Raw genomic sequence first — 57,671 nt, 5'->3', positions numbered from 1 at the left:
ACTTTTAAAGTATAAAATAATAAAAATATTTTAGACAAATAAATAAAATTTTAGTAAAATAAAATCTATTAAAAATGTATATTTGATCTCACAAATATACATAATATAAAAAACTTATACAATTACCATGAGAGGTAATAAGCATGATAAAACGAAATATTATCACAATAATTTTAACTATTTCATTAATGATGAGTAATATAGTTAATGCAATAGAAATTTATAATAAAAATGGTAATAAAATTAATATTTACGGTAGTATCAATATACTAAGAAAATTCAGTAATGGTCAATACAATAAGGGCGATAAATCATATACAAAATTAGGTTTAAAAAATGAACATTTTATATCAAAAAATATAATTGGATATTCTACATGGTTATATGAATTTCATAATGATTTAACAGAAAGTCAATATAGATTATATAATGGAGAAACATGTTTAGCATATGCAGGTTTAAATTTTAAAAAATGGGGATCAATAGACTATGGTCGTAATTACGGCATACTATATGATAGTCTCTCATACACAGATAAATTACCTGTAGAAAATAATCTATCAATAAAAGATAATGATAATTTCCTTTCAAGACGTGCAACAAGTTTATTAACATATAGAAACAAAGATTTATTTGGTTATTTCAAAGGAATAAATATTGCTATACAATACGCAGGTAAAAATTTATACGATCGTATAGAAGAAGAAAAAAATTGTAATGGATGGGGAGGTTCTTTAGAATATAAATCTGATATAGGATTAAGCACTATAGGTAGCTGGTTCAACGTAAATAGAACAGATATTCAAAAAGAAGATAACAATGGAAACAAATCAATTGCTTATGCACTAGGATTAAAATATGACAAAAATAATATTTACGTAGGTGCTATATATGGTAATTCAAAAAATTTACACAGATCTTATAATGATTCTTTAGCAAAACAAACCAAAAATATAGAATTTATAGCACAATATAAATTCAATAACATTTACCCTTCAATATCCTTCTTACAAAGAAGTATAAATAATTCCAATCCAGCAGCATTTGATAGTATGGTTATAGATAAATATATAAACCTAGGTGCAATTTACGATATAAATAAAAATATATCAGCATATGCAGATTACAGAATTAATCTAATTAAAGACAAATCTAATACTTCATATAGAAACTCAATGGATAATATATTTGCAATAGGTATGAGTTACAAATTTTAATTATAAATTCATACACAGAAAAACTAAAATTTTCTGTGTATGAACCTAAAATAAATTAATAATAAATGAAATTAATATAAAATAAAAAATTATGAATAATGCATATCAAAATTATAAGATTTCATATGAAATATAACAAAAGGAACACTAATATTATTCTTCTTAAATTCCTCTAAAATAAGATAATTCAACATACTTCTCAAAGGCATTCTATGACCCATTTCAGCAACATGTACACGTAATTCAAATAACTGAACACCATACTGTAAATCTACTAAATATGCTTCTGGTTTAGGAATATTGATAACATAACTACACTTAAGAGCGGATTTTTTCAAAATATCTATAACTAATTTAGTATTAGAAATAACATCAACAGTTATATATAAAACTATTCTTGTAACGGAATCAGAAAGAGACCAATTAATAAATTGTTCTGTAACAAATGCTTTATTAGGCATAATTATCTCTTTACGATCCCAATCAGTAATTGTAGTCGCACGAGTATTAATACAAGTTACATTTCCTGTAAGATTACGAATGGTTACAGTATCACCTATCCTAATTGGTTTTTCAAATAAAATTATTAATCCAGATATAAGATTAGCAAATATTTCTTGCAAACCAAAACCTAAACCTACACCTAAAGCTGCAATTAACCATTGAAACTTAGACCATTCAATACCAATTATAAAAAAACCTACAATACCTCCAATAAATAAAATAAAATATTTAGTTAATGTTGTAATTGCATAACTAGTTCCAGGAGTTAAATTTAGATGTTGAAGAATAACTAACTCTAATAATGAAGGTAAATTATAAACCAATTGCATTGTAATAATGAATATTAATGTAGCAATCAATAAAGATTCTAATGTAACAGATTTTAAATTCTCTATACCTTGAATAGATGTACTTATATTCCACAATTTTATTCTTTCTAAAAAACTAAAAGCTGAATGAATTTTAGACCAAATAACAATAATAGAAAGCAAGGCAATTAAGGTCAATAATGATCTAAGCAAACGAAGAGATTGAGCACTAATTGTATCTAAATCTATTAAAGATTCATCTATCTCAAGATTATCACTACTAATTTCACCAATATCTTCATCATTTTTTATTCTATGCAATAAAATTTCAGTACGTCGTTGTTTATCTCTATCAAAAGCAATTCGTCTTCTTTGTATTAACATCCAACGACGAATAACATAATAAATTATTAATAACAAAAACCAGACAAAAACAGAAATTTCTACTCTAATTAATAAATCTTGTGCTGTTGTAAAATATCCAATACATGAAGCTAAAGAAGCTAATAGGGGTATACAAATCATAATATTCCAAATTATTTTATTAAATAAACTTTTACCTGTACCTTTTTTATTCAAATATAAAAAAATACCAGCACGTTGCAAAGTATAAGTAATAAAACTTAAAATAATACAAAATAAAACGAAACAAAGTCTTCCCAAAGTAACATAATAAAAATGTTCGTTAAGATTATTAAAAGTAAATAATAAAATCATCAAGGGAATCATTATTCCTACCGTTAAAAAATAATATTTCATAGCACCATTAACTCTAGATATAGGCCATCTAAAATGAGCTATAAACAAACCATTAGACCTGGCAAATTTAGCACTAATCATAAAAACAGATAATAACGGTATCATAGTAATTATACCATTACCTAAAGCAACAGCAATAGGATAAGACCACGCATATTGAAAACCTAATCCCAAAGAAGTAAAAAAACATAAAGTAGGCAAGGCTGATAACATAGATAACAAAGTAACATATAATGTTAAACTAAAACGATCTTTTGTTATTTTACCAATACACATAGAAGAATAATTTAAAAACTTATCATAATTTTTATTATTAATAATATTTATAAAAATAAATAATAGAGAAATTAAAATTGGCAATAAAGTTTTAATATTACTAAACATTAACAAAAAAGCACTAACTAATTGAATAAATGTATCAACAGATATAAATTTAATAAAATTATGATAAATATCTACAAAATAATTAATTCCAACAGGGTTAGCATCTGCTGTCCAATAAAAATATTTATGTACAGATTCCTTAATTTCTTCCAATATATCTTGTAATTTAACTGTAAGTATCTTTAATTTAATTATTTCAATAATATAATTATCACACCCAGTAATTAAATAATTAAGTATTCTTTTTCTAATTTTAAACTGAATTTCAAAAATATCATGGCAGCTATTTGAAAAAAAATAATTATTTCTATAATCTTGCTTTGATTTATTTAATAAATTTTCATATAAAAGACGTTGAACACGAATTTCACCCAATTCATTATCTAATTGAGACAATTTAAAAAATTTAGATAAATTAACAACTTGTCTTCTTAAATTTTCATTAAATAAATTGGAAAAATTAGATAATTTAGATTGCTCTTTTATAGAAAATAATATATGACGTGATCTAAAAATTTTATCATGAATAATATTTTGATTAATAAAAATTATATTAAATTTATTAAACTGATTATTTAAAGATACAAATAACCTTTTATTCAAAATAAAATAGTCTTTAATAAAACTAGATAATTTATCATTATAATGATAAACTAATTTTATTATTTTATGAAATATTTTTTTTATTTCAAATACTCTTAACTTATTAAGTTTACTATACAATATCATTAAATGATTATTTAATTTATCAAATTTTTTTTTATGTAATTCAAATTTAATACGTATTAATTCCTGACGATTATTAGCGGATAATTGTGCCATATACAACTCATTGACACGAGCTTTTTGTGCTGAATACTTAGCGCAATTAGCAAAATTTTTAGCCTCACTTAAAAAATCAACCTTTTGATCATATAAATTATAATAAAAATTAAACTTATTAATAAATAATTTTGCCTCAGATAACTGTTTAGAAAATTTTGACAAAAATTCATTAATTTTTTGTATTTTCTGCTGTGCACGTTCCATAATACTATTTTCTTTTAATAATTGTTGGTTTATTTGAATAATCTCACGATTTAAATCGTTTAAATTAGTAAAATTATTAAAGAATTTAACATCAAAAATATTAATAATTTTATGATATAATATTTTTTTTAAATTAGGAAAATCCGTAATTATTTGGTGATATCTATTTATACGTTCAATAGAATATTGACGTTCATTTAGAAAATTCAAAGTCATCTGTAATGTTAAAATTAATTCATTTTTATAAGGTAAATTATTAGATATTTTTACAAATTCTAATTCTTGCTTAATATGAGAAATATTCGGAGTACAATCAGCAAAAACTGAAAAATTAATAAAAATAACAAAAAACAATAAAAAATTTAAAAACACTTTATTATATGACTCTATTTTAAACAATTATTCAAAATACTATTATTTATAATATTTCCTTTTCCCATTATACTTCCAAAAAAAATATTTTTATTTACAAAAATATTTTTTTCTACTATAACTTTTTCAAATGGAAATAAATTAATTATTGTGGAACCTAGTCTAAAACAACCAATTTCTTGACCTTTTAATAAATAAAATTTTATATCATTATCAAAAGAATTATTAACCCACCGTTTTATAACACTATCTTTTTTACTAAAATTTATGATTTCAGACCAAATAGTGTCAATACTACCAACAAGAGAAGCCCCAATTAAAACTTGTGCTAATAAACCGAATTTAGTATCAAAATAAAAAATAATTCTTTCATTTTTAATAAATAAATTTGATAAACTTCTCATAGAAAAAAAATTCACAGAATATAATTTACCAGGAATATATACTATTTCTTTTAACAATCCATCACATGGCATATGAACACGATGACAAGTATACGGTGGAAGATATATAGTTAAAAAACTACCATTTATAAATTTATTAACCATAGAAATACTATCGGCCAACAAAGATGTTAAAGAAAAATAAAACCCTTTTGCTTGAATCAAACTATCATTTTTAATTATTCCAAATTGACTAACAATACCATCTACTGGAAAAACTAAAGAATTAAAATTTAACTCTATAGGTCTAAACTTTCTTAATAACCTTCTTGTGAAAAAATCATTAAAAGTATGATAATTAGATATATTTTTAATTTCACATTCTGAAATATTAATTTTATAAAACCAAATAAAGATTTTTATAAATATATTTGTAAATATACCTAATCTCTTATTAGATAACCATCCAACAAATTTAGTAAAATATCTAATAGAAAAAAATATATTTAAAAAATATTTAACATAAAAAAACAAATTAATTCTCCAAAACAAACTTAATATAAAATAATACAATTTATTATATAAAAATCTCTAACTTAAATATTTAACAAACTAAAATTATAATATCTTTATAAAATATATGCTATATATATATGTAAAATATTTTATAAGAAAAAAAAATGTTAAATAAAAAAAATTTAATTTGGATTGATTTAGAAATGACAGGGCTAAATCCTAAAATTGATCGTATTTTAGAAATAGCAACAATAATAACAGACTCTAATTTAAAAATTTTAGCAGAAGGACCTAATATAATTATTAAACAAAAAAAAAAAATAATAGATTCTATGAACAATTGGAATAAAAAAACACACAAAAAAAATCAACTAATAAAAATGGTGCAAAATAGTAATTATAATGAAAAATACGCGGAAAAAAAAACCATCAAATTTTTATCAAAATGGATCCAAAAAAATATATCACCAATATGTGGTAATAGTATAGGTAATGATAGACGCTTTTTATATAAATATATGCCGAAATTAGAATCATATTTTCATTATAGATATTTAGATGTCAGTTCTATTAGAGAATTGGCAAAAAGATGGAAACCCGAAATAACAAAATATATAAAATATAAAAATAAACATAGAGCAAAAAAAGATCTAAAAAATTCAATAAAAGAACTAAAATTCTATAAAAATACGTTTTTTACATTATAAAAAAAAATAACAAAATAAAATTATTAATAAAAAAAAAATAAATATATAGATTAAAAAATAAATAATAGTAATGATCAAATATAAAAACAAAATTTTAATTTAATATAAAAAAAACTAAATATATGTGCACATATAAAATTAAACTAATAAATGAATTACAAACATCATCATTAGGTGAAAAATTATCAAATACATGTTTTAAAAAAAAAGTTTTAATTTATTTAAATGGTGAAATAGGAACAGGTAAAACAACATTAATCAGAGCATTTATAAAACAAATGGGGTATAATAAATTTATAAAAAGTCCAACATATACAATAATTGAAAAATACAATATAAAAAATATAATTTTATTACACATAGATTTATATCGTATAAATAATATACATGAATTAGAAATACTTGGGTTAAAAGAATATATTGAAGAATCTTCTATTTGTTTAATAGAATGGCCAAAAAATAATATTAAACATATAAAAAAACCAGATATAAATATTAATTTATCATATATTGATAATCATAGAGAAGCAAAAATAAAATATGAATCTATAAGGGGCAAAAAGATAATAAATAAATTAATTAATAATAATAATTTTATTAATATAAAATATATATACTAATTATTTAATAATATTAATACCATATAAATTAAAAAATTTAATATTAATCATTAAAAATTAATTTTAAAATGTCAATAAAATTTTTATCACTAGAATTATCAAAATATATAGCTGCTGGTGAAGTAATACATAGACCATTTTCAGTGGTAAAAGAATTAATAGAAAATAGTTTAGATGCGAATGCCACATTTATCAAAATAGAAATAAAACATGGTGGAAAAAAAACAATACGTGTACAAGACAACGGGGAAGGAATAAATAAAAATGAGTTATTAATAGCATTAGAAAGATATACTTCAAGTAAAATTCATATTTTAGAAGATCTAAAAAAAATAAAAACATTTGGTTTTAGAGGAGAAGCACTAGCTAGTATAAATGCAGTATCAAAAATATCACTAATTTCAAGAACATCAAAAGATAATGTAGGATGGCAAATTTATGCAGAAGGAGGTAAAATATCAAATATTTTAAAACCAATTGCTCATCCAATCGGAACAACAATTGAAATATCAGATTTATTCTATAATATTCCCATTAAAAAAAATCTTTTAAAATCAGAGAGAACAGAATTCTTATATATAAATGATGTTATTAAACAAATAGCATTATCAAAATTTAGTACTGATATTTTATTAATAAATAATAACAAAATCATACAAAAACACAAAATTGCATTAAATATAAAAGAAAAAGAAAATAGAATTAACAATATATTAGGTGAAAAATTTTCAAACAAAAAAACAAAAATAAAATACAAACACAAAAATGTAAAAATTACTGGTTGGATATGTTTAGAACATATAAATAAAAAAATAGAATATTCTTATGTAAATAACAGATTAATAAAAAACAAAATCATAAAAAATATAATTACACAAATCCAAAAAAAAATATTAAATTCAAATAAAAAAATATCATATATAATATTTATTAAAATAAATACAAAAGATATAGATATAAACATACATCCATCAAAATGTAAAATAAATTTCAAAAACCCTCTAATTATTTATTATACAATATATAATGCTATAAAAAATAAAATAAAACTAAAAATAAATAAAAAATATATCTATAAAAACAAAAATAAAATACAAAAAATAAATTTAAATAATAAAATAAAAATAGAAAAAATACTAATTAATAAATCATTAATAAAAAAAACTTCAAAAAACAAAAATAAAATACAAAAAATAAAATTATTAACTAAAATAAACAAAAACCATGTAATTATTAAATATAAAACTAAAATTTTTTTAATTAATTTAATTAATTTGATAAAAGTACTACAAATAAAACAATTAAATTTAATAAATCAAAAAAAAATTAGAAGATTAATAATACCTATTAGACTAAAAATTAAAAAATACAAAAAATACAAAAAATATGAAAAATTGTTAAAAAAAATTGGAATTAACTTATATAAAAATAACAAAAATATAGTAATATATACAACACCTTTAATAATAACAGGTAAATATGAAAATTTTTGTATAAAATTATTACAGTTTATCAATACACAAAAAAACATAAATTTAAAAAAAATATTATCTTGGTTAAAATATTCAATTATAAAGATACAAAAATATTTTGATCATAAAAAAATAGTAAAAACTTTAATAATCTTAGAAAGATTTAACAAATTAATAAAAAATAATAAAACAAAAATAAAATTTATACAAATCATAAACATTAAAAAATATATAAACAAAATTAAAAATAAAATATGAAAAAAAAAAAAATAATATTTATTATGGGACATACAAATTCTGGTAAAACAAAATTATCATTAAAAATAAATAATTTTACACCCATTGAAATAATAAATGTAGATTCTACAGCCGTATACAAATATATGAATATCGGAACAAACAAACCAACAAAAAAACAACTAAAAGAAACAAAACACCATTTAATAGATATAAAAGAACCTACAACAGATATTTATTCAGCGGGAGAATTCTTTTATGATGCAAATAAAGCAATAAACAATATTTTTAATTTAAATAAAACTCCTATATTAGTTGGTGGAACAATGCTGTATTTTAATGTATTAATAAATGGGTTTTCTCCCACTCTACCAAAAGCAAACTACAAAATAAGAAAAAAAATTGAAGAATTATCAAACATCATTGGATGGAATAATTTATATAATAAATTAAAAAGAATAGACTATAAATTGTGGAAAAAAATTCATCCAAATGATCATATAAGAATAATAAGAGCTTTAGAAGTATTTTTAATTACAAATAAAAAAATGACAAAGATAAATAATGGATTTAAAAATAAATTACCATATGAAATAATTAAATTTTCATTTAAACCATTAGATAAAAATATATTAGACTTAAAAATTAATAATAGATTAGAAAAAATGTTAAAATTAGGATTAGAAAAAGAAACAAAAACATTATTCTTTAAAAAAAATATAAATAAAAAATTACCTTCAATAAATAGTATTGGATATAAACAAATGTTATCTTATATATCGAATGAAATAAACTATGATCAAATGAAAAAAAAAATAGTCCATGCAACAAAACACTTAGTTAAACATCAAATAACATGGTTAAAAAAATGGAAAAATATAAATTGGTTAGATAATAAAAAAAAAACATATAACAATCAAATTAAAAAAATAATTGATATTATAAAAGAAAATATTAAAAAATAAAAAACAAAATAATATTATAAGGAAATAAATATGACATGGAAATATTTAAGTATTAAAAATCCATGGGGAAATAATGAAAATAAAAAAAATCTTTTGAGTAAAGAAAAAAACAATATATTTTTATTATTAAAATATATAAAAAATAAAATTAAAATAACAAAAAAAAAATACAAAAATAACAAAAAAAAAATAATAAAAACTTTAATAATATTAATATTAAGTATATGGATAATTAATGGATTTTATATAATTAAAAAAAATGAAAAAGGGATATTAATTAGATTAGGTAAATTTAATAAATTAATAAATTCTGGAATACATTGGAAAATAATACCAATAGATAAAATATTAAAATTCAATAGATCAAAAATATACAAAATAAGTATTTCACAAACAGAAATAACTTCTGATAAAAATATAATAAATGTAAAAATGATTACACAATACAACGTAATAAATCCAAAAAAATATCTATATACAATAAAAAACATAAAAAATTATATAAAAAACTCTATAGAATCAATCTTATTAAAAACAATAATAAATTATAATACTAAAAAAATAATATCTATAAATGATAATAAAATTATCAATTCAATTTCAAAAAAAATAAATATCTTTTTTATAAAAGAAGATGTTGGCATTAAAATAAAAAAAATTACTTTTAAATATATTAACCTTCCTGAAAAAATAAAAAAATTATTTAATGCTACTAAAAATGCAAAAAAAAATAAAGAAATATGCATAAATAAAGCAATATATTACGCAAAAGAATTAGAAAAAAAAACAAATTATAAAATTGTAGATATCATAAATAAATCCAAAATATATAAAAATAATATTATCAATAGAGCAAAAAAAGATATGCTACACTTCAATAAAATTCTATCAATATATAGAATATCACCTAAGATAGAAAAAAAAAAAATATATATCGAAACTATGGAAAAAATATTAAAACAAACATCTAATGTTATAAGTAATAACAAAAACATATTTATGTTACCTATTAACAAAAAAAAAATTAATATTAACAAAAAAAAAATTAATATTAACAAAAAAAAAATTAATATTAACAAAAAAAAAATTAATAAACTAAATAATATAATAGATCAAAGAGCTTATAATACATGTCGTGTCAACAATCGTAAAATTAAGGATAAATAATATGCGAAAAAAAATAATTTTTTCACTAATATTTTTTATTATATTAATAACTATTTATTTATCTATTTTTGTAATAAAAGAAGAAGAACAAGGAATAAAATTAAATTATAATAAAATAATAAATAAAAAACAAAAAAACATAATATATAATCCAGGTATACACTTTAAAATTCCATTTGTAGAATATGTCAAAAAAAATAATACTCTTATTCAAATAACAAATGGTAATATAAATAATATTAATAATGACAAACAAAAATATGATATATCTATAAATTTTTACATAAAATGGAAAATTATCAATCCATACAACTATTATAAAAACATAAAAAACAATGAAAAACAAATTTTAGATTTAATAAAATTTAAATTAAAAAAAAATATTTTAAATAAAATAAACAAAATAAATTTAAAAAACAAGAAAAAAAATAAAAACAAACTATATTATATTAAAATAATTGAACAAATAAAAATAATAAGTAAAATAGATTTAAAAACACCAAAATCAGAAATTAATATTTTTAGTAAAAAAAACTTAAAATATTATAAATATTTAGGAATAAAAATAATAAATATAAAAATAAATAAAATAAAATTAACAAAAAAAATATACAATCTAATATATAAAAATATGGAAATTAATCAAAAAGAAATAATTAAAAATGAAAATACATATGGAAGAATAAAAGCAATAAAAATAAAATCATATGCAAATAACCAAACAATAAAAAAATTATATGAAGCAAAAAATAAAGCTTTTATCATAAAAAATGAAGGAGAATTACAAGCAAATAAAATAATTATTAAAAATATAAAAAAAGACCCAGAATTTTATTACTTTATAAGAAGTTTAAAAGCATATAAAAACATATTCAATGAAAATAAAACAAATATAATGATTCTAGATACAAACACAGATTTTTTAAAATATATGAAAAAAAAATATTAATTTAATATCTTTAACTTAATAACTTTATCTAAAGCTTTTTTCAAAAGAAAAATATCATGATTATATGGAATATTAACATCCTCTAAAAAATCCTTAATAATTAACCGATTTTCTACACCTTTAATATTAACATTAGGAGTGACAATCAAAACATCTATTATTTTTTCACCAATATATTTTTCCATTATTAATACCTTTTCAAAAATAGTCAAACTAGAAGCTGCAAGACTAATTTCATTAGATAAATTATCAATAAAAACTACAACAGCTGTTGTATTTTTTAAAGATAAAGCTATTTCTTTTATTAATAAAATTGGAATTAAACTAGTATAAAAACTACCAGGTCCAATTAAAATCAAATCAGCTTCATTAATAGACTTCAACCCTTCAATTGTAGGAGATACATCAGGATATAATTTTAAATATTTAGGCGGTGATTGCAAAACATCAATAGCAGTTTCTCCATAAACTAATACATCATTTTTATCAATTGCCACTAAATCTACAGCTTTTTCAGTCATTGGTATCAAAAAAGATTTTATTTTAAATAAAGCTCTAATTATATTTACAGCTTCTAGGGGTCTAATACTAAAATTATCTAATGCTTTTAATAACAAGTTTCCTAAATTATGTCCAGAAAGATCACCTGTACCCTTAAATCTGTAATTAAATATATTTGAAATAGCATTATGTTTAGTTATTAATTGATTAAGACAATTTCTTAAATCTCCCCAAGCAATACCACCTTCAGATTGTCTAATTCTACCAGAAGATCCACCATTATCACTTGTAACTACTATGCCTGTCAATTTAGAACCCAAATAAGACAAAGATGACATAACTCTTCCCAACCCATGTCCACCTCCTAGAGCAACTACCCTATTTAAATTTTTTAAATATATATTCATAAATATTGTTACCATATATATTTTCAGTATAATTAAAAAAAAAACAAATTTATTTATTATTTTATTTGTAATCATTAATTATATTTATTGATAATAAATATAATTATATCTAAAAATATAAATTTATTATCTTTTTAATTTAAAAAATATTAAATAATATTTAATTTTTAATTGATATTAAATTTCAAAAAAACATAAAATAATAAATTTATTTAATTTAAGAAAAAAATAATTAATAAAATTATTAAAATAAATTTATTTACAAAAAAATTTTATAGAAAATATATTAATATTAAAATCATACTTAATTATATCTGTAAATACAGTTACAATATTTTTTTTAATTTCTAATAAACTTTTTGAAATAAAAAATTGTTTTTTATTATCATATAAAACAATACCTGATTTTACATATACTAATAAAGGAGAATGATTTGGATATATACATAATTCACCATAAAAAGACATTACATATATTTTCAATATATTATTAAAAGAAAAATTATTTTCAAAACCAAATATATTTAAATTTAGCATAATAAAAACTCAATTAACAATTCATATTTTTAAATTTATTTTTAACTTCTTTTATAGAACCTACCATATAAAAACAAGACTCTGGTATATTATCTAAATTACCATCTAATATATCTTTGAATCCTTTCATTGTTTCTTTTAAAGTAACATATTTACCAGAAATACCAGTAAATATTTCAGAAACATGAAATGGTTGAGAAAAAAATCTCTGTATTTTTCTAGCTCTAGAAACTACTAATTTATCATGTTCAGCTAATTCATCCATTCCTAAAATAGCTATAATATCTTTTAAATCATGATATCTTTGTAATATAGATTTAACACCGATTGCAATATTATAATGTTTATAACCAACTATTAACGGATCTAATTGTCTGCTACTAGAATGCAAGGGATCTATAGCAGGATATATACCTAAAGAAGCAATTTCTCTATCCAATGTAATAATAGTATCAAGATGAGTAAAAGTAGTGGCAGGAGATGGATCAGTTAAATCATCTGCCGGAACATAAATAGCTTGAATAGAAGTTATAGAACCATTTTTTGTAGAACATATACGTTCTTGTAAAATACCCATTTCTTCAGATAAAGTTGATTGATAACCAACTGCTGAAGGCATACGACCTAATAAAGCAGAGATTTCAGTTCCCGCTAATGTATATCTATACATGTTATCTATAAAAAATAAAACATCATTACCATCATCACGAAATTTTTCAGCTATAGTTAAACCAGATAAAGCAACTCTAAAACGATTACCTGGAGGTTCATTCATTTGCCCATAAACTAAAGATACTTTATCTAAAACATTACAATCTTTCATTTCATAATAAAAATCATGACCTTCTCTAATACGTTCACCTACACCAGTAAAAACCGAATAACCAGAATATTCAACTGCAATGTTTCTAATTAATTCCATCATATTAACAGTTTTACCAACACCAGCACCACCAAATAAACCAACTTTGCTCCCTTTTGATATTGGACATATTAAATCAATTATTTTTATACCAGTTTCTAAAACATCTATTGAACTAACTAAATCTTTATAATTAGAAGAAAAATTATGAATAGAATGATATTCTATATTTTTATTTGTATTATCAATATTTTTATTTTTAGAATGTATAAATTCACCTAATACATTCATTATTTTACCCAAAGTAATTTTTCCTACAGGTACCTGTATAGATCTATCGAGATCTATAACCTTCAAACCCCTACGAATACCATAAGAAGAACCCATTGCAAATGTTCTTACTATTCCATTACCTAAATGCTGTTGTACTTCCAAAAACAAATTTAATTTTTCAAGTTTTAAAGCATTATAAATGGTTGGAACAAATTCTCGAGAAAATTCAACATCAACAACTGCACCAATAATTTGAACAATTTTGCCAATTGCCATTCAAACTCCTAAAAACAAAAAAAAAAAAAAAATAAAAATAAACTAAGAACCAGAAACTATTTCTATTAATTCTTGTGTAATTTTATTTTGTCTAATATTATTATAAATTAATTTTAATTTTTTTATAAAATCAATACTATTATCTGTAGCATTTTTCATAACTAAAGCACGAGATGACTGTTCACTTAACATATTTTCTAAAATCAAATGAAAAATATTTGATTTAATATATTTAAATATCAAATCATTCAAAATATTTTTTACATCAAACTCATATATATAATTCCATTTATTATATAAATCATTATATAACTTAATATCAACAGACAAGGGTAAAATAGTACATAATAAAGGTATATAACACATGTTGTTTTTAAATTTGTTATATGCTACATATAATCTATCTATTTTTTCATTAATATACAAATCAACTAAAACATTAATAATATTAGTTAAATTAGATAATGATAAATTATGATTAATATTAATCATGAAATCAATAATATTAAATCCTAATTTAGTAAAATAAAGATAACCTTTGTTACCAATAATTATTAAATCAATTTTAATATTTTTTTTTAATAAATATTCTATTTTAAATAATATTTTATTGAAAAGATTTAAATTTAGATTGCCACATAAACCTCTATCAGAAGAAATAATAAAAAAAACAACACGTCTAATTTTTCTTTTACTTGAATATAAATAATGATACTCAAAATTTTTCATAATAATAATATTAATTATATTATATATATTATTAATAAATGGATTTATATTTTTAATTCTTTTTTTTATTTTTATAATTTTAGTAATTGCAACCATTTCCATTGCTTTAGTAATTTGTTTTATTTTTTTAATAGCAGATATTTTATTATTTATTATTTTTGAATTATTCATAAAAAATAATGAACCTTAGTTTTAAAAACATTGTTTTTATAAAATATAATTGTTTTATTCATATTCTGTATTTTTAAATAGTGTTATAACATTAATAATTTCATTTTTTATTTTTAAATCAAATTTCACACAAACATTAATCTTTTTTAATAATTTGTAATGATATTTTTCAAAATGTTTTAATAATTTTTGTGAAAATAAATCTATTTTATTTAATGGAATATCATTAATAAAATTATAATTAATTAAAGACAATATTATAGATTGATGTGCTACTGACATTAAATTATATTGTTTTTGTTTCATTAATTCTATAATTTTTTCACCATTAGATAATATTTCACGAGTTGATGAATCTAAATCACTTGAAAATTGAGAAAAACTATATAATTCTCTATATTGTGCTAACGAAGCACGTATACCAAAAGATAATTTTTTTATAATATCCGTTTGTGCTGATGAACCAACACGTGATACTGATAAACCTGGATTAATTGCTGGTCTAATACCTGAATTAAATAAATCCGTTTCTAAATAAATTTGCCCATCAGTTATTGAAATAACATTAGTTGGAATAAAAGATGATATATCACCAGATTGAGTTTCAATTATAGGTAAAGCAGTCAATGACCCAGTTTTATTTTTTATTTTACCCTTAGTAAAATTTTCAACATAACTAGAATTTACTTTAGCAGATCTTTCTAATAAACGAGCATGTAAATAAAATATATCACCAGGAAAAGCCTCTCTACCTGGAGGTCTACGTAATAATAATGATATTTGTCTGTATGCAATAGCTTGTTTAGATAAATCATCATAAACAATTAATGCATCTTCTCCACAATCTCGAAAATATTCACCAATAGTACAACCAGTATAAGGTGCTAAATATTGCAAGATTGCTGATTCAGCAGCTGTGGCAGATATTATAATTGTGTTATTTAATGCATCGTATTTTTTTAAATAATCTACAATATTTATTACACTAGATATTTTTTGACCAATTGCAACATATATACATTTAACATTTAATGATTTTTGATTAATTATAATATCTATAGCTAATGAAGTTTTACCTGTTTGTCTATCACCTATAATCAATTCTCTTTGTCCTTTTCCAATAGGTATCATTGCATCAATGGATTTGTAACCAGTATGTAAAGATTCATTTATTTTATAACGATCAAAAATTCCAGGAGCTTGTCTTTCTACTGGTAAATAAATATCACTCACAATATTACCCTTACCATCTATAGCTTCTCCAAAACCGTTTAATACTCTTCCTAAAAGGTTATTACCAACTGGAACTTCTAAAAGTTTACCAGTGGATTTAACTTTCATTCCTTCTTTTAAATTTTTATAATTACCTATAACAACAGCATACACCGAATCAAATTCTAAACTTAATACAATGGAATAATAATTATTTATTTCAAGAATTTCTCCATACATAACATTATACAAACCATGTATACGAATAATTCCATCATAAACAGATATAATTATACCTTTATCATATTCTTCATTTTCAATATTTAAATTTGAAATACGTTTTTTTATTATTTCACTAATTTCTGTAAAATTTAATATCTGCATTTTTATTCTCTAAAGCATACCTTTTTTTAAGATATTTAATTTATTTAATAAACTTCCATCTAATGTAAAATTTTTAATATTTATAATTATTCCAGCAAGTATAAATTTATTAATTTTACAATTTATCTTAATATTACCGGTGACTTTTTTACTAATAATTTTTTTAATATTAAATAATTGAGATTTATTTAATTTATATGCTGATTCTATATTAACTGTTATATTATTCTTATATTGATCATGTAATTCTATAAATTGTTTAAATATATAAGGGATAATTATTAACCCATGATTAGATAATGCTATTTTGATAAAATTTTTAAATTCGAAATTAATATAATTATCTAATAAATTAGTTAAAATATCAAATTGTTCTTTAGTAGAATAATAATTTAAAAAAAGTTTTTTCATTTTATTATTATTTATTATATTTGTCGTTAACATTAACATATCATTCCAATATAACGTGCATTTCTTCTTTAAAGAATATGAAAGAATTGCATTAGCATATATTTTAGATAAAGTAATATAATTATGCATAAATATCATATTTTTTCAAAGATGAAATAAATTTATTAACAATTTTTTTATTAACATTAGTATCCATAGATTGATTTAAAACTTTCTCTAAACAATGAATTACTAATAACACAGTTTCCTTACGTAATTTTTCTTTTGTAACTTCATATTCATTTTTAATTTTTAAATTTGATTCTTTAATTATTTTTTTTTGTTCCTTAATTATTTCTAATTTAGTTTCTTCTAAAATATCTATTTTATTTTTTTTTGCTTTATCAAGTATTAATTTACAAGTTTTTTTAGTTTCATTTATTTCATTTATAATTTGTATTTTAGTTTTAGATAATTCATTTTTAGCTTTTTCAACAGACAATATAGCATTATATATTTTTTTTTCACGTTTATTTATATAATCAATTATAGGAGGCCATATATATTTCATACAAAAAAAAATAAATAATAAAAAAGAAATTATTTCTCCAAACAACGTTGAGTTAATATTCATATGATTTAACCTGTTAATATTTTCTAAAATATATATTTATTATTTAGGAGCTGAAAATATTAAATATAATGATAATCCCACTGAAATCATAGGTATAGCATCTATTAAACCCATAATTATAAAAAATTGATTACGTAATAAAGGAACTAAATCTGGTTGTCTGGCAGATCCTTCAAGAAATTTATTACCTAAAATAGCAATACCAATAGCAGCACTTACAGAAGCAAAACCTATAATAATAGCTGCAGAAATATAATGTATAGTTAAATTTTCCATATTAATCCTTATTTGTAAATTTGATTTTTGTAAAATTTAATTTTTCTTTAAAGACATTGATAAATAAACTATAGTTAATATCATAAAAACAAAAGATTGCAAAAAAATTATTAAAATGTGAAAAATAGCCCAGGGTACATTTAATACCCATTGTATCCACCATGGAACAAACCCAGAAATTAAAATAAAAATTAATTCTCCAGAGTATATATTGCCTAAAAGACGTAAACTTAAAGAAATTGGAATAGATAACAAAGTAATGATTTCTAATAGTAAATTAACTAATATAAATACGGGATTATTAAATGGATGTAAAAACAATTGTTTAATAAAAACAATAAACCCCTGGTATTTTATTTTAGAATAAATTATTAATGAAAAAACAACAAGAGAAATAGCTAAGGTTACATTAATATCACTTGTAGGAACCGCTCTTAAATAATTTATTTTAAAAAAAAATTTTAAAAGTAATGGTAATAAGTCCACAGGTAATAAATCCATAAAATTCATTAAAAATATCCAACTTAATATAGTTAATGAAAGTGGAGCAATTAACTCTTTTTTACCAAAATAAATAGAATTAATATTACTTTGAACAAATTCAACAATAATTTCAATAATTATCTGTAATTTATTAGGAAATTTATTATTAAAACTGTTATTAATAACGAATTTAAAAAATAATATAAATAAAACTCCTAAAAAAAAAGATAAAAAATAACTATCAATATTAAATATCCAAAAATCAGACGAATTTATATTAGAGGATATTAATTTAAATGAACGTAAATCAAGTTGAAGATATCTCAAATGATGATTTATGTAATCCTGTGAAATTAATTTTTTTTCATCAATCATATTATAATACATTATTTTAATTTGTGTAAAAAAATATATAAATATTTTTTATTTAATCTTAAAAAAGTGAAAAAAAAAATGCAAGAGAATTTTTTCTAAAATGTTTAAATAAAATATATTTTAATGAAATATATTATAAACTATTATTTTTATATTTTAAAATTTTATATGAATTTTAATTTTTTAAGATAAATTAATAAAACAGATATTGCGGCTGGTGTTATACCGGAAATACGTGATGCTTGTCCTATTGAATAAGGTTTATATTTTTTAAGCTTAAAAATTATTTCATTAGATAAACCAGACATTTTATCATATTCTATATTGTTAGGAATTAGAATTTTTTCGCTATTTAATTGTCGTGTTATTTCTTTTTCTTGTCTAATAAGATATCCTTTATATTTTGTTTGAATTTCAACTTGTTCAGCTGCTTTTATATTATTGATTTTCAGATTAATTTCTTTTAAATCACATATTTGATTAATTGTTATATTTGGTCTTTTTAATAATTTTTCTATAGTAGTATTTTCTTTTATTTTAATTTTAAGTTTATTTTCAATATTTAAATTTAATGGAATTATTGTATTTTTAAATTTTTGTCTTTCTAATTCTATATCTTTTAATTTATTATTAAATTTAATCCATCTTTTTTCATTTACTAAACCAAATTTTCTACCAATATTAGTTAATCTTAAATCGGCATTATCTTCTCTCAAAAGAAGCCGATATTCAGCACGAGATGTAAACATTCTATATGGTTCTGTTATTCCATTCGTACATAAATCATCTACCATAACCCCTATATAAGATTGACTACGTCTAGGAATCCATGGTTTTAAGTTATATTTATATAATGCAGAATTAATTCCAGCCAGTATACCTTGCGCAGCTGCTTCTTCATAACCAGTAGTTCCATTTATTTGACCTGCTAAAAATAATCCTTTTATGTTTTTATTTTCTAAATTTGGTTTTAAATCAATTGGATCAAAAAAATCATATTCTATTGCATATCCATTATAAATTATATTTGCTTTTTCTAATCCCTCTATGGAACGAATCATATCTAATTGAATGTTATTTGGTAAACTTGTTGATATTCCATTAGGATAGACAATATTATTATTAAATCCTTCAAGTTCTAAGTATATCTGGTGGGATTTTTTATTATAGAATTTAATTACTTTATCTTCTATTGATGGACAATATCTAGGTCCTAGGCTATTAATATTACCACTATAAATAGAACTTTTATGTATGTTGTTTCTTATGATTTCATGTGTTCTTTCATTAGTTTGGGTTATATAACATGGAATTTGTTTAATTTCTTTTTTGTCATCGTTTATAAAAGAAAAAAATGGTATAGGAGAATCACCATATTGTATTTTTAAGTTATTAAAATTAATTGATTTTTTTTCAATACGTGGTGGAGTACCTGTTTTTAATCTTTTAATATTAAACGATAAACTTTTTAAGTATTCCGCTAAAAGTATAGATGATTTTTCTCCAAATCTACCTGCATTATAATTACAACTTCCTATATGGATTTTACCATTTAAAAAAGTTCCGGTTGTTATTATTACTGATTTAGAATAAAATTTTGTACCATTTTCTATAATTATTCCTTGAATAGAATAATTTTTTATGATTAATTTTTTTACAATACCTTGTATGATAGTTAATTTTCTTTGTTTTTTTAGTTTATTAATTATGTTTTTTTTATATATATATCTGTCTACTTGTGCTCTTGTTGCTCTTACAGCATAACCTTTGCTAGAATTTAAAATTTTAAAATTTATCCCAGCATTGTCAGTTGCATACCCCATTATACCTCCTAAAGCATCTATTTCTTTTACTAAGTGTCCCTTGCCTATACCACCTATAGATGGATTACATGAAAGAGTTCCTATCTTATTTCTATTTATAGTTATTAGTAATGTTGAGCATTGCATTTTAGATGATGATAATGAAGCTTCTATTCCAGCATGTCCTCCTCCAATTACAATTACATCAAATTTATTTTTAATCATTTTTTTTACTTAATTATTAATATTTTTCTAACCATATATGTATCTTATTAATTTATATATATATATTATTATTATTATTATTATTATTATTATTATTATTATTATATATGTTATTTGTTGTTGATAACTCTTATTTTTTTTTAAGCTATATATCTTTGTTATGTGTATTAATTGTTAATAACTCATCAATAATTGTTAATAACTCATCAATAATTGTTAATAACTCATCAATAATTGTTAATAACTCATCAATAATTGTTAATAGTTTGTTATTTATTATTGATATTTGATTATTAATTGTTAGTAATTTGTTTATAACTATTTTACATATTATGGTAATATATATTTTTTTTCGGCGAGGGAGGATTTGAACCTCCGACCCACTGGTCCCAAACCAGTTGCGCTACCAAGCTGCGCTACTCACCGTTTCAGAATAATTTTATCATATCATATTTTATAGTTGAATTTTTGTTTTTTAATGTTTTTTTTGATTGTTATATTTTTAGTTTTGTGGTTTTATTTTTTATATTACATATTATTTTATGATACATTTATATTTTAATATATTTAAATTTTATTCTTATTTTTATATTGTTAAGTTAATTATTTTTTTTATTACATGAAATATATGTTTGTTTTTAAATTTAATATTTAATAAAAAAATTATTGTTAAAAAAATTTTATTGAATTATAATATATATGAGTTTTTTTTTGTTTTGTAGATTTTTTTTTTTGTATATAAATATATTTCTAAGATATAATAAATTATTATTTTTATTTTTTTAAATTTTTATAATTAGAATATTTTTATTATATAGATTTAATTGATTTTTTTATTATTTTTGATAAATTAATATTTTTTTTTGTTTATTATATTTTAATTAATATTTTTTGTTTATATTTTATAATTATTATTATATAATAAGATTCGATATTTTAATTTTCTTTATTTATGTAAGATATGTATTTAATTTTAGATTGATAAAATGGAAAGTTTATGAGGTTTTAATTTATATTATATGTTTAGTTTGAATAAAGAAATATTTTTGTATATTAATGCCACTCCTAATTCTTCTTTTTTTTTCATAAATTTATCTATTTTTTTTGCCAAATATATAATATATTCTATACCTGTATTTATAATTTATAATTGGTTTTTTGTTAATAAATTTAATGTTTATTTTAAACATGAATTAGTGTTAAAGTCTATGCTTGGAATAATTTATTCTTTATTTTATTCTTTGATTTTTGGTAAAATTTATCCGTCTAATAGACCTATTTTTGAAAATTTTGGATATTGTTATTTTGTTGAGCATGTGTTAGATCAATCGTATCCTAGTCATCATAGTTCTGTTGCTTTTACTTTTTCTTTTATACTTATAAAATTACGGTTGTTTAAATGTGGTATGTTATTTTTATTAATATCTTTTTTTATTTCTTGGTCTCGTATTTATTTAGGATTGCATTGGCCTATTGATATATTAGGCAGTATTTGTATTAGTTTTTTAGTAATTATTTTTTCAGATTTTTTTTGGCGGTTTTATAAGAATTTTTTAATTTCTTTTTCTGTTAAGATTTATAATTTTTTATTTTTCATATTTTTTAATAAAAATTTTTATTAATTTATTTTATTTTTTTATTAAATATTTTAGGATAATATTATTTATGTTTATATTTATATTTTTTTTATTTTTTTTTATATTATTTATTTTTTGTTCTATTATTAAGATTACTCCTCAGGGATTTAAATGGACTGTTGAACGATTTGGTCGTTATATTAAAACTTTTAATCCTGGTTTAAATTTATTAATACCATTTATAGATAAAATTGGTAGAAGAATTAATATGATGGAACAAGTATTAGATATACCATCACAGGAAATTATATCTAAAGATAATGCTAATGTTACAATAGATGCTATTTGTTTTATTCAAGTAATTGATGCTGCAAAAGCTGCATATGAGGTTAGTAATTTAGAACGTTCAATAATAAATCTTACTATGACAAATATTAGAACTGTTTTAGGTTCAATGGAATTAGATGAGATGTTATCTCAAAGAGATAATATTAATACTAGATTATTGCATATAATTGATCAAGCTACAAACCCCTGGGGTGTAAAAATTACTCGTATAGAAATTAGAGATGTTAAACCTCCAGCAGAATTAGTTAAAGCTATGAATACACAAATGAAAGCTGAGAGGACTAAGCGAGCTGATATTTTAGCTGCTGAAGGAATTAGTCAGGCAGCCATTTTAAAAGCGGAAGGTGATAAACAATCTCAGATATTAAAAGCTGAAGGTCAAAAACAAGCTGCATTTTTACAAGCAGAGGCGCGTGAAAGAGCAGCATCAGCGGAAGCAATAGCTACCAAAATGGTATCTGAAGCAATATTAAAAGGTGATTTGCAAGCAATTAATTATTTTATTGCTCAAAAATATATAAGTGCTATTAGGAAAATTGGTGAATCTAATAATAGTAAAATAGTTATGATGCCATTAGATACCACAAATGTTTTAGGTTCTATTTATGGTATTAATGAGTTAATTAAAAAAAACAAATAATATATTAAATAAAAAATATTTATTTTTAAATATTTTAATTTAATATGTTTTATTATTATTTATTTTATTGTAGTAAAATATTTTTTTTATCTATTTCTAAATATTATTCTACCTTTAGATAAATCATATGGTGTCAGTTCAACCATAACTTTATCACCTGTTAGTATTCTTATGTAATTTTTTCTCATTTTTCCTGATATATGTGCTGTTATTACATGCTCATTTTCTAATTTTACTTTGAACATAGTATTAGGTAATGTATTTATTACTATACCTTGCATTTCAATATTTTTTTCTTTTGACATTGTTTTTCCTAATTATATATAATTTTTTATTTTATTATTTTTAATCAATAAAATTTATATGATTCATATAAGGTTTAAGTACATCAGGTATTTTAATACTTTTATCTTTTTGTTGATAGTTTTCCATAATAGCAGCTAATGTTCTTCCTATAGCTAAACCTGATGCATTTAGTGTATGAACAAATTCTATTTTTTTGAATTTATTTTTGTATCTAGTTTTTATTCTTCTTGCTTGGAAATCTAACATATTAGAACATGATGAAACTTCACAATAAGTATTATTACTTGGAAACCAAGCTTCTAAATCATAGGTTTTTGTAGCACAAAAACCTATTTCTTTACTTCTTAATAGTACTTTTCTGTATGGTAAAATTAACATTTTTAGTATTTTTTCAGCATGTGAAGTTATTTCTTCTAATGCTAATTCGGATTTATTTGATTCTACAATTTGTACTAATTCAACTTTATCAAATTGATGTGTTCTAATTAGTCCCTTATTTTTTTTTCCATATGATCCTGCTTCTAGACGAAAACATGGTGTATGTGTTGTTAATTTTATAGGTAGTTTTTTTTTTTCTAAGATAGTTTCTCTATATAAGTTTGTTAATGGTACTTCACCTGTTGGTATTAAAGTATATTTTTTTGATATCTTTATTTTATTTATTTTTTTTATATGAAATAAATCCTTATCAAATTTGGGTAGTTGTCCTGTTCCATATAAACAGTTATTATTTGTTAAATATGGTACATATATTTCTTTATATCCATGTTCATTTATATGTAAATTTAACATAAATTGACTTAATGCTCTATGTAATTTTGCTAATTTACCTTTTATGATTATAAATCTAGACCCTGATATTTTATTTGCTTTTTTTATATCAAACCAATTATTAAATTCTCCTAATTTTATATGGTTTAATATTTTGTGTTTTATTTTTGGTTTATTTCCCCATCTTTTTATTTCCCTGTTTAATTTTCCTACTGGAATATCATCTGCTGGTAAATTTGGTATTTTTAGTAATAATTTTGTTATTTTATTTTTAATTTTTTTTAATTTTATTTTTTTTAATTTTATTTTAATATTGTTTTTTTTTAGTTTTTTTATATTAAATACAAATCTGTTATTTATTTTTTTTTTTTTTGATATTATATTGTGTTTATGTTGTAATTTTTCTGTTTTTTTTTGTATTTTTTTTCTTTTATTTTCTAATTTAATTAATTTATCTATATCAAGTACAAAGCCTCTTTTATTTAGTTTTTTTTTGAATAATTCTTTGTTTTTTTTTAGTTTTTTTAAATCTATCATATTTTTAATTATTTTCTTATATTTTGTTTGAAATAAATAATTTTATATTTATTTCAAATTTATTTATCTTTTTATATTTATGTATTTTTTTATTTTTTTTATACATGAGGTTATTATAGGGATATCTATTTATTGTTCAATAATAATTTCTTAATTTTTTTTAAAGATGTATTTTATATTAAAATGACATTTTATTTTAATTATAAATTTTATTATCTTATTTTAAATTAAATATTTTATTTTTTTAATATTTTATTTATTTGATTTTTTGTATTTATTTTTTTATATTCTTATTTAGAGGAATATTTTATAGGATATATTATATGTCAAAGTATAGTAAATTAGTAATTTTAGGATCAGGTCCAGCTGGGTATACTGCTGCTTTATATTCATCTAGAGCAAATTTAAATCCTATAATTATTACTGGTTTAAATAAAGGTGGTCAATTGACGACAACAAATAGTATTGAAAATTGGCCTGGTATAGTTAATCCAATATCAGGCACTGATTTAATGAATAATATGCATAATCATGTAAAAAGATTTAATGTTGAAATTATTTATGATCATATAAATTCAGTTGATTTTTCTTCTAAACCTTTTTTTTTGAAAGGAGATTATCAATCATATATTGCTGATTCTGTTATTATAGCTACCGGGGCTAATCCTCGTTCTATAGGTATATCATCTGAAAAACGCTTTTTAGGCAAAGGTGTTTCTAGTTGTGCAACATGTGATGGTTTTTTTTATAAAGGAGAAAAAGTTGCTGTAGTTGGTGGTGGTAATGTTGCTATAGAAGAGGTTCTATATTTATCAAATATATGTAATCATGTATATTTAATTCATCGTAGGAATTGTTTTACTGCTGAAAAGATTTTATTAGATCGTTTAAATGTCAGAATAAAAGAGGGTAAGGTTACTGTTTATTTTAATCATGTTTTATATGAAATATTAGGTAATGATAATGGTGTTAATAGTATTTTAATTCGTTCGTCTAAAGAAAATAATAATAATTTAAAATTAGATATTTCTTGTGTATTTATAGCTATTGGATATATTCCTAATACTGAGATTTTTTCAAAACAATTAGTTTTAGAAGATGGTTATATTAAGGTTAAATCTGGTTTATTTGGTTTTTATACAGAAACTAGTATTAGTGGTATTTTTGCTGCTGGTGATGTGATAGACAGGGTGTACCGTCAAGCGGTAACTTCAGCTGCAACTGGTTGTATGGCAGCATTAGATGCTGAGAAATATCTCAGTATTTAAAATATTAGTTGTCTATATTTTTTTTTATTTTATTAGTTTTTAAATTATTTTAAAATAATATGAATAAAATATATAATTTTAGTTTTGATCTTTCAATGTTACCTGAAGAGTATTGGATCAAGTAAGATTAAATTTAAATAATTGGAATAATTGTGATTATTTTATTATGGAAATTTGACATAGAAATAAAGAATTTTATAATATAGTTGAAGAATATTAATTCAATTTAAGATATATATTGAATATATCATATTATTATAAAATATTGTTTTGTCATGGTGGTGCAAAAGGTCAGTTTGCTGCTATACCTATGAATTTATTTTAATATATGCATCGATTATATTAATAGTGGCTATTGGTCATATTATGTTTTTTGTGAAGGTAAAAAAATTTGTTTAGCTAATTTAATTAATGTTAAATATAATTTTAATAATATTAAGTCTATTATATTAATGCGAGATTGGAAAATAAATAAAAAATCTAATTTTATTCATTATTGTCCTAATGAGACAATAGATAGTATATCAATTAATGAAGAGCCTAATTTTTCGGATAAATTTGTTATAACTGATTGTTCTTCTAATATTCTTTCAAAAAAAATTAATATTGAAAATTATAGTTTAATTTATGCTAGTGTATAAAAAAATTTAGGTATATCAGGTATTACTTTAATTATTATACGTAGTGATTTAATCAAAGATGTAAATTATTTTATTCTTTCTATATTTAATTATTCTTTATTATTAAAAAATAATTCTGTATTTGATACACTTTCTACTTTTTCTTGGTATATACTTGTATTAGTATTAAAGTGGTTAATTAATCAAGGTGGAAAACTATATATCTGAGATAAATAAAATTAAAGCTAATTTACTCTATGATTTTATAGATTCTAGTGATTTTTGTCAAAATAATATTCATAAATATAATCGTTCCTTTATGAATGTTGTTTTTAAATTAAGAGATGTAAGATTAAATGATATATTTACATGATAATCTAAATTATTTGGTTTATATTTTTTAAATGATCATAAATTAGTTGGTAATTTTAGAGCATCTATATATAAGGCTATGCCTGTAAATGGTGTAAATAAATTAATTGAATTTATGTATAAATTTGAAAAAAGATATGGATAATTATTTAAATTTAATTAATATTCTATTTTTAAAATTATTTTAATTTATTTTGTTTTTAAATATTTAAGATATTTTTATTTTTTATTTTATTTCTATAATTATTTAATAATTATAATTTTTAATAGTATTTATAATGATTAATAAATATGTTCCTGTTATAACAATTGATGGTCCATCTGCATCTGGAAAAGGTACAATTTGTAAAATTGTTTCAAAAATATTAGGATGGAATATTCTTAGTTCAGGATTAATTTATAGGAGTTTTGCTTTTTTTTTAAAAAAAAATAAAATAGAAACATGTGTTTATCAAAATTACGATTTGTTGATAAAATATTTAAATATATTTATTTATAGGGGGTTATTTTTTTATTTTTTAAAAGATAGTAATATACTTAATCAAATTTATACATCTGAAATTGGCAATATTGCTTCTAGGTTATCTGTTCATTATTTAGTCCGTAAGTTGTTGTTACCATATCATTATTTTTTTAAGATACCTCCAGGTTTAGTCGCTGATGGTCGTGATATGGGTACTGTGGTATTTCCAGATGCTAATATAAAAATATTTATTGATTCTAATATAAATATTCGTGTAAAACGTCGTATGTTACAATTGCAAAAAAATAATATTTATGTTAGTTTTAGTAGATTAAAGTATGTAATGAAAGATCGTGATAATCGTGATTGTAATCGTTTTCATGCTCCTTTGTTTTGTTCTAATGATATGTTTGCAATAGACTCAACGTTATTATCAGTAGAACAAGTAATTGACAATGTAATGCAATATGTGTATAAAAAATTATATTAATATAATTTTGGATTTTATTAATTTTTTAGATTTTTTTGTTAATTCTTGTATTTATGGATAAGTATAAGGTATAAAAATTAATGGTTATTTTATAGGATATAAAATATTGTTATCATTTATTAATTAATAAGATGTATTTGTATGATTAAATCTTTCTCTGAACTTTTTGAAAAATCATTTAAGCAAATAAATATTCGTCCTGGTTCTATTATACAGGGAATTGTTATTTCTATAGAAAAAGATGTTGTATTAGTTGATGCTGGTTTGAAATCGGAATCTGCTATACCACTTGAACAGTTTAAAAATTCTTCTGGTGATATTAAAATAGAAGTAGGAGAAAAAATTGATGTTGTATTGGATGCAATAGAAGATGGTTTTGGAGAAACTATATTATCTAGAGAAAAAGCTAAACGTTATGAAATTTGGTTAATGCTTGAAAAAATTTATAATGATTCTGAAATAGTTACTGGTGTAATTAGTGGCAGAGTTAAAGGTGGTTTTACTGTTGAATTAGAAAATATACGTGCTTTTTTGCCTGGTTCTTTAGTAGATATTCGTCCTATAAGGGATACTACTTATTTAGAAGGTCAAACCTTAGAATTTAAAGTAATTAAATTAGATAAAAAACGTAATAATGTGGTTGTTTCAAGAAAGGCTGTTATTGAATCATTTAATATTATTGAAAGAAATAATTTATTAGAAAGTCTTTATGAAGGTATGGATGTTAAAGGTATTGTAAAAAATTTAACTGATTATGGTGCTTTTATTGATTTAGGAGGTGTTGATGGTTTGTTGCATATTACTGATATGTCTTGGAAAAGAGTCAAACATCCCAGTGAAATAGTTAGTATTGGTGATGAGTTTATGGTAAAAATATTAAAATTTGATCGTACTACTTCTAGAGTATCTTTAGGATTAAAACAATTAAGTCAAGATCCATGGTTTTCTATATCTGAATTGTACCCCGAGAAAACTAAATTACATGGAAAAGTTACTAATATTACTGATTATGGATGTTTTGTTGAAATTAGAGAAGGGGTTGAAGGTTTAGTACATGTTTCTGAAATGGACTGGACAAATAGAAATTTTCATCCATCTAAATTTGTAAATATTGGTGATATTTTAGAAGTTATGGTTTTAAATATAGATGTTAAAAAAAGACGTATATCATTAGGATTGAAACAATGTACAAATAATCCATGGGAAGCTTTTGCAAAAAAGTATAAAAAAGGTGATATAGTTAAAGGTAAAATAAAGTCCATTACTGATTTTGGTATTTTTATAGGTTTAGAAAATAATATAGATGGTTTAATTCATTTATCTGATATATCATGGGATACATCAGGTAAAAATGATATTTTAAAATATAAAAAAGGAGAAAAAATCTCTTCAGTTTTATTACAAATAGATATTGAACGTGAACGTATTTCTTTAGGTATTAAGCAATTAAAAGAGAATCCTATACATAATTATTTACTTATTAATAAAATAGGTTCTGTAGTACATGGGGTTGTTCTTTCTAAAAATGTTAATAATGTAATAGTAAGTTTATCTCAAGGTGTAAATGGTATATTGAATAATGTTAATCCTTTAAATGTAAATATTAATTTATTTGATATGTTGAAGGTTAATGATGTAGTAAAAGTAAAAATTATTGGTTTAGATAAAACACATCGTTTGATTAATTTATTTATTTGTATTGATAACGATAAAGATGTAGATGATGTTCATGATAAAAAACATACTGATGGGTCTTCTAATTTTTCTAATATCATGACTGAAGCTTTTAAAGCTGCAAAGAATGATTAATAATATTTTTATGTTATTTAATTTTTTATTTTTTATTTAATAATTAAAAATTAATTAAATTATTGAATTTGTAAAGATATTGATTCATTTATTTTAATGTAAATTATATGAAATATTCAATATTAACAATGACTGTTTTTTCTACAAATTGTGTTTTAATATGGTGTAGTAGTACTTTGGAAGCTGCTTTATTGGATCCTGGTGGCGATTTAGAAAAAATAAAAAACCTAATTAGTAAATATGGGGTTAATCTTACCAAAATATTTTTAACTCATGGTCATATAGATCATGTAGGTACGGCCAAACTTGTTTCTTCTTATTATTATGTACCTATATTTGGTCCAGATATTAGGGATAAATTCTTGTTTGATATGTTACCATTACAAAGTAAAATGTTTGATTTTAATTTTTGTTCTTCGTTTTTACCAAATTATTGGTTAAAAGATGGTGATATTATAAATTTAGGAGATATTTCTTTTAATATATTACATTGTCCAGGACATACTCCAGGTCATGTTGTTTTTTTTAATAAAATTAATAAATATTTATTTTCTGGTGATGTTCTTTTTAAGAATTCAATTGGACGTAGTGATTTTCCTGGAAGTAATTATTGTAATTTGATATTTTCAATTAAAAATAAATTATTTTTATTGGGAGATGATATAGTTTTTATTCCTGGACATGGTAATTCGTCGACATTAGGTGAAGAAAAGTTAAATAATCCTTATTTAAAATAATTTTCTTAATATTTTTATTTATTTTAAATTTTTAATGATTTTTTATAAAATAGATTATTTTGTATATAGAAAATCAATATGTATAATGTTTTCTTTGTATGGGTGTTGTTGTATGGATTGTATATGAACTATTTCTTCAATATTATTTATTTTTATAATTATTTTTTTTTTATATAGATTATATTTATTTTTTATATTTGTTATTATTTTTTCTTCTATATTAATGTTTATATTTTTTTTATTTTTCCCATAAATTACAGCAGGTATTTTTTTTATTTTTCTTAGTTGTTTATTTTTGTTCTTATTTATTTTTTTTCTTATTTCAGCTTTTATAATTAACATAATGAAATTTTTATAATTGATTAATTTTATTATTTTATGGTTTATTATATTATTATAAAATAATATTTTTTTATAATTTATTTATTTTAAAATTTTTTATTTTAGAAGACATTTATATATCTTTTTATATCTTGGTTTGATTTAATAAATTTAAATTAACTAAAATTGTATCATGTTTTAATTTTATATTAAAATATATTATTGATTTTTATTTATTTATAGATATATTTTATATTATTTTATTTATGCAAATATATTTTTTTTCTTTATGTTATAAAAAAATATGTTTTTTGTTATAATTTATATATGTGTGAAGATGAATTAATTGATAAATTAAAATCATTAGCTGGGTTTACGATTAAAGAAATATTATTTAATAAAAATATATCTTTATTAACTTCTTCAAAATTTGATAAGGGTTCTATTGGTAAATTGATAGAATGTTTATTAGGATTAATTAATAATAATTATGCTAAACAAGATTTTTTTGATATTGGTTTGGAATTAAAAACTATACCAGTAAATAATTTTGGTTTTCCTATTGAAGATACCTTTGTGTGTTCTGCTAAGTTAATTGGTAATTTTGATTATTCTTGGGAATCTAGTTATGTTAAGAGTAAAATTTCTCGTGTATTGTGGATTCCTGTAGAACATTATAGAAGAATGTCTATTTTAGATAAACGTATTGGTTTGCCGATTATTTGGAGTCCTAATTGTGCTGAAGAAAAATTACTTAAAATAGATTGGGAAGAAATTATGAGTTTTATTATTTTAGGTGAAATAGAAAAGCTAGATTCAATTTATGGAGATATTTTATATATAAAATCTAAAGCTAAGAACTCAAATTATTTAACAAATGCTATTGGTAATGATGGTGAAATTATTATGGTTAACCCTAAAAGTTTTTATTTGAGAAAATTTTTTACAAAGAAAATTTTATTTCATAATTTTAATTATAAGATTTAGATATTTATTTATAAAATAATTAATTTAAGGGTAATTTATAGGATGGTTGATTGGATTTTTGATTCTAATGCTTTAACAGCTTTTGGAACATTAACTATTTTAGAAATTATTCTTAGTTTTGATAATATAATATTTTTATCTTTATTAATTTCTAAATTACCTAAAAATCAACAGGGTAGTGCTAGATTTTTAGGATTGATAGGTGGATTATTTTTACGTATATTATTTTTAATTTTCATTATATGGATTATTAATTTTACAAATTCTTTATTTTTTTTAATTAATCATTATTTTTCTGTTTATGATTTGTTTTTGTTTTTTGGTGGTTTTTTTTTATTATGGAAATCTTTAATAGAAATTTATGAATTTATCAATAGTAAAAATTTAAAGAATAAGATATATTTTCCTTCTTTTGGTAGTATTGTTTTACAAATTATATTTTTAGATATTGTTTTTAGTTTAGATTCTGTAATTGTAGCTATTGGTATTTCTAATTATTTATCTATTATGATAATATCTATTATTTTTTCAGTTTTTATTATTTTTGTATTTGTAGATATTATTAGTGGATTTATTAATTCTAATTCTTCTATTAAAATGTTATCTTTAGTTTTCATTTTATTTATAAGTATTTCTTTAATATTAGAGAGTTTTTGTTTTTATATATCTAAAAAATATATTTATTTTTCTATGTTTTTTTCTATTATTGTTGAAATATTAAATATATTAAGATATAAAAAATATATTAATAAAAGCAATAGTTAGTTTTATTTTTATTTTTTTATTAAATTGCTATTTTTGCATATATTGCTGGATATGGATTATAATTTTTTATTTTAAAATCTTTGTATTTATATTCAAATATTGAAAATGGTTTTCTTATTATTTTTAATGTTGGTAATGTTTTAGGATTTCTTTGTATTTGTAATTTTATTTGATTAATGTGATTAAGATATATATGTGTGTCACCTCCTATCCATATTAATTTATCAACTATCAAATTGGTTTGTTGTGCAAACATATGTATTAATAAAGCATAGCTTGCAATATTAAATGGTAAGCCTAAAAATACATCACATGATCTTTGATATAATTGACAGGATAATTTTTTTTTGTTCACATATAGTTGAAATAAAATATGACAGGGTTGTAATGACATTTTTTTTAGTTCACCTACATTCCATGTTGATACTATTAGTCTTCTTGAATTTTTATTTGTTTTTAATTCCTTTATTATGTTTTTTATTTGATCAATTTGTTTTCCATTTTTATTTATCCATTTTCTCCATTGTTTACCGTATATTGGTCCAAGATTTCCGTTTTTATCCGCCCAATGATCCCATATGTGTATATTTTTTTTATTTAATTTTTTAATATTTGTATTTCCGGTTATGAACCATAATAATTCGTATATTATAGAACGAAAATTACATCTTTTAGTAGTGATTAAAGGAAATCCTTTTTTTAGATTAAATATCATTTTATACCCAAAAATTGATATTGTGCCTACTCCAGTACGATCGTATTTTAGTGATCCTTTATTTAGTATTTTTTTTATTAATTTTAAATATTGTTCCATTTTTTTTTTGATTGATTAGATTTATACAATATAATTATACCAGATAATAACATAGGTATTGATAATATTTGTCCCAGAGTAAAAATATTATAGAAAAACCCAATTTGTATATCAGGTTGTCTAAATATTTCAACAAATATTCTAATAATACTGTAATTAATTAAAAATATTGCGGATATATTATTATTATTTTTTTTAATTTTATTTAATATAATAAATAGTATTATTCCTTCTAATATAAATTCATATATTTGTGATGGGTGTCTAGGTAATGCACCGTAAGTGTTAAATATTATTTTCCATTTTGGATGTTTTAAAATAAATAATTTATCTTCGTTATAAGAGTTTGGAAATATAACTGCCCATGGTACATTGTATGTTACTCTACCCCATAATTCTCCGTTAATAAAATTACCAATTCTTCCAGCTCCTAATCCTATAGGTATTAAAGGTACTATTAAATTTGTTATGCGAAAAAAATTGTAATTGTTTTTTTTGCTAAAATATAAAATATAAATTATTGCTCCTATGATTCCTCCATGAAATGACATTCCACCTTTCCATATTTCAAATAAAATTAATGGGTTTTTAAAAAATAATTTTATATTATAAATGAATTCATACCCTAATCTCCCTCCAATTATTGTATTTACAAAACCGTAATATAATAAATTTTCTAAATTTTTTTTATTTATTTTATTGTAGTAAAATATTTTACTATTTTTATTTATAGCAATGTGATAGATAAATAAAAAACTTATATAATACATTAAACCATACCAGTATATTTTTATTGGTCCAAAATGTAGTATTATTGGATTAATATTATTTATATAAAAATATTTGTGATTCATTTTTTTTTAATATTGTTAGTATTGTGTAATTGTATGTTTTTTTTGAATTATTTATTATTAAATATTTACAGATTTATCATTTTTTATATTGTATTACATTCAATAAAAATAAAATTTGATTTTTTTGTTTTTTAATAATTTTTTTGTTTTAATTATTAATTGTTATTTCATAAATTAATTATTTTTTATTTTTTTATTGATTTTTTTTATTTTGTATGTATGTTTATTTTAATGTATAAAATTATAATTAAATATATTACATATTAATGAGTTGGATTAGAAATATTCTTAAAAAAAAAAATTTAGTTTTATCAAATAAATCTAGTATACCTGAAGGTGTATGGACAAAATGTATTAGTTGTGAACATGTTTTATACGTTGCTGAATTACAAAGTAATTTAAGAGTATGTCCATATTGTGATTGTCATATGAAAATAAAAGCAAGAGAGCGATTAAAAAGTTTTTTAGATAATGATAGTCTAATTGAAATTGGTGATCATTTTTCTCCTAAGGATATATTATGTTTTCGTGATAGTAAAAGATATAGAGATCGTTTAATAGAGGCTAAGAAAAATACTGGTGAAAAAGATGCGTTAGTATCTGTGAAAGGTATGCTTTGTGGTATCCCTGTTATATCTGTTGCTGGTGAATTTGCTTTTATGGGTGGTTCAATGGGATGTGTTGTTGGTAATCGTTTTCTTTATGCTGTACAGTATGCAATAAAATTGTCTTGTCCCTTAATTTCTTTTTCTTCTAGTGGTGGGGCTAGAATGCAGGAAGCATTATTTTCTTTAATGCAAATGGCAAAGATTAGTGCTGTTTTGGGGGAGATGAAAAAAAGTAAACTTCCATATATTTCTGTCCTTACTGATCCTACTATGGGTGGAGTATCCGCTAGTTTTGCTATGTTGGGTGATATTATTGTTGCTGAACCTAAGGCTTTGATTGGTTTTGCTGGACCTAGAGTTATTGAGCAAACTTTAGGAAGTAAATTACCCAAGGGTTTTCAGCGTAGTGAGTTTTTGATAGATAAAGGTGCCATAGATATGATTATTCGTCGTCAAGATATGAGATTTAAATTATCTAATTTATTAGCTAAAATTATGCATTTACCTAAACCTATAAATTTATAGAGTAATTTCTTTATTTGTTTTAATTAAGTATTTTTTATATTTATATTTATTATATAAATTTAATTTTATTATTTATTTAAGATAAGGATAATTATTTATGAATTTAATTGATTATTTTATATTTTTTATAATTTTATTATCTGCTTTTTTTAGTTTGATGAAGGGATTTACAAATGAAATATTATCAATTTTTACTTATATTTTAGCTTTTTTTATTGTAAAAATGTATTATAAATTTGTTGGTTCTTTATTTATTGGTATAAAAGAAGAATTTTTTAGAAATATTATTTCAATTTTATTAATTTCAATTTTTGTATTTATTTGTGGTTCTTTATTTAATTATTTTGTATATTTTATTATAAAAAAAATTCATTTAGTTAAAATTGATAAAAAATTAGGTCTTGTTTTTGGAATAATGAAAGGTGTTTTAATTGTTACTGTTGGTATATATTTTATTAATACTTTCACTGAATTGTTTAAGTATTCATTATGGAAAAATTCTAAAATTATTCCTTTTTTTAAATTTATTATAAAGTGGTTTTCCAGTCATTTACATTATATTTATTTTTTTTAAAAAATTAAAATTGGGTATTTTATTTATGATATATTATTTTTTGTGTTTTTTTTATAAAATTTTTAAATTTGATAATTTGTTTGCAAATTATTTTTGGTTTTGAAATGAAAGGTGCATGTGTGGTATTAGGTATAATTATTGATTTATTATTTAAATATAATTTATTTAGTTTATGAATAAATTTTTTTGGAATTATATTATCTTTTTCTCCATATATGTTAAGTACTGGAATGTTGATTTTAATTAATTCATTTCTTATATCTATATTTTTTATAATTTTTAATCCTAATTCAAGTATTTTTTTTTTTGGTATTTTTTTAATAAAAATATTATTTTTTTTTGATTTTTTATTTAAAAGCAATGAATTATGGAAAATATTTATTGTTTTTTTGTAATTTTTTTTTAGATTAATTTTAAATAATTTTAACGTTTTTAATTTAATACCAGGCCATTTTTTTTTTTTAATAAAACATGGTGATGTTGATATTAAAATTAATCCTTTTATTTTTGTTGGATTGTGTAAATAAATTTTAGTAGCTATAATACCACCCATAGACCATCCTACTATAACGGTATTATTAGGTATATATGGATATAAAATATTTATTATTTCTTCTATTTTATTTATATTTTCTAATTTTATATTTTTACCATAACCTGGTAAATCTATTAGATATAGTTTAAAATGTTTAGTTAGTTTTGGTGTTATTTTTTTCCATATTTTTGAATCCGTTCCCCAACCATGTATTAATATTAAATTAATATTATGTTTTCCAATTGTTTTAAAGTGTAATTTTTCCATTTTTTTAAAATTATATTTTAATTATTAATATTAAGATATATTTTATAAAAATATTTATATTTGTATTTCATATCAAATATCATGATGATATTATGTTTTTATTGATATTTATCTTAAATTTATATAGGTTTTATATGATTAATATTACTAATTCAGCATTAAATCATTTTATAGAATTATTATCTATGCAAACTAAATTTAATTATATTAGAATATTTATTTCTAATATAAATACTTTAGATGCTGAGTGCTCTATTATTTTTTGTGATGCTAAAGGTTTAAAAAAAGATGATATTTTATTTACTTTTTCTGAATTATTGGTATATATTGATTATTCAAGTATACCTTATTTAAAGGATGCAAAAATCGATTTAGAAGTAAATGATATTGACTCTAAGTTAATTATATATGCTCCCTTTATTAAAAGTTTATTTGATGATTTATCATTAAAAGATAAAGTTAAATATTTTTTAAGATATAAAATAGTACCTCAACTTATTTTACATGGTGGTAATATAAAATTAGTTGAAATTACTAAGGATAAATATGTAGTTGTTAGGTTTATTGGAGGTTGTAATGGTTGTTCAATGGTTAATTATACATTGAGGGATAATATTGAATCTAAATTATTAAAATATATTCCTGAATTGAGTGGTATTTTGGATATTACAGACCATATAAGACATAAACATTCTTTTTATTAATAATTAGAATTGATTATATTTTTTTTATATAAAAAAAATATTTAATTTATTATTATAAATTTTGATAGAATTTATTAAACTGAATAAAGATATTTATTTTATTGTATATATTAAGGTATTTTGTGAAAACAAAAGATTTAATAGTTGTTGGTGGTGGAATAAATGGTGCTGGAATTGCTGCTGATGCTGCAGGTAGAGGGTTATCTGTTTTATTATTAGAAAAATTTGATTTAGCTTATGCTACTTCATCTGCTAGTTCTAAATTAATTCATGGTGGATTAAGATATCTTGAATATTATGAGTTTAGATTGGTTAGAGAAGCATTAGCTGAAAGAGAAGTTTTGTTAAGAATGGCCCCTCATATTATTTTTCCTATAAAATTTTTTTTACCTTATCTACCTAATTTTCGTTCTGCATGGTTAATTCGTTTAGGTTTATTTATATACGATAGATTGAGTAGAAGAAATAATTTACCTTCTAGTTCAAGTTTACGATGTGATCCTAAATTAGGATTTATTTCTAAAATATATCGTGGTTTTGAATATTTTGATTGTTGGGTTGATGATTCACGGTTAGTTGTTTTAAATGCTCTAGAGGTATTGAAGCATGGTGGTGAAGTTTTGACAGGTGTTGAAGTAATAAAGGCTCGTCGTATGTCAGGAATTTGGGAAGTAAAAGTTAAAGATAATAATACAGGTAAAATTAATTATTATTATTCCAAAGGTTTAGTTAATGCAACTGGACCTTGGGTTAAGCAATGTTTTAATGATGTGTTGAATTTGGAATCCCCTCATAATGTTCGTTTAATTAAGGGTAGTCATATAGTTGTTCCAATATTATCTAATCAAAAGCAAGCTTATATTTTACAAAATGATGATAGTAGAATTGTATTTGTTATTCCTTGGTTAAATAAATTTTCTATAATTGGTACTACTGATGTAGAATACAAAGGTGATCCTATTAACGTAACTATTAATGATGATGAAATTAATTATTTATTAAAAGTATGTAATAAATATTTTTGTAAAACTTTAAGAAGAACTGATATAGTTTGGAGTTATTCAGGTGTTAGACCCTTGTGGGGCAATAAAACATCTTCCCCTCAATCTGTCACTCGTGATTATTTAATTGATATACAGGATGATAATGGAACTGCTCCGTTATTATCTATTTTTGGTGGTAAATTAACTACATATCGTAAATTAGCAGAATTTTCTTTAAATAAATTATCTAAATATTATATTAATATGAAACCGTCTTGGACTAGAAATTGTATACTTTCCGGTGGTGACATAGGAATTTCAATTGAAGATTATTCCAATAAATTACGTATCATGTATCCATTTTTAACAAAAGATATTTCTTACCATTATTCTAGTACATATGGTACTTCTAGTAATGATATTTTAAAGGGTGTTAATAATTTAGATGATTTGGGAGAACATTTTGGTAATGTTTTATATCAAGTTGAATTAGATTATTTGATTAAATATGAATGGGCAAAAAAATTAGATGATGTAATTTGGAGACGTACAAAATTAGGTATATTTCTTAATGAAAAAGAAAAAATACTTATATCAAAATATTTGAGTAAATCTTTAAATACTAAGTGAATATTTTTGATAGTAAAATAAAATGTTTTTTTTAGTGATTATTGTTTTTTAGTTTAAATATTTTTATATTTATTTTAAATAATTTAATGTTTTTTTATTAATATTACAAGTAAAATTTATATGATAGCAAAGATTATTAATTGTAAATTTATAGCTGATGATATTTTATCAAAAGTTATAAAGGAGATATCTTTTTATCAGAAAAATAAAATACGTTCTCCTCGTCTTGATGTAATTTTAGTTGGTGATGATATTGCTTCTAGGTTATATGTAAAAAACAAATATTTAGTTTGTAAAGATATTGGTATTATTTGTCATATTCATAAATTTTCTAATTTTGTTAGTGAAAAAGAGTTATTATTTTTAATAGACAAATTAAATAGTAATGTTAATGTTGATGGAATATTAATTCAATTACCTCTTCCTAAAATTATTAATGCTGTTAAAATTTTAGAAAATATATCTATTTTTAAAGATGTTGATGGTCTTAATCCTTATAATATTGGTTGTTTATATTTTAATAAATCAAAATTGCGACCTTGTACATCTAGCGGTATTATTAGTATTATTAAATATCTAAATATTAATACATATGGATTAAATGTTGTTATTGTAGGTGCTTCTGATATTGTTGGCAAACCTATAAGTATAGAATTGTTATTAATTGGTTGTACTGTTACTATTACACATCGTTACACGAATAATTTGCGTTTTTATTTAAAAAATGCAGATTTATTGATTGTTGCTGTAGGAAAATCTTGTTTTATTCATGGTAGTTGGATAAAGTCAGGTGCGATTGTTATTGATGTAGGTGTTAATTTATTAGATAATGGTGAGATAGTTGGTGATGTTGATTTTGTTTCTGCTTTATATAGAGCATCTCATATTACTACTGTTCCAGGAGGTGTAGGTTTAATAACTGTTGCTACAGTAATGAAAAACACTTTAATAGCTAGTAAATATAATTTAATAAATATGTGATTATTAAATTATATTTTCATTTTATATTATATGTAATTTATTTTTTTTAAATTTTAATGCAAATATACATTTAATTTTTTATAAATATGAGTTTTTTACAACTTATTTATTATATGAATTAATATTATCTTATTAAAATAGTGATTTTAATATTTATGTTAAAGATATACAACACATTAAGTAAAAAAAAAGAGAAGTTTAAAGCTATTTATAATGGTAATGTAAATTTATATGTATGTGGGTCAACAGTATATGATTTATGTCATATAGGTCATGCTCGTACTTTTGTATTTTTTGATATTATGGTTAGATATTTACGATTTATTGGTTATAATGTTAAATATGTTCGTAACATTACTGATGTCGATAATAAAATTTTAAATAAAGCTAAAGAAAATGGAGAATCAGTTTCTTCTTTAACTGATCGTATGATTTTAGAAATGAATAATGATTTTTGTAATCTTAATATTTTATCTCCAGATTTAGAACCCAGAGTAACTAATAATATTAAATGTATAATTGATCTAATTATTATATTGTTAAAGAAAAAATACGCCTATTTAGCTAAAAACGGTGATGTTTTATTTTCTATAAATTCTTATTCTGAATATGGTTATTTATCTGGTCAGAATTTGAAATTGTTAAAAAATAGAATTAAACATAATTATTCAAAGGATAATATCTCCGATTTTGTTTTATGGAAGAGAGTTGATTATGGTGAATGTATATGGAGTTCTCCTTGGGGTCTTGGACGTCCAGGATGGCATATTGAATGTTCTGCAATTAGTCAAAAATATTTAGGTATACATTATGATATACATGGTGGAGGTAGTGATCTAATTTTCCCTCATCATGAAAATGAAATTGCACAATCTATTTGTGCGTATAACAATGGTTATGTTAATTATTGGATGCATACAGGATTGGTTGTTTGTGATAAAAAAAAAATTTCAAAGTCTCATGGAAATTTTTTTAATTTAAAGTATATATTATCTAAATATAATGTTGATTATTTAAGATATTTTTTAATATCTTCTCATTATAGAAATATATTATATTATAATGATGATAATTTATGTAATGCTAAAAATTCTTTAAAAAAAATATATAATGCTTTATATGGTACTAATTATTTGGTATCTAATTTTTCTGAAGATGATTTTAGAATTAGATTCTGTCAAGCAATGAATGATGATTTTAATATACCAAAAGTGATTTCTATATTATTTGAATTAATTGATGAGATAAATATTTTTAAGAAAAAAAATAATTTATTAATAGCTAATAAGTTAGCTAGTCGGTTGATTGAATTATTTTCTATATTAGGTATTAGTTTTTTTAAATTAAAAAATATAGTAAATTTTAAAAATAATGATAAAAAATATAATTTAATTAAAAAATTAATTTTAAAGCGTGATGCTGCTCGTAGAACTTGTAATTGGTGTATTGCTGATAGAATTAGAAATAAATTGTATTCTTTAGGTGTTCTTGTTGAAGATGGTTTGCATGGTAGTATTTGGAAAATAAAATAAATAGTTATAAATATTAATTTAATAATTTTAATTTTTAATTATTTTTTTTAATGTTGAGAAAATTAATTTATTTATATTAAAATTTAGTTTTAAATAAAAAATAAATGTTATATATTATATATATATAATAGTATATTATCTCTTATATAAATAATTTATTTTATTATTTTAATAGAATAACAATCTTAATGAGATTAATAATGTTTATTAAATATCTGTTTTATTTAGGATGAAAGATTTATATTTATGAGCACGTTTATTTTTAAAAAAATTTATTTTATAGATAATGAGGTATTTAAATGAAACGTGCGGTAATAACAGGTATAGGTATTGTATCAAGTATTGGTAATAATAAAAGTGATGTTTTATATTCATTAATAAATGGTTGTTCAGGTATTATTTATTCTCAAAAAATGAAGGATGTTGGTTTACGTAGCAATGTTTGGGGTAATATAGATTTAGATATTAAGGGATTAATTGATCGTAAAATATTAAGATTTATGAGTGATGCATCTATTTATGCATATTTATCTATGAAACAGGCTGTATCTGATTCTTGTTTATCTGCTAATGTATATCAAAACAATCCTAGAGTTGGTATTATAGTAGGATCTGGAGGTGGATCTCCTAAATCTCAAGTTTATAGTGCTGATGCTGTTCGTAGTCCTAGAGGTATAAAATCTTTAGGTCCATATATGGTAACTAGAGCTATGGCATCTGGTGTTTCTGCTTGTTTAGCAACTCCATTTAAAATATATGGTTTAAATTTTTCTATTAGTTCTGCTTGTGCAACTTCTGCACATTGTATTGGAAGTGCTTATGAACAAATACAATATGGTAAGCAGGATATTATTTTTGCAGGTGGTGCAGAAGAGTTGAGTTGGGAACTTGCTTGTGAATTTGATGCTATGGGTGCATTATCCACTAAATATAATCATGATCCTAGTATAGCTTCTAGAACATATGATAAAAAAAGAGATGGTTTTGTTATTTCTGGTGGAGCTGGTATTGTAGTTATAGAGGAATTGCAACACGCTTTAAATCGTGATGCGCATATATATGCTGAGATTATTGGTTATGGAGCTACATCTGATGGTTATGATATGGTAGTTCCATCAGGTGATGGTGCTGTTCGTTGTATGAAAATTGCCATGAAAGATTTAGATATGGGTATTGATTATATAAATACCCATGGTACATCTACTATTATTGGTGATACTAAAGAATTATATTCTATATGTACTGTTTTTGATAAAAATATTCCTCCTATATCTTCTACGAAGTCTATGACTGGTCATTCATTAGGTGCTTCCGGTGTACATGAAATAATTTATTCTGTTTTAATGTTGGAAAATAATTTTATTGCTCCTAGTATTAATATTCAAGATTTGGAGGATTTGGCTAAAGATATTGACGTTGTTTTAGAAACAAGACGTGTGTTTTTGAATACAATTATGTCAAATAGTTTTGGTTTTGGTGGGACAAATGCTGTATTAATTGTAAAAAAATATCATTGAAGTTTTGTTTTTATATAGGTAATTTTAATTTTATTTTATTTATTTCTAATTTATTATTATTATGTATGTAAGGTATTTCCCCTAGTAGTGGTTTTTTTATCATATTTTTTAGTGTGTTAATATAATTTTTATTAAATTTATTTTTTTTTTTTAAATTATTTGTTATCCATCCTATTAGGTTAAGTTTATTTTTTTTTATTGCTTTTATTGTTAGTAATGCGTGGTTAATACAGCCTAATTTTATTCCAATGACTAGTATCACAGGTAATTTTTCATGAATTACCCAATCAGCCATAGTTATGTTATTTGATATAGGAGTGTACCATCCACCGACACCTTCTATAATTATAAAATTTGCTTTTTTACATATATTAGACAAACCTCTTGATATATTTTTTATTGTTATATTATAAATATTATTTTTATTTGCTATGTTTGGTGATGTTGGAAATTTAAATGAATATGGATTTATTTCTTTATAACTTAATATAGTATTACTATATTTTTGTAGTGTTATGACGTCGTTATTTATTAATCCTGATTTTGTTTTTATACATCCTGTTGCGATTGGTTTATACCCTCCTGTTTTATATCCTAGTTTATTTGCTTTAATTAAAATTATTTTACTTATAAATGTTTTACCTATGTTGGTATCTGTTCCTGTTATAAATATTTTTTTTATTATATTCATATGTTTATTATTCCAAATATTATTTTATAAGATAATAGATACCCATATTTATTTTTAGGCCATATTTTTTTTAGAATTATTAATTTATTTTTTGTAAATACATCCTTATTATTTCTATTATATGAATAATTTGCTCCTATTTTTTTTATAGATTTTATTGCATCCATCATTTTTGGAAATATTAATGTTATTTCTTTATTATATAATTTTATATTTTGTTTATTACATATATTTTTTATTTCATTTATTGATAAAAAATTATTTATACAATTTTTTTTATTAATAGTTTTAAATGATTGTAGCATTTCTTTAAGTGATCCTTTTTCTATTATAGAAAATAAAATAGTTCCTCCACATTTTGTTACTCTACATAATTCATTTATAGCATTGTTAAATTTATTACACCATTGTAATACTAAGTTGCTCCAAGAAATATCAAATGTTTTATTTAAAAATGGTAAGGATTCTATATCACCTAACAAGTAATTATTAGCTGATGCATAATTTCTTGCTTGTTTTAACATATTATATGAAATATCTATCGCTGTTACTTTATTATTGTAGTATTTCCACTTTTTACTAAACCATCCGGTACCACACCCTGCATCTAAGATTGATATATTAGATTTCATTTTTATATTTTTCATAAGTAAATTTCCGATATATTTTTGCAGTTTTGAATTATTATTATAATTTTGTGCTGCTTTATCAAATGCTTTAGATATTGCTATTTTGTGTTTATCAAATATTTTGAAATTCATAAATTATCTCTGATATATTTTTAATATCTTGTTTTTTATGTTCTGTGTTTATTGTTATTCTAATTCTTGCTGTGTTATGTGGTACTGTTGGAGTATTAATTCCATGCACCCAATAACCATATTTACGTAGTTTATTAGTTAAATTTATTACTTTGTTGTTATCTTTTAATATAATTGGTTGTATATGATTTTTTGATTTTTTTGGGATATATGGCAGATATTTATTTAATTGATTAAATTTTTTTATGTTTTTTTTTAATTTTTTTCTTAAATCCCCCCCTTTTTTTATACATTTTAGTGACATTCTTAAGGCATATATTTGTGCTGTTGGTATAGTTGTACTGTAAATGAAATTTTTAGAAAATTGTTCTAAATATTCTCCTATATCTTGATCACATAATACAGCAGCCCCACTAATGCCAAAGGCTTTACCGAATGTTATAATTAATATTTCTGGTTTTATGTTTTTTTTCCAACATGTACCTCTTCCTTGTAATCCATTAATTCCAATTCCATGTGCATCATCAACCATAAGCAATGCATTTTTTTCTTTTGTTAGTTTATGATAAATTTTTAATTTTGGAGTATCACCATCCATACTAAATACACCTTCTGTTATGATTAACATTTTATTTTTATAGTTTGATGATAATAATTTTTTTAGATTTTTTATTTCGTTGTGTTTAAATCTGTAAAGTTTTCCTTTGCTATTTATTGCCGCATCAATAATAGAAGCATGTGATAATCTATCAGCTATTATTATATCTTTTTTTTGTATAAGTGACGTAATCACAGCTTGATTTGCTGCATATCCTGAGGTGAATAATATAGTTTTTTTATAATTTAACCATTTAGCTAATTCTTCTTCAAATAATTTATGTTCTATACTATAACCATTGATATAATTAGACCCTCCTGATCCTATTCCATATATTTCAGCACCTTTTTTCCATGCTTTAATTATTTTTTTTTCATGGCTTAACCCTAAATAATCATTACTAGAAAAATTTATATATTTTTTATTCATAATTTGTATAAATCTTGAATTGCTATTTTTTTTAGCAATACGTGTGCGTAGATTTTTTTTATTAATTTTTTTTTTTATTCTTATATACCAGTTCATAAATTTATGATGCAGCATTGTAATAAAGAGTTTTTGTTTTTTTTATTTTTTGTTTTTTGTATTTGTTTATTCCTAACTTATTGAATAGTTCATTATCTTTTTTTTGAGAATTATTTTTTGTTGTAAGCAATTTACAACCATAGAATATTGAATTAGCACCAGCAATAAAGCACATGGCTTGTGTTTGTTCGTTCATTTTTTCTCTTCCAGCAGATAGTCTTACATATGATTTTGGCATCATTATTCTTGTTACTGCTATCATACGTATAAAATCAAATGGATCTATTGTTTTATTTTTTGCTAAAGGTGTTCCTTTAATTTTTACTAGCATATTTATAGGAATGCTAGCTGGTTGTTTTTTAAGATTTGCTAATTGTATTAGTAGATTAGCTCTATCTTCTATTGATTCTCCTAATCCGATAATGCCTCCTGAACATACTTTTATACCGGCATTGCTTATATTATTGATGGTATTTATTCGATCTTGATATTTTCTAGTAGTTATAATTTTTTTATAAAATTCTGGTGATGTATCTAAATTATGATTATAGAAATCTAATCCAGCTTCTGCTAATTTTTTAGCTTGTTTATTATTTACCCCTCCTAGTGTCATACATGTCTCCATACCTATTTTTTTTATTTTTTTTATTATATTTTCTAAGTATGGAATATCTCTGTCATTAATATTTCTCCATCCTGCACCTATGCAAAAACGTTGTGACCCCGCTTTTTTTGCTTTATTAGCTGCAGTTAAAATTTTTTTTGTATCAATTAGTTTTTTTATTTTTGTGTTTGTTTTATATTTTGAACTTTGTGGACAGTATTTACAGTCTTCAGGGCATAAACCTGTTTTTATTGATAAAAGCATACTAATTTGTATTATGTTAGGATCAAAATTTTTTCTATGTATTTTTTGTGCTTTATACATTAAATCCGAAAATGGTTTATAAAATAATTTTTTTACCTGTTCTATAGTCCATATATTTTGCATTATTATTCCTATTTTGTTATATTATTAATAATATTTTATTTATAAAATAAAACTTTTTATTCTTTTTTGCAATATTAATTATGAAATCATTTTATTTAAATTTTGATAAAAAGCATATTTGGCACCCGTATACGTCAATGATTAATCCTTTTCCTTGTTATTTAGTTGATTATGCATATGATGTATATATAAAATTATATAAAGGTAATAAATTGATTGATGGTATGTCTTCTTGGTGGGGTGCTATTCATGGGTATAATAATAAATTTCTTAATGATGTTTTAAAAGATCAGATAGATAAAATTTCTCATGTTATGTTTGGTGGAATTACGCATATTCCTGCGATTAAATTTTGTGAAAAATTGTTAGAGTTTTTACCTTATGAATTGCAATGTATATTTTTATCTGATACTGGTTCTGTTTCGATTGAGGTTGCATTAAAGATGTCTTTACAATATTGGCAAGCTTTAGGTGAAAAACGATATAATTTCATTAGTATAAGAAGATCTTATCATGGTGATACATTTGCTGCTATGTCTGTTTCAGATCCAAATAATTCTATGCATAAAATTTATGGAAATTTTTTATCTTCTCAATTATTTATTGATGAATTTAAATGTGGATTTTATGGTAAATGGAAAGAAAAATATTTTGATAAAATAGATATTTTTTTAAGTAAATATCACAGTATTATTTCTGCAATAATTTTAGAACCTATTGTTCAGGCTATAGGTGGTATGAATTTTTATCATCCTAATTATTTATATAAATTAAAATTATTATGTAATAAATATCAAATACTTTTGATTTGTGATGAGATAGCTACTGGTTTTGGTCGTACTGGTAGATTTTTTGCTTTTGAATATTCTAAAATTGTTCCTGATATTTTATGTATTGGAAAGGCTATTACTGGTGGTACCATGACTTTGGCAGCTACAATTACCTCTCGTAGAGTAGCTGATGTAATTGGTAATGGTAAAGTAGGTTGTTTTATGCATGGTCCAACATTTATGGGAAATCCCCTAGCATGTTCGGTTGCATATGCTAGTTTGAAATTATTATGTATTAATGATTGGAAATTACAAGTTTTTAATATTTCTATTTGGATGAAAATAGGTTTATTTTCTTTAATTAATCATCCTGATATATTAGATGTTCGTGTATTAGGTGCTATTGGTGTTGTAGAATTTAAATATAAAATAAATATACCTTATGCACAAAAATTATTTGTACAAAATGGTGTTTGGGTAAGACCATTTGAGAAGATAATATATCTTGTTCCACCTTATATAATTAGTGAGGAATGTATAATAAAATTATGTCATTCTATACATTTTATATTAAGTAAATTTGATATATTTATTTATGATTAAAATATAATTATTTTTTTATTAAATTTGTTATTACCCATATAGGATTATTTTCTGTATTAAGACTATTTATATAGCTTAATCTGCCATTTTCTTTTTTTAAAATTTTATAAATTGTTAATGAATTACTTTTTTGTCCAACTGAAATTAGATATTTTCCATAATAATCAATATTAAACGCTCTAGGACACGTTTCTGTTTTAAAATGTCCAGTTATTGATATTTTATTGCCTTTTTTATTTATTTTAAATGATGTTATAATATTTAATGCTCTGTCAGAGGTATATAAGTATTTATTATTTGGTGTTATATGAATGTCTGCCCCCCATCTTAATTTATTGTATTTATATGGCATAGTATCTATAGTTTGTATTATTTTTATTTTTTTTTTATTTTCGTTTTTAAGGTTTAAAATATTTATTGTGCTGTTTAATTCATTTATGCAATAAGCATATTCATTTTTATTATGAAAAGTTATATGTCTGGGTCCTGATTTTTTTTTAGTTTTTATTTTTATTTGTTTATGATGTACTAATTTTTTATTTTTATTTAATTTATATATATGTATGCAATCTTCTTTTAATGTTGGAATTAAAAGTATATTTTTTTTTAAGTATAGATTTGTTGAATGACAACCGTTTAATTTATTTATAGTTTGTATAGATTTTTTAGGAACTCCATTTTTAGATATTTTATAAATATCAATACAATTATAATTATAAGATGTTACAAATAATAATTTGTTAATGTAATCTATTTCTAAATGGTTAGATGTTATTGATAATGGTGTTTGTTCTATTTCTTCTAATTTACCATTTTTTTTGATTTTATATGTTATGATTTTATTTTTAGATCTTACACCTGCATATAATATTTGTTTATTTTTATTAATTATTATTGGTTGTACGTATCCTTTTGTGTGCACATTTTGTATTTTATATAATTTTCCTTTATTATCTAGTGTTAATACTGTTATTTTTTTACTGTCATAATTAGATATATATATATATTGTTTCATATATTTTTTTTTAAATTTAATTTAATTTTTTTATTAAATTTTATGAGTTAATTTTATTTGTTTTTATTTTACTTTGTATATGCTATAGGTTATATTTTTTGAATGGTTTGTTTTATATATTATCCAGTTTTTAGGTAGTGTTATATTTTTATTTTTGTTATTTTGTTCTATGTATATTAAGGATTCATTTTTTAAACATTTATTAATTTCTATTTTATGTGTTATTTCTGTTATTAAGTTTGTTTGGAAGGGTGGATCTATAAATATTAAATTATATTTTTTTTCGTTTTTTTTTATCCATTTTATTGCATTTGTATTTATTATTTTTGTATTTAATATTTTTAATTTTTTAATGTTTTTTTTTAGTATTTTTATTATATTTATATCTTTTTCTAAAAATATAACTGAAGATGCATTTCTTGATAAAGCTTCTAGACCAAGTGATCCACTTCCAGCAAAACAATCTAAACAAGATGATTTGTAAATATATGGTTCTATCCAATTAAATAAAGTTTCTTTTATAATATCTTTTGTAGGTTTTAGTGTTTTTATATTTGGTATTATTATTTTTTTACCTTTCCATTTACCACTTATTATACGTATTGTTTTTGTATTTTTTTTCATTTTTTAGTTTTATTATTATTTTACGATTATTACATTTATATAGTAATATAATATCATGATTATTTAATTATTTATTTTTTATTAAAAATATAAATTTTATTATTTCTTAATGTTTGTGTCAGTAAAATTTTATTTTATATGTGAGGTTTTAATGAATAGTGAATTACAAATTTCTTTTATTTCACCTTTAGGAAATTTAGAGTCCTATATTAAAGCAGCTAATTCTTGGCCGATATTATCTGCAGGTAAAGAACAAGTTTTAGCTAAAAAGTTATATAATCATTGTGATTTAAATTCTGCAAAAATATTAATTTTATCACATTTAAGATTTGTAATTCATATAGCACGTAATTATTCTGGTTATGGTTTACAGCAAGCTGATTTAATTCAAGAAGGTAATATAGGATTAATGAAAGCTGTTAAAAGATTTAATCCTGATATTGGTGTACGTTTAGTTTCTTTTGCCGTGCATTGGATTAAGGCGGAGATTCATGAATATGTTTTAAGAAATTGGCGTATTGTTAAAGTAGCTACTACTAAAGCACAACGTAAATTATTTTTTAATTTACGTAAGACTAAAAAAAGAATGGGTTGGTTTAATCAAGAAGAATTAAATAGGGTTGCTAAGGAATTAGGTGTAAGTAAAAAGGATGTTTGTGAAATGGAGTCTAGGATGTCTGCACAAGATATTACATTTGATATACCTATTGATGATGAATTAATCAATAATAAATCTTTAGCTCCTGTTTATTATTTAAGAGACAAAACATCTAATTTTGCTGATTCTTTTGAAGAAAAAGATTGGGAAAATAGTATTACTAATAAATTAAATCATGCGATGAAGATTTTGGATAAGCGTAGTAAACATATTATTTTTTCTAGATGGTTAAATGATAATAAAAAAATTACATTACAAGAATTAGCTAATTTTTATGGTTTATCAGCTGAACGAGTTAGACAGCTTGAAAGAAGTGCTATGAAAAAGTTACGTGCTGAAATTGAATCTTAATATTTTAATAAATATTTATTTTAGATTTTTGTTTTATATATTAAAATATACTTGTATTATGTAAGTTATTTTTATTTATTATTATTTTGTTATTATTTTTTTTTTTAATGTTAAATAAAGTTTATTATTAGTAATAATAAGTTTTATTTTAATTTTTTTATATTTTATTATTTGTGGAATATTTTTATATTACATGTTTGATAGACGTAGTTTTTATAATAAAGATGATTTAATTTCTTCCGGGTATGGTAGATTATTTGGATTTGATGGTCCATTTTTACCAATTGGTAAAATGTTAATGATAGATCGTATTATTAAAATAAATAGTAACGGTGGTTTTTATAAAAAAGGTTATATAGAGGCTGAGTTAGATATTTTTTCTAATTTATGGTTTTTTAATTATCATTTTGTTAATGATCCGGTTATGCCTGGTTGTTTAGGTTTGGATGCTATGTGGCAGTTAGTTGGGTTTTATTTAGGTTGGCTGGGATATAAAGGTAAAGGAAGGGCTTTAGGAGTTGGTGAAGTAAAATTCACTGGTCAAATTTTACCTAATACTAAAAAGATTACATATTGTATTCATTTTAAACGTGTTATTAATAGAAGATTAGTTTTGGGAATCGCAAATGGTAAAGTTATTGTAGATAATAAAATAATTTATATAGCATCAGATTTAAAAGTTGGTTTATTTAAAGATATTTCATTTTTTTAGTTTTATTTGTAAGGTTTTTTATTTTTATTTTATTTTAAGTGTTGAAGTTATTTAAAATAGATTATAAAAAAATATTTTCTTTTTTTTTATCTTTTCTAAAATATTTTATAAAGTTAAATTTATATTTTAATTTAAAGAAATAGTAGTGTCTTATAATAATATAAAGTATTATTAATTTTGTATTATTATTTTATGAAATATTATATTGAAAAGTTGATTTCTTCTGATGATATAAATTCAAAGGTTAATTATTTAGGTAAACAGATTACACAGGATTACTTTAATATAAATAAAAAATTTATATTGATTGGTTTATTGAGAGGGTCTTTTATTTTTGTATCTGATTTATGTAGAGTAATTAATATTCCTCATGAAGTAGATTTTATGACTGTATCAAGTTATGGTAGTAATATGTTTTCTTCTAGAGATGTAAAGATTATTAAAGATTTAGATGGAAATATTTATGATAAAGATGTATTAATTGTTGAAGATATAATAGATTCCGGTTATACCATAAGTAAAGTTTATGAAATGTTATTGTTACGCAAACCCAATTCGTTATCTATTTGTACTTTATTGGATAAACCATCATGTAGAGAAGTAAATATATTTATTAAATATATTGGGTTTACTATATCTAATGAATTTGTTATTGGTTATGGTATTGATTATAATCAAAATTACAGACATTTATCTTATATAGGAAAAGTTGTTGTTAATTAAAAATATTTTATTTTTTATGTATAAATTTTAAATTAATATTATAAATTTAGGTGATTTTTAAATTAATTTTGTTTTATTTATTATTTTATTTAAGGTTTTTATTTATGAAGTATGCACTTGAATTAATAAATATTAGTAAAATATATTGTAATGAAATTTATGCTCTTAAAGATATATCTTTAAATGTCAAAATAGGTGATTTTTATGCGTTATTAGGTCCTAATGGTGCTGGTAAATCTACAGCTATTGGTATTATTACCTCTTTAGTTAATAAAACTACTGGTAAAATATTTATTTTTGGTCATAATTTAGAATTTGATACTGTTAATGCAAAGCGTCATTTAGGATTAGTACCTCAGGAGTTTAATTTTAATCCATTTGAAACAGTTTTACAAATAGTAGTTAACCAAGCTGGTTATTATGGTGTTTGTAAGTATGAAGCCCGTATTCGTGCTAAGAAATATTTAGGTGAATTAAATTTATGGGATAAGAGAAATGAAATAGCACGTATGTTATCTGGCGGTATGAAAAGACGTTTAATGTTAGCTAGAACTTTAATGCATAATCCTAAGTTATTAATTTTAGATGAGCCTACAGCAGGTGTTGATATTGAATTACGTAGATTTATTTGGAAATATTTAAAGAATTTAAATTATAATGGTGTAACTATAATTTTGACTACTCATTATTTGGAAGAAGTTGAAAATTTGTGTAAAAATATTGGTATATTTAATAAGGGTTTATTAATAGAAAATAGTTCAATGAAATTATTATTATCTAAATTAAAATTTCAAACTTTTATATTTGATATTTTAATGCAAAATAGAAATATAAATTTAAGGGGATTTAAGTATAAATTAATTGATCAATATACATTAGAAGTAGAAGTTATGCGTAGTCAGGGTTTAAATTCTGTATTTAATCAATTAAATTTACAAGGTATTAAAGTATTTAGTATGCGTAATAAATCTAATAGATTGGAAGAATTATTTGTTAAACTTATTAAAAATAATAAAGGAGAAAATTTATGACCCAATTATATTGGGTAGCTTTAAAGAGTATATGGAGTAAGGAAATTAATAGATTTTCTAGAATATGGATTCAAACTATAATCCCTCCAGTTATTACTATGACATTATATTTTATTATTTTTGGTAATTTAATTGGTGATCATATTGGAACTATGGATGGTTTTTGTTATATTAAATTTATTATGCCAGGTTTAATTATGATGTCGGTTATTAACAATTCTTATTCAAATGTTGCTTCATCGTTTTTTAGTGCTAAATTTCAAAGGAATATTGAAGAATTATTAGTAGCTCCTGTCCCATCGCATATAATAATTTTAGGGTATGTTGGTGGTGGTGTTGCTAGAGGTATATGTGTTGGTTTTTTAGTTAATATGATTTTATTATTTTTTATTTCATTTAAAATATATTCTTTTTTTATGATATTTTTGATTATTTTTTTAACTGCTTTTTTATTTTCATTAGCAGGTTTATTAAATGCAGTTTTTGCAAAAACATTTGATGATATTAGTTTAGTACCTACTTTTGTTTTAACCCCATTAACTTATTTAGGTGGTGTGTTTTATTCACTTAACTTATTACCTTCTTTTTGGAAAACTATTTCTAAATTTAATCCTATTGTATATATGATTAGTGGTTTTCGTTTTGGTTTTTTAGGAATTCAAGATGTTCCTATTATTTTTACTTTATTAGTATTGTTTTTTTTTATTTTTTTGTTTTATTTTTTTTTGTGGTTTCTCTTTGAGAAAGGTATAGGTTTAAGAAATTAATTTTTTAATTTTTTTAGAAATTATATTTTTTAGTTATTTAATATATTTTTTTGATTTTTATATTTTGAATTTTTTCTTGTATTATATGATCTTTTCACATAACCTGATAGTTTTTCAAAAGATAGTGCTCCTATAATCATTCCAGGATATAATAGCAATGGTAATTTATTAAAGTTATAGAATTCTAACACAATGTTACCACACCATCCTGGATCTATACGATTTGCTGTTATGTGTATCATTAATCCTATTCTAGCTAGAGATGAACGTCCATATAATGTTCCAATTAAATTATTTGGTAAATTTACATATTCTTTTGTTATTCCTAATGCCATTTCTTGAGGATATAAATAAAATTTTTTATTGTTAGAAATGTTTATTTCTTTGCTAATAATTTTATTTATTTTGTTATTTTTATTTATTTCGTATTTTTTTAAATCTATATATCCATGATTATTTTTATTAAATACACGAAATTTATTGCCTAAATGTATATCTATACTAGCTTCTTTAATGTTATTTTTTTTAGGTTTTGGTTTTATGAGTATTTTACCGTTTTCAATCCATTTTTTTATATCTTTGTCGTAAAATTTCATTTATTTTTTACCTGATTATATAAGAAATACTATTTTTTAGTAGTTATATTATCTGTTTTAATGTTTTTATTAATGAGTTATTATTTGCTTTTTCTGATATGTAAATTTTTTTCCAACCTAATTTATATGCTATTTTTGCTAATCTTTTACTTATTACTACAATTTTACATTTTAACAACCATTTTATTCGATCTTTGGGTGGTATTAATTTATACAATTTTTTTAAAATTTTTTTGCTTGTTACTACTATTTCTTTTATTTTATATTTTTTTAGTTTATTTATTTCTTTTTTTTTATTTATTTTTTTATTTATTTGTTTATAGCATTCTATAGATATGATTTTTGCACCATTTTTTTTTAAGATTTTTTTTAATAAATTTCTACTATTATTACTTTGAAGTACTAGAGTTGTTTTTCCCTTTAAATCTTGTAATTTTAATAAATTAATTAATGTTTCCATGTTTGCTTTATTTTCGGGATAATTAATTTTTTTGTTAATATTTTTTTTTAATTTTAATGCAGTATTTTCTCCTATTGCATAATAAATTGGTTTTATGGGCCATTTTAAGTTTAATCTATTTAAAAAGTTATTAACAAATTTTATTGTTTGTTGTGATAATACAAATATTAGATCTTTATTTTTTAATAAAGTAAATATTTTAGGTAATAATTTTAAATTTTTTCCTTTTTTAAATGTTATTAATGATAAATTATATGTGTTAAAACCTAGGTCAAATAATTTTTTTGCTAGTTTTTTTCCATATGGATGTGGTCTTAATATTAAAATTGTCATGTTTTTTTTTTATAAAAGATTTTATTATTTCTTTACCTCCATTTTTAATTATTTTTTTTGCTAGTTTTTTTCCTATAATATTTGCTTGTTCTTTATTTCCTATTTGTTTGTCCTTTATAAGGCATGTTCCATTTATTGATCCTATTATCCCTTTTAAGCATATTTTATTATTTTTAAGTGTTGCATAACTACCTATAGGTAATTGACATTCGGAATTTAATTCCTTATTAAATGATCGTTCCGCTTTAATTAATATTTCTGAATCTTTGTGATTTATTTTTTTTAATAAAGAAATTATTTTATAATTATTAATTAAGCATTCTATTCCAATAGCTCCTTGTCCTCCTGAAGGTAAAGATATATTTGTTGATATTATTTGATTTATTCTATTTTCTAAACCTAATCTTTTTAATCCTGCAACAGCTAATATTATTGCATCATATTTTCCCAAATCTAATAATTTTAGTCTTGTTTCTATATTTCCTCTTATAGGTTTTATAAGTATGTTTTTTTTATAATTTAGTATTTGTGATTTTCTTCTTGGGCTTGATGTTCCTATTGTAGATCCTTCAATTAGTGATTCTATTGTTTTATAATGGTTTGATATAAATGCATCTAATGCATTATCACGTTTACAAATAGCTGTTAAAATTAGTCCATCTGGAAGTTTTGTTGATAAATCTTTTACTGAATGAACAGCTAAATCTGCGTCTTTTTTTAATAGTGCTATTTCTAGATTTTTAACAAATATTCCTTTATTTAATTGATCGTTTAAGATTTTTTTTGATATTTTGTTATTTTTTGTAATTACAGGAAATAATTCTACATTTATTTTAGGATATATGTGTTGTATTTTTTTTTTTACATATTCTGCTTGTTTTATAGCTAAAGGACTATTTCTTGTTGCTATTTTAATTTTTTTTTTTAACATTTTTGTTTGTTTTTTTTTATTTATTTTTTTGAAATTTAAATACTTATTTTTATTATATTTTATTTATCTATATTTGTAATGGCTATTTAGATAAAAAATTATTAATTTTAGTGATTATTTATTATTTAATTTAGATATTTATTATATTTAACATATTTATTTGTAGTTATTTTTTTATTTTTAAATTAATGAGTAAAGAATATATGTTATTTATATTTTTTTGTTTTAAGAATATATAAATATTATTTTTTTATTTATATAAAATATAATTATTGTAGCATTTATGTGTTATTTGGATTAACATTATTATGTTATTGATATCTGTTTAATAATAAATTATTGTTTTGATCGTTTTATATTTATTTCCTATTTTATTAGATTTAAAATAGTATATTTGTTGTTTAGAATTAGGATTTTAACATGTTAGCTATATTCAAATTAGATAATAATCGTTTAAAAAAGATAGATATAGAATCTAATAATAATGTAGAGAATTTCGAATCCTCTATATGGGTGGATTTAATTGATCCTAAAGATGAGGAGAGAGAATTTATACGTAATAAGTTGGGTCAAATATTAGCTAGTCGTCCAGAATTAGAAGATATTGAAGCTTCTGCTCGTTTTTTTGAAAATGAAGATGGTTTGCATATACATTCTTTTTTCTTTTTTCATAATTCCATAGAAAGATCTGGAAATTCTACCGTTGCTTTTACAATAGTTGATAATCGATTGTATACTTTACGAGAAAAAGAATTATTAACTTTTAAATTATATTTTATGAGAATAAGTAAACAAAAATTTATTAATGGCAATGTTTATGAATTATTTTTAGATTTATTTGAAATAAAAGTTGAACAACTTGCTGATGAA

At 21.4% G+C, this 57,671-nt stretch carries 58 protein-coding genes, 1 tRNA gene and 1 pseudogene (2 of these 60 cut by a window edge); 32 read left to right on the top strand and 28 right to left on the bottom strand.

Translation table 11 applies throughout. The annotated features are described in order from the left end of the window. Together asnS and ONB71_RS02320 are read left to right on the top strand one after the other, a co-directional pair. Positions 1 to 8, top strand: the end of a protein-coding gene (gene asnS / locus ONB71_RS02325) for an asparagine--tRNA ligase (protein ID WP_274360545.1). The gene continues 1,390 nt to the left of window position 1, outside the view; only the last 8 of its 1,398 coding nucleotides appear in the window; its start codon lies off the left edge, out of view; its stop codon occupies positions 6 to 8. A 135-nt stretch (positions 9 to 143) separates the two neighbouring features. Further along, on the top strand, positions 144 to 1,217 hold the full coding sequence (locus ONB71_RS02320) for a porin (protein ID WP_274360544.1): 1,074 nt from the start codon (positions 144 to 146) through the stop codon (positions 1,215 to 1,217). Between the two features lie 89 nt (positions 1,218 to 1,306). Here the strand turns inward: ONB71_RS02320 and mscM are convergent, their stop codons facing one another. Continuing rightward, positions 1,307 to 4,573, bottom strand: a complete 3,267-nt coding sequence (mscM, locus tag ONB71_RS02315; protein ID WP_274360543.1) for a miniconductance mechanosensitive channel MscM — start codon at positions 4,571 to 4,573, stop codon at positions 1,307 to 1,309. A 14-nt stretch (positions 4,574 to 4,587) separates the two neighbouring features. Further along, a complete protein-coding gene (gene asd, locus ONB71_RS02310; protein WP_274360542.1) occupies positions 4,588 to 5,490 on the bottom strand; it encodes an archaetidylserine decarboxylase in 903 nt (300 codons plus the stop codon). A gap of 146 nt (positions 5,491 to 5,636) precedes the next feature. On the opposite strand from asd, the gene orn reads away from it, so the two are divergent. The 6 genes from orn (at position 5,637) to hflC (ending at position 11,589) form a co-directional block, all read left to right on the top strand. Then, complete coding sequence (gene orn, locus ONB71_RS02305) at positions 5,637 to 6,179, top strand: oligoribonuclease (protein WP_274360541.1); 543 nt, start codon at positions 5,637 to 5,639, stop codon at positions 6,177 to 6,179. Positions 6,180 to 6,301: 122 nt separating this feature from the next. Then, positions 6,302 to 6,799 (top strand): tRNA (adenosine(37)-N6)-threonylcarbamoyltransferase complex ATPase subunit type 1 TsaE, encoded by a 498-nt coding sequence (gene tsaE / locus ONB71_RS02300; RefSeq protein ID WP_274360540.1) that lies wholly within the window; start codon positions 6,302 to 6,304, stop codon positions 6,797 to 6,799. Between the two features lie 68 nt (positions 6,800 to 6,867). Beyond that, a complete protein-coding gene (gene mutL / locus ONB71_RS02295; protein WP_274360539.1) occupies positions 6,868 to 8,529 on the top strand; it encodes a DNA mismatch repair endonuclease MutL in 1,662 nt (553 codons plus the stop codon). Continuing rightward, entirely contained in the window at positions 8,526 to 9,473 is a 948-nt protein-coding gene (gene miaA, locus ONB71_RS02290; RefSeq protein ID WP_274360538.1) for a tRNA (adenosine(37)-N6)-dimethylallyltransferase MiaA, read from the top strand. The genes mutL and miaA overlap by 4 nt, the downstream gene beginning before the upstream one ends. Positions 9,474 to 9,503: 30 nt before the next feature. Beyond that, a complete protein-coding gene (gene hflK / locus ONB71_RS02285; RefSeq protein WP_274360537.1) occupies positions 9,504 to 10,640 on the top strand; it encodes an FtsH protease activity modulator HflK in 1,137 nt (378 codons plus the stop codon). Between the two features lies 1 nt (position 10,641). Then, positions 10,642 to 11,589 carry a protease modulator HflC gene (gene hflC / locus ONB71_RS02280; RefSeq protein WP_274360536.1) on the top strand — a complete coding sequence of 316 codons (948 nt, stop codon included), beginning with the start codon at positions 10,642 to 10,644 and terminating at the stop codon, positions 11,587 to 11,589. Here hflC and ONB71_RS02275 read toward each other — a convergent pair. The 11 genes from ONB71_RS02275 to ONB71_RS02225 form a co-directional block, all read right to left on the bottom strand. Then, positions 11,586 to 12,497 (bottom strand): gluconeogenesis factor YvcK family protein, encoded by a 912-nt coding sequence (locus ONB71_RS02275; protein WP_274360535.1) that lies wholly within the window; start codon positions 12,495 to 12,497, stop codon positions 11,586 to 11,588. The two genes, hflC and ONB71_RS02275, sit on opposite strands and share 4 nt — an antisense overlap. A gap of 255 nt (positions 12,498 to 12,752) precedes the next feature. Next, entirely contained in the window at positions 12,753 to 13,034 is a 282-nt protein-coding gene (locus tag ONB71_RS02270) for a hypothetical protein (protein ID WP_274360534.1), read from the bottom strand. Positions 13,035 to 13,047: 13 nt separating this feature from the next. Beyond that, entirely contained in the window at positions 13,048 to 14,445 is a 1,398-nt protein-coding gene (gene atpD / locus ONB71_RS02265; RefSeq protein WP_274360533.1) for a F0F1 ATP synthase subunit beta, read from the bottom strand. Between the two features lie 42 nt (positions 14,446 to 14,487). Beyond that, on the bottom strand, positions 14,488 to 15,345 hold the full coding sequence (gene atpG / locus ONB71_RS02260) for an ATP synthase F1 subunit gamma (protein WP_274360532.1): 858 nt from the start codon (positions 15,343 to 15,345) through the stop codon (positions 14,488 to 14,490). 54 nt (positions 15,346 to 15,399) lie between these two features. After that, the gene (gene atpA / locus ONB71_RS02255) at positions 15,400 to 16,941 is read right to left on the bottom strand and encodes a F0F1 ATP synthase subunit alpha (RefSeq protein ID WP_274360531.1); all 1,542 of its coding nucleotides are present in this window, start codon (positions 16,939 to 16,941) and stop codon (positions 15,400 to 15,402) included. Between the two features lie 9 nt (positions 16,942 to 16,950). Then, complete coding sequence (gene atpH, locus ONB71_RS02250; protein ID WP_274360530.1) at positions 16,951 to 17,490, bottom strand: ATP synthase F1 subunit delta; 540 nt, start codon at positions 17,488 to 17,490, stop codon at positions 16,951 to 16,953. Further along, on the bottom strand, positions 17,474 to 17,965 hold the full coding sequence (locus tag ONB71_RS02245; protein WP_274360529.1) for a F0F1 ATP synthase subunit B: 492 nt from the start codon (positions 17,963 to 17,965) through the stop codon (positions 17,474 to 17,476). Before ONB71_RS02245 ends, atpH begins: the two co-directional genes overlap by 17 nt. Before the next feature lie 39 nt (positions 17,966 to 18,004). Next, positions 18,005 to 18,241, bottom strand: coding sequence for a F0F1 ATP synthase subunit C (gene atpE / locus ONB71_RS02240; protein ID WP_274360528.1), 237 nt, complete (start codon positions 18,239 to 18,241; stop codon positions 18,005 to 18,007). A 36-nt stretch (positions 18,242 to 18,277) separates the two neighbouring features. Beyond that, the gene (atpB, locus tag ONB71_RS02235) at positions 18,278 to 19,099 is read right to left on the bottom strand and encodes a F0F1 ATP synthase subunit A (protein ID WP_274360527.1); all 822 of its coding nucleotides are present in this window, start codon (positions 19,097 to 19,099) and stop codon (positions 18,278 to 18,280) included. A gap of 164 nt (positions 19,100 to 19,263) precedes the next feature. Continuing rightward, entirely contained in the window at positions 19,264 to 21,126 is a 1,863-nt protein-coding gene (gene mnmG, locus ONB71_RS02230) for a tRNA uridine-5-carboxymethylaminomethyl(34) synthesis enzyme MnmG (protein WP_274360526.1), read from the bottom strand. Positions 21,127 to 21,478: 352 nt separating this feature from the next. After that, positions 21,479 to 21,552 (bottom strand) — tRNA-Pro (locus ONB71_RS02225). Positions 21,553 to 22,145: 593 nt separating this feature from the next. Between ONB71_RS02225 and ONB71_RS02220 the strand changes: the two genes are divergently transcribed. Together ONB71_RS02220 and ONB71_RS02215 are read left to right on the top strand one after the other, a co-directional pair. Continuing rightward, a complete protein-coding gene (locus tag ONB71_RS02220) occupies positions 22,146 to 22,748 on the top strand; it encodes a phosphatase PAP2 family protein (RefSeq protein ID WP_274360525.1) in 603 nt (200 codons plus the stop codon). A gap of 43 nt (positions 22,749 to 22,791) precedes the next feature. Then, positions 22,792 to 23,691: an SPFH domain-containing protein gene (locus tag ONB71_RS02215; protein WP_274360524.1), complete on the top strand. Its 900-nt coding sequence runs from the start codon at positions 22,792 to 22,794 to the stop codon at positions 23,689 to 23,691. Between the two features lie 86 nt (positions 23,692 to 23,777). Here the strand turns inward: ONB71_RS02215 and infA are convergent, their stop codons facing one another. Together infA and serS are read right to left on the bottom strand one after the other, a co-directional pair. Next, positions 23,778 to 23,996, bottom strand: a complete 219-nt coding sequence (infA, locus tag ONB71_RS02210; protein WP_274360523.1) for a translation initiation factor IF-1 — start codon at positions 23,994 to 23,996, stop codon at positions 23,778 to 23,780. A gap of 40 nt (positions 23,997 to 24,036) precedes the next feature. Further along, a complete protein-coding gene (serS, locus tag ONB71_RS02205; protein WP_274360522.1) occupies positions 24,037 to 25,305 on the bottom strand; it encodes a serine--tRNA ligase in 1,269 nt (422 codons plus the stop codon). Between the two features lie 323 nt (positions 25,306 to 25,628). Between serS and trxB the strand changes: the two genes are divergently transcribed. From trxB to ONB71_RS02175, 6 genes are all read left to right on the top strand, one after another. Beyond that, the gene (trxB, locus tag ONB71_RS02200; protein ID WP_274360521.1) at positions 25,629 to 26,573 is read left to right on the top strand and encodes a thioredoxin-disulfide reductase; all 945 of its coding nucleotides are present in this window, start codon (positions 25,629 to 25,631) and stop codon (positions 26,571 to 26,573) included. Between the two features lie 452 nt (positions 26,574 to 27,025). Continuing rightward, a complete protein-coding gene (locus ONB71_RS02195) occupies positions 27,026 to 27,214 on the top strand; it encodes a hypothetical protein (RefSeq protein ID WP_274360520.1) in 189 nt (62 codons plus the stop codon). A gap of 187 nt (positions 27,215 to 27,401) precedes the next feature. Further along, entirely contained in the window at positions 27,402 to 27,566 is a 165-nt protein-coding gene (locus ONB71_RS02190; protein WP_274360519.1) for a hypothetical protein, read from the top strand. A 277-nt stretch (positions 27,567 to 27,843) separates the two neighbouring features. Next, the gene (cmk, locus tag ONB71_RS02185) at positions 27,844 to 28,518 is read left to right on the top strand and encodes a (d)CMP kinase (RefSeq protein ID WP_274360518.1); all 675 of its coding nucleotides are present in this window, start codon (positions 27,844 to 27,846) and stop codon (positions 28,516 to 28,518) included. Positions 28,519 to 28,659: 141 nt separating this feature from the next. Continuing rightward, the gene (gene rpsA, locus ONB71_RS02180) at positions 28,660 to 30,327 is read left to right on the top strand and encodes a 30S ribosomal protein S1 (protein ID WP_274360517.1); all 1,668 of its coding nucleotides are present in this window, start codon (positions 28,660 to 28,662) and stop codon (positions 30,325 to 30,327) included. A gap of 107 nt (positions 30,328 to 30,434) precedes the next feature. Next, entirely contained in the window at positions 30,435 to 31,064 is a 630-nt protein-coding gene (locus tag ONB71_RS02175; RefSeq protein WP_274360516.1) for an MBL fold metallo-hydrolase, read from the top strand. A 54-nt stretch (positions 31,065 to 31,118) separates the two neighbouring features. On the opposite strand, the gene rplY is transcribed toward ONB71_RS02175, so the two are convergent. Continuing rightward, a complete protein-coding gene (gene rplY, locus ONB71_RS02170) occupies positions 31,119 to 31,406 on the bottom strand; it encodes a 50S ribosomal protein L25 (protein WP_274360515.1) in 288 nt (95 codons plus the stop codon). Between the two features lie 306 nt (positions 31,407 to 31,712). Here rplY and mutH point away from each other — a divergent pair, with 306 nt between their 5' ends. Both mutH and ONB71_RS02160 read left to right on the top strand, forming a co-directional pair. Beyond that, positions 31,713 to 32,372 (top strand): DNA mismatch repair endonuclease MutH, encoded by a 660-nt coding sequence (mutH, locus tag ONB71_RS02165; protein ID WP_274360513.1) that lies wholly within the window; start codon positions 31,713 to 31,715, stop codon positions 32,370 to 32,372. 42 nt (positions 32,373 to 32,414) lie between these two features. Further along, positions 32,415 to 33,137: a TerC family protein gene (locus ONB71_RS02160; RefSeq protein ID WP_274360512.1), complete on the top strand. Its 723-nt coding sequence runs from the start codon at positions 32,415 to 32,417 to the stop codon at positions 33,135 to 33,137. A 19-nt stretch (positions 33,138 to 33,156) separates the two neighbouring features. On the opposite strand, the gene thyA is transcribed toward ONB71_RS02160, so the two are convergent. After that, positions 33,157 to 33,951, bottom strand: a complete 795-nt coding sequence (gene thyA / locus ONB71_RS02155) for a thymidylate synthase (RefSeq protein ID WP_274360511.1) — start codon at positions 33,949 to 33,951, stop codon at positions 33,157 to 33,159. Next, a complete protein-coding gene (gene lgt, locus ONB71_RS02150; protein WP_274360510.1) occupies positions 33,936 to 34,805 on the bottom strand; it encodes a prolipoprotein diacylglyceryl transferase in 870 nt (289 codons plus the stop codon). Before lgt ends, thyA begins: the two co-directional genes overlap by 16 nt. A gap of 266 nt (positions 34,806 to 35,071) precedes the next feature. Between lgt and accD the strand changes: the two are divergent. Both accD and ONB71_RS02140 read left to right on the top strand, forming a co-directional pair. Further along, positions 35,072 to 35,926 (top strand): annotated as a pseudogene (gene accD / locus ONB71_RS02145) (acetyl-CoA carboxylase, carboxyltransferase subunit beta); the annotation flags it as partial. A 109-nt stretch (positions 35,927 to 36,035) separates the two neighbouring features. Continuing rightward, positions 36,036 to 36,512 carry a CvpA family protein gene (locus ONB71_RS02140; RefSeq protein ID WP_274360508.1) on the top strand — a complete coding sequence of 159 codons (477 nt, stop codon included), beginning with the start codon at positions 36,036 to 36,038 and terminating at the stop codon, positions 36,510 to 36,512. Positions 36,513 to 36,531: 19 nt separating this feature from the next. Here ONB71_RS02140 and bioH read toward each other — a convergent pair whose 3' ends face one another. Further along, positions 36,532 to 37,314: a pimeloyl-ACP methyl ester esterase BioH gene (bioH, locus tag ONB71_RS02135; protein WP_274360507.1), complete on the bottom strand. Its 783-nt coding sequence runs from the start codon at positions 37,312 to 37,314 to the stop codon at positions 36,532 to 36,534. Between the two features lie 134 nt (positions 37,315 to 37,448). Between bioH and ONB71_RS02130 the strand changes: the two genes are divergently transcribed. From ONB71_RS02130 to fabB, 5 genes are all read left to right on the top strand, one after another. After that, complete coding sequence (locus tag ONB71_RS02130; RefSeq protein WP_274360506.1) at positions 37,449 to 38,018, top strand: NifU family protein; 570 nt, start codon at positions 37,449 to 37,451, stop codon at positions 38,016 to 38,018. Positions 38,019 to 38,140: 122 nt separating this feature from the next. Beyond that, positions 38,141 to 39,631 (top strand): glycerol-3-phosphate dehydrogenase, encoded by a 1,491-nt coding sequence (gene glpD, locus ONB71_RS02125; RefSeq protein ID WP_274360505.1) that lies wholly within the window; start codon positions 38,141 to 38,143, stop codon positions 39,629 to 39,631. Positions 39,632 to 39,751: 120 nt separating this feature from the next. Continuing rightward, positions 39,752 to 40,612: a bifunctional methylenetetrahydrofolate dehydrogenase/methenyltetrahydrofolate cyclohydrolase FolD gene (folD, locus tag ONB71_RS02120; RefSeq protein WP_274360504.1), complete on the top strand. Its 861-nt coding sequence runs from the start codon at positions 39,752 to 39,754 to the stop codon at positions 40,610 to 40,612. Between the two features lie 155 nt (positions 40,613 to 40,767). Further along, positions 40,768 to 42,144, top strand: a complete 1,377-nt coding sequence (gene cysS, locus ONB71_RS02115) for a cysteine--tRNA ligase (protein ID WP_274360503.1) — start codon at positions 40,768 to 40,770, stop codon at positions 42,142 to 42,144. Positions 42,145 to 42,443: 299 nt separating this feature from the next. Continuing rightward, a complete protein-coding gene (gene fabB / locus ONB71_RS02110) occupies positions 42,444 to 43,661 on the top strand; it encodes a beta-ketoacyl-ACP synthase I (RefSeq protein WP_274360502.1) in 1,218 nt (405 codons plus the stop codon). Positions 43,662 to 43,671: 10 nt separating this feature from the next. On the opposite strand, the gene bioD is transcribed toward fabB, so the two are convergent. From bioD to bioB, 4 genes are read right to left on the bottom strand one after another with little or no spacing between them, the layout of a single operon-like run. Continuing rightward, entirely contained in the window at positions 43,672 to 44,352 is a 681-nt protein-coding gene (bioD, locus tag ONB71_RS02105; RefSeq protein WP_274360501.1) for a dethiobiotin synthase, read from the bottom strand. Next, positions 44,349 to 45,113: a malonyl-ACP O-methyltransferase BioC gene (bioC, locus tag ONB71_RS02100; RefSeq protein WP_274360500.1), complete on the bottom strand. Its 765-nt coding sequence runs from the start codon at positions 45,111 to 45,113 to the stop codon at positions 44,349 to 44,351. The genes bioD and bioC overlap by 4 nt, the downstream gene beginning before the upstream one ends. Continuing rightward, a complete protein-coding gene (locus ONB71_RS02095) occupies positions 45,094 to 46,236 on the bottom strand; it encodes an aminotransferase class I/II-fold pyridoxal phosphate-dependent enzyme (RefSeq protein ID WP_274360499.1) in 1,143 nt (380 codons plus the stop codon). The genes bioC and ONB71_RS02095 overlap by 20 nt, the downstream gene beginning before the upstream one ends. A gap of 4 nt (positions 46,237 to 46,240) precedes the next feature. Further along, positions 46,241 to 47,227, bottom strand: coding sequence for a biotin synthase BioB (gene bioB, locus ONB71_RS02090; RefSeq protein ID WP_416053556.1), 987 nt, complete (start codon positions 47,225 to 47,227; stop codon positions 46,241 to 46,243). Between the two features lie 80 nt (positions 47,228 to 47,307). On the opposite strand from bioB, the gene bioA reads away from it, so the two are divergent. Next, complete coding sequence (bioA, locus tag ONB71_RS02085) at positions 47,308 to 48,600, top strand: adenosylmethionine--8-amino-7-oxononanoate transaminase (RefSeq protein WP_274360498.1); 1,293 nt, start codon at positions 47,308 to 47,310, stop codon at positions 48,598 to 48,600. Between the two features lie 7 nt (positions 48,601 to 48,607). Here the strand turns inward: bioA and pgl are convergent, their stop codons facing one another. Both pgl and rsmD read right to left on the bottom strand, forming a co-directional pair. Continuing rightward, positions 48,608 to 49,615, bottom strand: a complete 1,008-nt coding sequence (gene pgl / locus ONB71_RS02080) for a 6-phosphogluconolactonase (protein ID WP_274360497.1) — start codon at positions 49,613 to 49,615, stop codon at positions 48,608 to 48,610. A gap of 63 nt (positions 49,616 to 49,678) precedes the next feature. Then, complete coding sequence (gene rsmD / locus ONB71_RS02075; protein WP_274360496.1) at positions 49,679 to 50,239, bottom strand: 16S rRNA (guanine(966)-N(2))-methyltransferase RsmD; 561 nt, start codon at positions 50,237 to 50,239, stop codon at positions 49,679 to 49,681. A gap of 151 nt (positions 50,240 to 50,390) precedes the next feature. Here rsmD and rpoH point away from each other — a divergent pair, with 151 nt between their 5' ends. From rpoH to ONB71_RS02050, 5 genes are all read left to right on the top strand, one after another. Further along, the gene (gene rpoH / locus ONB71_RS02070) at positions 50,391 to 51,248 is read left to right on the top strand and encodes an RNA polymerase sigma factor RpoH (RefSeq protein ID WP_274360495.1); all 858 of its coding nucleotides are present in this window, start codon (positions 50,391 to 50,393) and stop codon (positions 51,246 to 51,248) included. Between the two features lie 193 nt (positions 51,249 to 51,441). Then, on the top strand, positions 51,442 to 51,960 hold the full coding sequence (gene fabA / locus ONB71_RS02065; RefSeq protein ID WP_274360494.1) for a bifunctional 3-hydroxydecanoyl-ACP dehydratase/trans-2-decenoyl-ACP isomerase: 519 nt from the start codon (positions 51,442 to 51,444) through the stop codon (positions 51,958 to 51,960). Between the two features lie 192 nt (positions 51,961 to 52,152). Continuing rightward, positions 52,153 to 52,683: a hypoxanthine phosphoribosyltransferase gene (gene hpt, locus ONB71_RS02060; protein ID WP_274360493.1), complete on the top strand. Its 531-nt coding sequence runs from the start codon at positions 52,153 to 52,155 to the stop codon at positions 52,681 to 52,683. Between the two features lie 104 nt (positions 52,684 to 52,787). Further along, positions 52,788 to 53,714: an ABC transporter ATP-binding protein gene (locus tag ONB71_RS02055; RefSeq protein WP_274360492.1), complete on the top strand. Its 927-nt coding sequence runs from the start codon at positions 52,788 to 52,790 to the stop codon at positions 53,712 to 53,714. Then, complete coding sequence (locus ONB71_RS02050) at positions 53,711 to 54,481, top strand: ABC transporter permease (protein WP_274360491.1); 771 nt, start codon at positions 53,711 to 53,713, stop codon at positions 54,479 to 54,481. The genes ONB71_RS02055 and ONB71_RS02050 overlap by 4 nt, the downstream gene beginning before the upstream one ends. A gap of 29 nt (positions 54,482 to 54,510) precedes the next feature. Here ONB71_RS02050 and dcd read toward each other — a convergent pair whose 3' ends face one another. From dcd to hemC, 3 genes are read right to left on the bottom strand one after another with little or no spacing between them, the layout of a single operon-like run. Next, entirely contained in the window at positions 54,511 to 55,077 is a 567-nt protein-coding gene (gene dcd / locus ONB71_RS02045; protein WP_274360490.1) for a dCTP deaminase, read from the bottom strand. A gap of 43 nt (positions 55,078 to 55,120) precedes the next feature. Then, positions 55,121 to 55,870 (bottom strand): uroporphyrinogen-III synthase, encoded by a 750-nt coding sequence (locus ONB71_RS02040; RefSeq protein WP_274360489.1) that lies wholly within the window; start codon positions 55,868 to 55,870, stop codon positions 55,121 to 55,123. Further along, positions 55,809 to 56,801, bottom strand: coding sequence for a hydroxymethylbilane synthase (hemC, locus tag ONB71_RS02035; protein WP_274360488.1), 993 nt, complete (start codon positions 56,799 to 56,801; stop codon positions 55,809 to 55,811). Before hemC ends, ONB71_RS02040 begins: the two co-directional genes overlap by 62 nt. A gap of 420 nt (positions 56,802 to 57,221) precedes the next feature. Between hemC and corA the strand changes: the two genes are divergently transcribed. Next, positions 57,222 to 57,671: the start of a magnesium/cobalt transporter CorA gene (gene corA / locus ONB71_RS02030; RefSeq protein ID WP_274360486.1), read on the top strand. The gene runs 510 nt beyond the window's last position; only the first 450 of its 960 coding nucleotides appear in the window; its start codon is at positions 57,222 to 57,224; its stop codon lies beyond the right edge, outside the window.

Origin of the sequence: Candidatus Purcelliella pentastirinorum (genome assembly GCF_028748785.1) — a bacterium.
In the GTDB taxonomy this organism is placed as follows: domain Bacteria; phylum Pseudomonadota; class Gammaproteobacteria; order Enterobacterales; family Enterobacteriaceae; genus Purcelliella; species Purcelliella pentastirinorum_A.
Note: the sequence above shows the minus strand (reverse complement) of the source record. Positions and strands in the feature narration are given on the sequence as shown.

Coding starts and splice junctions, on each gene's coding strand:
- ONB71_RS02320 (WP_274360544.1), top strand. CDS start 144: ATGATAAAACGAAATATTATCACAATAATTTTAACTATTTCATTAATG.
- lgt (WP_274360510.1), bottom strand. CDS start 34,805: ATGAATCACAAATATTTTTATATAAATAATATTAATCCAATAATACTA.
- hflC (WP_274360536.1), top strand. CDS start 10,642: ATGCGAAAAAAAATAATTTTTTCACTAATATTTTTTATTATATTAATA.
- orn (WP_274360541.1), top strand. CDS start 5,637: ATGTTAAATAAAAAAAATTTAATTTGGATTGATTTAGAAATGACAGGG.
- atpH (WP_274360530.1), bottom strand. CDS start 17,490: ATGATATTTATGCATAATTATATTACTTTATCTAAAATATATGCTAAT.
- bioH (WP_274360507.1), bottom strand. CDS start 37,314: ATGGAAAAATTACACTTTAAAACAATTGGAAAACATAATATTAATTTA.
- rpsA (WP_274360517.1), top strand. CDS start 28,660: ATGATTAAATCTTTCTCTGAACTTTTTGAAAAATCATTTAAGCAAATA.
- miaA (WP_274360538.1), top strand. CDS start 8,526: ATGAAAAAAAAAAAAATAATATTTATTATGGGACATACAAATTCTGGT.
- ONB71_RS02220 (WP_274360525.1), top strand. CDS start 22,146: ATGTTTAGTTTGAATAAAGAAATATTTTTGTATATTAATGCCACTCCT.
- trxB (WP_274360521.1), top strand. CDS start 25,629: ATGTCAAAGTATAGTAAATTAGTAATTTTAGGATCAGGTCCAGCTGGG.
- ONB71_RS02275 (WP_274360535.1), bottom strand. CDS start 12,497: ATGAATATATATTTAAAAAATTTAAATAGGGTAGTTGCTCTAGGAGGT.
- atpE (WP_274360528.1), bottom strand. CDS start 18,241: ATGGAAAATTTAACTATACATTATATTTCTGCAGCTATTATTATAGGT.
- pgl (WP_274360497.1), bottom strand. CDS start 49,615: ATGAAACAATATATATATATATCTAATTATGACAGTAAAAAAATAACA.
- cmk (WP_274360518.1), top strand. CDS start 27,844: ATGATTAATAAATATGTTCCTGTTATAACAATTGATGGTCCATCTGCA.
- fabB (WP_274360502.1), top strand. CDS start 42,444: ATGAAACGTGCGGTAATAACAGGTATAGGTATTGTATCAAGTATTGGT.
- atpA (WP_274360531.1), bottom strand. CDS start 16,941: ATGCAGATATTAAATTTTACAGAAATTAGTGAAATAATAAAAAAACGT.
- ONB71_RS02050 (WP_274360491.1), top strand. CDS start 53,711: ATGACCCAATTATATTGGGTAGCTTTAAAGAGTATATGGAGTAAGGAA.
- tsaE (WP_274360540.1), top strand. CDS start 6,302: ATGTGCACATATAAAATTAAACTAATAAATGAATTACAAACATCATCA.
- rplY (WP_274360515.1), bottom strand. CDS start 31,406: ATGTTAATTATAAAAGCTGAAATAAGAAAAAAAATAAATAAGAACAAA.
- ONB71_RS02055 (WP_274360492.1), top strand. CDS start 52,788: ATGAAGTATGCACTTGAATTAATAAATATTAGTAAAATATATTGTAAT.
- atpD (WP_274360533.1), bottom strand. CDS start 14,445: ATGGCAATTGGCAAAATTGTTCAAATTATTGGTGCAGTTGTTGATGTT.
- ONB71_RS02215 (WP_274360524.1), top strand. CDS start 22,792: ATGTTTATATTTATATTTTTTTTATTTTTTTTTATATTATTTATTTTT.
- bioD (WP_274360501.1), bottom strand. CDS start 44,352: ATGAATATAATAAAAAAAATATTTATAACAGGAACAGATACCAACATA.
- ONB71_RS02095 (WP_274360499.1), bottom strand. CDS start 46,236: ATGAACTGGTATATAAGAATAAAAAAAAAAATTAATAAAAAAAATCTA.
- cysS (WP_274360503.1), top strand. CDS start 40,768: ATGTTAAAGATATACAACACATTAAGTAAAAAAAAAGAGAAGTTTAAA.
- atpB (WP_274360527.1), bottom strand. CDS start 19,099: ATGATTGATGAAAAAAAATTAATTTCACAGGATTACATAAATCATCAT.
- ONB71_RS02140 (WP_274360508.1), top strand. CDS start 36,036: ATGAATTTAATTGATTATTTTATATTTTTTATAATTTTATTATCTGCT.
- ONB71_RS02245 (WP_274360529.1), bottom strand. CDS start 17,965: ATGAATATTAACTCAACGTTGTTTGGAGAAATAATTTCTTTTTTATTA.
- rsmD (WP_274360496.1), bottom strand. CDS start 50,239: ATGAAAAAAAATACAAAAACAATACGTATAATAAGTGGTAAATGGAAA.
- mnmG (WP_274360526.1), bottom strand. CDS start 21,126: ATGATTAAAAATAAATTTGATGTAATTGTAATTGGAGGAGGACATGCT.
- fabA (WP_274360494.1), top strand. CDS start 51,442: ATGTTTGATAGACGTAGTTTTTATAATAAAGATGATTTAATTTCTTCC.
- mutH (WP_274360513.1), top strand. CDS start 31,713: ATGTGTGAAGATGAATTAATTGATAAATTAAAATCATTAGCTGGGTTT.
- folD (WP_274360504.1), top strand. CDS start 39,752: ATGATAGCAAAGATTATTAATTGTAAATTTATAGCTGATGATATTTTA.
- hflK (WP_274360537.1), top strand. CDS start 9,504: ATGACATGGAAATATTTAAGTATTAAAAATCCATGGGGAAATAATGAA.
- bioC (WP_274360500.1), bottom strand. CDS start 45,113: ATGAATTTCAAAATATTTGATAAACACAAAATAGCAATATCTAAAGCA.
- bioA (WP_274360498.1), top strand. CDS start 47,308: ATGAAATCATTTTATTTAAATTTTGATAAAAAGCATATTTGGCACCCG.
- atpG (WP_274360532.1), bottom strand. CDS start 15,345: ATGAATAATTCAAAAATAATAAATAATAAAATATCTGCTATTAAAAAA.
- ONB71_RS02175 (WP_274360516.1), top strand. CDS start 30,435: ATGAAATATTCAATATTAACAATGACTGTTTTTTCTACAAATTGTGTT.
- dcd (WP_274360490.1), bottom strand. CDS start 55,077: ATGAAATTTTACGACAAAGATATAAAAAAATGGATTGAAAACGGTAAA.
- serS (WP_274360522.1), bottom strand. CDS start 25,305: ATGATAGATTTAAAAAAACTAAAAAAAAACAAAGAATTATTCAAAAAA.
- ONB71_RS02040 (WP_274360489.1), bottom strand. CDS start 55,870: ATGACAATTTTAATATTAAGACCACATCCATATGGAAAAAAACTAGCA.
- bioB (WP_416053556.1), bottom strand. CDS start 47,227: ATGCAAAATATATGGACTATAGAACAGGTAAAAAAATTATTTTATAAA.
- hemC (WP_274360488.1), bottom strand. CDS start 56,801: ATGTTAAAAAAAAAAATTAAAATAGCAACAAGAAATAGTCCTTTAGCT.
- ONB71_RS02160 (WP_274360512.1), top strand. CDS start 32,415: ATGGTTGATTGGATTTTTGATTCTAATGCTTTAACAGCTTTTGGAACA.
- thyA (WP_274360511.1), bottom strand. CDS start 33,951: ATGGAACAATATTTAAAATTAATAAAAAAAATACTAAATAAAGGATCA.
- infA (WP_274360523.1), bottom strand. CDS start 23,996: ATGTCAAAAGAAAAAAATATTGAAATGCAAGGTATAGTAATAAATACA.
- ONB71_RS02270 (WP_274360534.1), bottom strand. CDS start 13,034: ATGCTAAATTTAAATATATTTGGTTTTGAAAATAATTTTTCTTTTAAT.
- ONB71_RS02195 (WP_274360520.1), top strand. CDS start 27,026: ATGCGAGATTGGAAAATAAATAAAAAATCTAATTTTATTCATTATTGT.
- hpt (WP_274360493.1), top strand. CDS start 52,153: ATGAAATATTATATTGAAAAGTTGATTTCTTCTGATGATATAAATTCA.
- rpoH (WP_274360495.1), top strand. CDS start 50,391: ATGAATAGTGAATTACAAATTTCTTTTATTTCACCTTTAGGAAATTTA.
- ONB71_RS02130 (WP_274360506.1), top strand. CDS start 37,449: ATGATTAATATTACTAATTCAGCATTAAATCATTTTATAGAATTATTA.
- mutL (WP_274360539.1), top strand. CDS start 6,868: ATGTCAATAAAATTTTTATCACTAGAATTATCAAAATATATAGCTGCT.